Here is a 57,671-nt window from a genome sequence, read left to right as displayed (position 1 = left end):
AATATTCATGCTCGATACGAGAAATAGTTTTTTCTAAGCGAGCATGACTAATTGGTTTAAGTACGTAGTCAAGACCTCCGATTTCATATGCTTGTAAAGCAAATTCTTTATATGAAGTTATAAAAATAACACTAACATGTGGACGATTAGTTTTGATAATATCAGCTAATTCAAGCCCAGTCAGTTCATTAAGCTTTGCCTCTAAAAAAATGACTTCAAATTCTATTATTGGAAGCTCATTTAAAAATACTTCTACACTTGTAAAAGTTTGAATTACCTGTATTTGCTGAAATGCTTGTAGTTTACTTTGAAAATAGTGTAAAGCTAAAGGTTCATTGTCTATTAAAACGGCTCGAATCACGTCAAAATCTCCTTTTTACAATTAAATTGAAAACCATTAAACTCTAGTTTGTTGTCTTTGAAAATGCTTTTCGAATATAGGGTGGGCACTAAAAAGTAAATTTCACATAAAATTAAAAATTTGACACCAAAATTTAGCTCTTTGTATTCCGTTTTCCATAAGTTAGTGTCGGATCTCCTCATACGCTATCTCTTCGTACAGGATTTATCTGTTTAGCTTTTTCCCGATGATGGCTCGTGCTCCGTGCTAAACCTTTTTACATAGAAATTAGGACTTCCACAAATAGTTACTATAAAGTTTTTCTACTTCATAGTTTTCAGTGTCCTTATATAGAGGATAGAAGTTTTATAGGTTGTGATAAGAGAATTGAAATAATTAAGCGTTTATTGTTAAAAACAACGTAGTTATAGTGGAGATTATAAGTACCTAAGTTGTTTTTTCTTATATTGTGAAAATAGTATAATGAATGTAATAATTTGTTAGGCGCTATTATAGTACATTTGACTTAAATAAAACTCAAAAAGTACTTAAAAAATACTTAAAGTAGATAGGGAATTAGTAAGTAAAACGACGTAATTAGCAAAGGGAAAAATAAGGTTTATAGTAAAGGAGTACAAATATGAAATTAGAGCGTCTTTTAACGATGACAATGATTTTAATAAATCGTAAAAAGGTAACAGCCCAAGAGCTTGCCGATTTATTTAATGTGTCAGTTCGTACTATTTATCGAGATATTGAAACATTGAGCTGTGCTGGGGTTCCTGTTATTAGCCAGCAGGGGGTTAATGGTGGAATTAGTTTAATTGAGGGCTATCGTGTGGATAAGCAGGTGTTGACGAAGGAAGAGCTTACCTCACTTTCTATTGCCATTAAAAGTGCACTAACAACGTACGATGATTCACATGCTGAAGCAGTGCTAGAAAAATTAACAGGTGTTGCGGATGAGAAAGTTAAACAATCTATCGATCAACTATTTATTGACCTTAGTCCTTGGGGGCCAAATGTTATTTTTAAAGAACAGATTACGTTATTAAAAAATGCGATTGAACACGAGCATTGTATAAGCTTTACGTATTCTACTACACATGGTCGTATAACAAGACGATTATTAGAGCCACACACTTTAGTGCAAAAGGGAAAAGTTTGGTATGTTTATGGCTATTGCACATTGAGAGAAGATTTTCGCTTATTTAAAATTTCAAGAATGAAGGGTATAAAAGAAGAGAAAACGACATTCCAACGCAAAGAAGTCAACTTATCTGAACTCCCATGGGATAAAGAGTGGCATCGCCCACAAAATATAGTAAACCTTACGTTATCTTTCGATTCTGCAATAACGACATTAGTAGAAGAATCATTTGGCGCTGAGCATGTAGATATTGAGAGTTCAACTATTAAAATTTCTTTGCCTGAGGATGAATGGCTATATGGCTTTCTTCTTAGCTTTGGTCATCGCCTAAAAGTTTTAGAACCACCTCATATAAGTGAGATTATGCTAAAACGAGCACAGGAAATTGTTGAGTTGTATAAAGAACTTTAATTGATGACATACAGATGTCAAGTTTTCTTTGTTATAGTCAAAACAAATAGAACGAAGGGTGGATTTAATAATGCAAAGTTATTGTCAAAGCTGTGGAATGCCATTAGTGGATGAGGCATTACTTGGTACAGAAAAAGAAGGACACAAAAGTCAGGATTATTGCACATATTGTTATGAATTAGGAGAGTTCAAGCAGCCAAATCTAACAGTTCAAGAAATGATTGAAATTGGTGTACCGCACTTAAAGGAAGATGGTATGGCGGAAGAGGAAGCACGCCAAATGATGACGTCTTTTTTACCAAGCTTAAAGAGATGGAGAAAACATGAAATAAAAGAACCAATTTTGATGAATAAAGAATCTTTTCAAACCGTAGGAATCTCAGCACGAACGAGCAATGCGAATGAAATTACTGCTCAAGCAAAAATCCCACAATTATGGTCGGATTTTTATCAGCAAGATGTTGTAGGACAAGTAGCTAATGCAATAAATCAAGTAACGTATGGTCTGTATTCTGATTACGAAACGGATGTTAATGGAGAGTATTCAATTACACTTGGGGTGGAAGTAGTAGCTGCCCACGAAATTCCTGAAGGTATGGTCATAAAAACAGTGCCAGCTGCAAAATATTTAGTTTTTACTTCTAACAAAGGTCCATTTGAAGAAGTTGTCGTAAAAGCTTGGCAAGATGTCTGGGCCTGGTTCGCAAGCTCAGATGTAGAGCGAACATACACAGGTGACTTTGAAATGTACGATGAACGATGTACCAACCCGCAAGAAGCTCAAGTCGATATTTATATTGCAATCAAATAATTAAACAAATTAAGCTTCCTATCTATGATTGATAGGAGGCTTGTTTGGGCTCATCACCACACGTTGTGGATGACATTTGCGTTCATTTATTTTATTTTTAAATCGCTTCAATTGAAAATCATTATATTTCTGGTTTACAGAAAAAACAAGTCTCTTACCAATCAATCGGTAGGAGACTTGTTGTCATTTGCTGGAGGAATTATTGCTATTTCTGGCTCAATATGCACGAGTACCTGACAGAAGGAATTTTCATGAGTAACGGTTTTTTCAATTTCCTCTGTGATTCGGTGACTTTCAAAGACATTTAAGTAAGGGTCGACGGTCACTGTTACGTCTATAAAATGCATATTGCCATGAGCACGGCCTTTAAAGTCTATGAGCTCGATCACTCCGTTAACATTGCGAATTAAGACGGATAATGTTTCGACCTCTTCAACATCAAAGGCATCTGTGAGGCTTTGAACTGCTTCCCAAAAGATTTCTACAGCTGTTTTAATTATAAGAAGTGCGACGAGAAGAGCTGTTATTGCATCGATAATGGGGAAGCCAAAAATAGCTCCAAAAATCCCGATCGCTGTACCGATACTGACAAGAGCATCTGAGCGATTATCATAGGCTGCAGCCTTAATAGCAGCGCTTTTTATTTTTTTTGATAGTGTTAAATTATAGCGATAAACGATATACATCACTACTGCACTGCCGATTGCCACATAGGCTGTTAATAGTGATGGTGCTGCGCCAGTTGGCTCCCATAGACTTTTTATCGAATTGATGAGTACTTGTAAGCCAACAATTAGCATAATAAATGATGCAACAAGTGAAGCAACGGTTTCAGCACGTAAATGTCCGTATTGATGATTAGAGTCAGGAGGTATTTGGGCAATCCGTAATCCAACTAATACTGCAATGGAAGCAATAATATCAGTAGTATTGTTAAGTCCATCTGCTTTTAGTGCTTCCGATGTTCCGATATAGCCAATCGTCAGTTTTATTGAGCTCAGTATTAAATAAGTACCAATGGATAACCATGCACCTTTTTCCCCTTGACGTAAATTTGTATAGAGCTCCATTTTGTTTCCTCCTAGCAAAACTTTCGGGCATTATAAAACGACCCCCTTCTCGTGTAAGGGAGTCGTTTTTGCGTATATATTAATTTTTTTCAGTAGAAGCTCTTGCCATTATAAGTTGTGAGCAAAATACTGTATTTATCGTCTGAATCATACAAGCGTGATCTAAATCGTACCACGGCAAATACGATAAGGCAATTTATCCTTCTTTCATTGCTTGTCCAAATATCTGCTGAAATAGTGCATGTACAAAGCCCAATTCAGACGCAATGCAATTATGCCGAGGCATAATTGATTTTTAGTCATTTACTTCATCGTTATCATTTGATAAATCACGTTCAGGTAATTTCAGAACTTCTAAGTATAAAATATGGTGACCATCTAATTCTTTTGCGATAAATTCATAACCTTGTTCTTCAATACTGTCTCCTTCGACCGCATCAAAGCGCTTCGTCATGAACCAACCACCGATTGTATCAATATCATCATCTTCTATGTCAGTACCTAGCATATCATTAACACTTTCAACTAGCATCTTCGCATCTAAAATAAAGTGATCTTCTGCAATTTCCTGAACCTCTGGAATTTCATCTTCATCGAATTCATCTTGAATTTCGCCGACAATTTCCTCAATAATATCCTCAATCGTAACTAGACCAGATGTTCCGCCATATTCATCCATTAAAATGGCCATATGAATACGTTCACGCTGTATTTTTAGTAACAAGTCGTTAATTTGCGTTGTTTCCATTACGCGAATAATTGGCTGCATATAGTCAATCACTAGTTTATCGCCATTTGCTGGGTCTTTAATGTAAGCAGTTAATAAGTGTTTCATATTGACTAAGCCGATAATATGGTCTTTGTCACCATCGATAATTGGGTAACGGGTATATTGCTCAACGCCCATTAAATCAAAAACTTCTCTAATCGTTAGTTCTTTTTCAATACCGACGATTTCAGTACGTGGGACCATGATTTCTTTTGCAAGACGATCAGAGAACTCAAAAATACTGTTCACATATTCATATTCTGAAGTATTAATTTCTCCACCTTTTAAACTATCCGACAAAATCATACGTAACTCTTCTTCGGTATGGGCTACTTCTGATTCTGACATCATTTTTAAGCCGAAAAGACCAGTTAAGCCACGTGCAGATCCATTCAACAGCTTAATGATTGGATAAGTAACATTGTGGAATAAAATTAATGGGCCAGAAAGATTTAATGTGACAAATTCTGCTTTTTGGATGGCTAATGTTTTTGGCGCCAATTCTCCTATTACAACATGCATAAAAGTAACAATTGAGAATGCAAGTATGAATGAAAGGACAGTAGTAAAATTTTCACTCAAATTTAGAAATTCAAACACTGGATTCAAGATAATCTTAAATGTAGGCTCACCAAGCCAACCTAGACCTAAGGCAGTGATCGTAATACCTAACTGACATGCAGATAAGTATTCATCTAAATCTGAAATAACACGTTTTGCATTTTTTGCTTTTTTATTTCCTTCTGCAAGCAATTGATCAATGCGTGTAGATCTTACTTTAACGATTGCAAATTCGGTTGCAACGAAAAATCCTGTCATTATTATTAGTAGGGCGAATGCCGCCAACCTTATGGTTATTTCCAATATGTCTCCGTCCAAATAATTCCTTTGTCCCCGCCCGAATGAGGGAGGTAAACAAAGTGTACACCTCCTATGATTTAAAAAAATTGTTGAATGATTTAATCATAAAATATTTACATGCAAAACACAAATATTGACAACAATTTTTTTAACTTATTTCAGCGGGTGTCCAAACAACATCCGCTGAAATAGAGGAACTCAGTCTAAGAACGCCACGTCCTGTGGCAATGACTGAGTGATCAACATCCTGCCGCTGACGCTTCGCTTTCGCGCAAAAAAACTTGCAGGCCTAAGCACAAAGCCGATTTCGGACGCAATTATGCCGAGGCATAATTGATTTGATTATTTTCACACAATAAATTGAAGAAATTAAATAATTTCAAACACCAAAAGATTGAAAATAAAAATTTGTTATGCTAACTTTAAATGTAGCAAAGAAGATAGTTTGTTTAGAGAAAGAAGCATTTACATCTCATATAAAACGACACGTCAAAAATCTCAAGAGCTATACTTGCGGATTTTTTTAAATGAATTATTTTTAATAGCAACAAATAAGGAGCCGTCTCAATCATATGAGGCGGCTCCTTTGTTTTGTAGAAAAATAAAATAGATGGTGTCATAGTATCTCTCTTCGGCAAAGCAAGGGGGTTATTTCCGTTCCAACTGGGCGCTTTGGTGCTGCCGCTTCGCTTTCGCACAGACAAAACCCAGTTGCTGTCGCTACGTTAGCACTACGCTTTCGCACAGAAAACAACCGCTGCGCTTCAAGGTCTCGGGCCAACAGATGTTTTTTGCGCGAAAGCGAAGCGGCAGCGGCCCCGATGTTGGTTCACGAAGGCGTTATCACAGGACGTGATGGTTTTAGCCTTCGTTCCTCTATTGCTGATCCCCAAGGAGTCGCCCAGTCGGAACGAAGATCAACCATTCTACATAAGATATATTTTCTGGCATGTCGCTCTCATAAAACGAAACTTTAGCAACAGATATTTTATGCGTGAAAGAGTAGTGCTAACGAAGCGGCAGCTAATTTCAAAATAGTTTTTAACAAAAAGGAGCCAATTTCATTCTTATGAAACGGCTCCTTCTGCATTAATTATTATTGTTGAAAACGTAATTTCAAGCACGCTTTTTCCACATCGTGTAGCGTTTCTTTGAACGGTATTTCACCTGAGTAAAGTGAAATCGTAACGGGTGCTTTTTCTGTAATACCTTGCTGTGTAAAAATATAATTTTTACCCTTATACGTTAAATACGTATTTTTTACAGGTCTTTTTCCGAAAGCACTAGTAGATGAATCGAAAAATCCTTTTAATTGACTGCAGTATTCGTTGTAGAAATCACTTTTAAAGCCAGAAAGAGCCTCGAATTTTTTACTATCAATAGCTTCAGCTTCATTCGCTAACTCAAAAATTTTAGCCGAAAATTCGGAAAAAACTTCTTTTACTTTTGCACGAATTAATGCTTTTGAATTATAACTGTTTAAGTCATCAGAAAGAGTGACTTTACTCATTGAAATAGCCTCCTGCATAAAAAAACTTAATACTTAATAACATAAATGTATAAGAAAAATAAGGGAATTTCAATATACTTAAATACTTTTAAGATAATAGCAATGCTGAAATTAGTAAAAATAGGCGTTATTATGCAGTTGGGAACAGGGAAATACTATTTGTATCTTCGTTTAGCAAATGTTCTGTGCGAAAGCAAAGTATAGTACCAATTATGCCGAGGTGAATTTATCAGTCGTAAACATGGTACAACATAAGCTCATGAATCATTTTTTTAACTTCCTCTTCGTTTGGAGGGATAGCTCCATTCCATTGTATAACGCCATCTTTTAAGTACTCTGCTGAATAACGTTCACGTTGATAAAAGAACGAAATAGACCAACCTGGAAGCTGAGAATTTTCAAATAAAGGCTTAAAGCTAAAATGCTGAATCATAACCAAACCCCATTTCTTATATATGTAGTTAATATTATTCAAGGATAGTGGTAATTTTGCAACTCCAAATGTCAATCCTATCGTAATGAGCTGATTAATGGATTTTTTGTTGATATTTTGCTCATGTGTGTCCATTTTAACTGATTGTAGCAAAGGGATATTCAAAGCGAGTAGCCTGCAGCGGAAATTAGCACCTTCAAATTAATGAAGCTGGATAAAAATAGTTAATCTAATAGGGGGTATTTCTTTCGTAGAAAATCATTGCTCTGCTATAATAAGTGCATCAGGCGACAAATTACGCCAATAGTGAATACAATTGAAACGAGAGGATACTAATGGATAATTTTCTAGTGACATTAATATTTATGGCAGTTATCGGTGCTGCAATCGGTGGTGTAACGAATCACCTAGCTATTAAAATGCTTTTCCGACCACATAAAGCTATATATATTAAAAATTGGCGCGTGCCTTTTACACCAGGTCTTATTCCGAAAAGACGTGACGAATTAGCAAAGCAACTTGGGCTAACGGTTGTGAATTATTTATTAACACCTGAAACTTTTAGAAAGAAATTTTTCTCAAAGGATATTCAGGAAAAGGTAGAACAGTTTGTACAAGCAAAGGTAGAAGAAACGATTTTTACAAATGATAAAACAATTCAAGATTGGCTATCATTAGCTGGGTTTTCCAATATGCCAGCAACAATTGAACAGAAGGTAGAAGCAATTGTTGAGGGACAATTTGAGTCAGTTAAGAATACACTATCAACGAAATCAATTCGTACACTATTATCAGCAGATATTCAAAATACTATTGATGCAAAGATTCCTGTAGCGGTAGATCATATTTTAGAAAAAGGTGAGGATTATTTTTTATCACCTGAAGGAGAACTGACAATTAAGGCGATGATTGATGACTTCTTATCGTCAAAAGGATCACTTGGTGGAATGATTAATATGTTTTTAGGTGATTCTTCATCGCTTATGACAAAGGTTCAGCGTGAGCTTATAAAATTTTTACAGAAACCAGGAACATCAGCATTATTAACGAAAATTTTTACTCAGGAATTGGAGAAATTAAAAGATCGCCCAGCAATGGATTTCTTACAGGATATTCGTTTTGAACAAATATTATCGAGATTGCAAACTTATGTAAAAGAACAATTAGCAGTTGAAGAGCGCTTAAATTATCCTATTTCACATTACTGGCCAGAAGGTAATTCATGGATGAAGGAAACAGTGATTCCACAAGCCATTGAAAAAGCTTTTGTAAAAGCTGAAGAGAAATTAGAAGATGTTTTGAAACGCTTAAATTTACAAGAAGTAGTACGTGAGCAGGTCGATTCTTTCCCTGTAGAGAAATTAGAGGAACTTGTACTAGGTATTTCAAAGCGCGAGTTTAAAATGATTACAGTACTTGGTGCAGTTCTTGGTGGATTGATTGGGATTGTGCAAGGGTTAATTGTTTACTTTATGTGAAAAGGAGAATCATGTTTATGATTAATATTTACAATGAAATTAATGCGTTAGAGGCAACTTTTCGTAAAACACCTGAATTTGAAGCGTTAAATAAAGCTGTGACAGTGGTTAAGGAAGATGAAGAGGCATTAAATCTATTCAAAAATTTCCGTAAGGTTCAAATTGACTTACAGAAAAAGCAATTAAATGGCGAAGATATATTGGAAGATGAGCTCGTATACGCACAAAAAGCGGCACAGCTTGCACAGCAAAATGCAAAAATTTCTGCAATGCTTGAGGCAGAAATGAATGTAAGTAAGATAATTGAAGAAGTAAACCGCATTTTAATAAAACCTATTCAAGCATTGTATGAAGAAATTTAACAGCGAAGAAGAGCATCCAAGCAGCGGAAAAGCATAATCTAGCGGCGAAGTTCAACATCCAAGCGGCGGAAAAGCATGATTTAGCGGCGAAGTTCAACATCCAAGCAGCGGAACAACAAGTTCTAACGTCGCAAACGAGAATCCTGAAAAAGCAGATGCTATCATCGAGCTGAACAAACCGCTTTCTTAGGCATAAAAATACTAATAGTTGCACATATAACAAGTAAGAAGAAAAACGTGTTTCCGCAAGCCGGAGCACGTTTTCAATTTATGGCTCAATATCTATTGGAGGTTATACTATGCATGTAATCATTGAATGGACCTATAAAGCGAAAAAGGGTGCGGAAACTGTTTTACGTTCAGAAGAAATGCCAGCAGCTAAAGCATTACTACTTGCAGAGGACATGGAGCGAACAGGGAGAGTAAAATCACTGCATTGTATCGATCGACAAGATACAAATTGGTCTTTGAAGGAACTCAAGGCATATTTAAAGGAAATTGACACTGAGCCACACAATATTACAGTCTATTTCGATGGTGGCTTTGATCTTGCAACAAAACAATCGGGGCTAGGCTGTGCGATTTATTATGAGCAAAATGGCAAACCATATCGATTAAGACAAAATTCTTTTTCGGCAGAGCTAAAATCTAACAATGAGGCAGAATACGCAGCGCTTTATTTGGGGTTAGTCGAGCTTGAGCTACTGAACGTTCACCATTTGCCAGTTTGTTTCACTGGCGATTCCCAAGTCGTTATCAATCAATTGAGTGGGGAATGGGCAGCACTTGAAAAGAATTTATCTAGCTGGGCAGATAAAATTGATGCAAAGCTAGAGGAGCTCAGTATCCAGCCAGAGTACAAGCTTATATCACGTAAAGAAAATTCAGAAGCTGATCGCCTTGCAACTCAAGCATTAAACGGTATCGATATTACAGGATTAAGGGAAATGGTAAAGGAGTAGGTACGGTATTAGACACTCAGAGAAACCACCAGTATTAATGAACTGCACCCCAATTGTTAGACACTCCATATAACAATTGGAGGTGCAGTTTTTTTGTCTAAATTTACTGCAGAAGAAAAATTACAAGCTGTTCAACGCTATTTGAATGGTAATGAAAGCTATAAAGATATTGGACAATCAATTGATAAAATAATATCCAATTATTCCGTTCGTTATTGTTAAATTATAATAGTTATTTACTGGTAAATGGTTTTTATCACAAATTTTCCAGTTTTTAATGAAACTTTTACCATTTTAAAACTACTACTACTATGAACCTAATAATAAGGAGAGATTTTATGAACATGAAAAAATTTGCGCCTGCAGCAATGACAGCATTATTATTCGGAAGTGTAGTAATACCAGTTGCTTCGGCAAAAGAAAATCCGACAGAGACAGAACAACAAGTACCACAAATTCAAATTGATCCTGTTCACATTTTCAATACTACTTATGGAACAGTTGAAAAAGTCAATTCTAGTGAAAAAATTACATATTTCACAGTAAAAGATGGCGATCAAACAAACATTTTAGAGATAACAAAAAATACACTTGTTTTCGATAATACAGGTAAAAAAGTGGACCTTAAAGAAGGGGATAAAATAGTAGCTTATACATTTGCGAACAAGCCACAAAAATTAATTTATCCACCACAATTCGGTCCCGATGTTGTTATTGTTGAAACTAAGGAAGCTGGATTTGTTGAAGTTGATTACTTCTTTGAAAACCTAACAAATACTTATGATATGTTAAAATTAATCATTGGCGAAAATACGGAGCTTTTAAATACGAAGGGAGAGAAAGTTGCAGCTAAAGATTTAACAGAGAAGAACTTAGTTGTTTTCTATACAGCTTCAACAAAAAGTATCCCAGCTCAAACAACCCCTTCGAAAGTAATTGTTCTTGATGACGAATCAGAAAATACTGTAGATGCGGAAATAGCAAAAATAATCGCGACAGATTATTATGAAGTCGATGGAACAAAGATGGTTCCGTTGCGTTTGATTGCCGAAAAGCTTGGTTATACAGTGGAGTCAACAGGTAAAGGTGCAATTGTATCAAAAGGTAATTTATCTTACACAATTACTCGTGGAGAAAAAATGTTTGGTTATAACAAAGCATTACGCCCGCTTCATGCAGCCCCTGCTTTGTTAGAAGGTAATAAAACATATGTACCAGTTGAATTTGTAGAAGAATACTTAAAATAATAATTCAAAAAATCCCTATAAAGGTAGGTTTACCTTTATAGGGATTTTTGCGTTTTTGGGAAGAATTCTAAATTTATTTTTATTTCCAAATATATTCATTACAGGAAACTTGAAAGAACAAACAGCGTCTTAATCAACGAAGAGAATGACTTGACTTCAGGAATTCAAATAGAAGAGAGGATTTAATGTGGAAAAAAAATCAAGGAGCTCTAAAAAAGCGAAACCTAAGAATAAAGTAATGAAAATAACCTTACTAGTAATTTTAATTTCACTATTAACCGTAACTAGTTATGGAGCTTACGCGTTTGTTAAATTTAAAAATGCCTATGATAGTTCAAAAGTCGATTTAAATAGGGAAGGAAATAAATCAGATCTTAGGGAAGAGGATGTATCATTTAAAAAAGATCCTATCTCAATTCTATTATTAGGTGTTGAAAATTACTCTAGTAAGGCCGAGGATGGTCGAGCTGACACTCAAATGGTCATTACTTTGGATCCGGATACATCTGAAATTAACTTAATTACAGTACCTCGAGATGCAAGGGTTAAAATAGAAAATGCAGGGGAATATACAGGTATACATAAAATCAATGCTGCTTATAATTATGGATCTATTACAGGCTATGGGGCAATTAAACTTCAATTAGAGACAGTTGAAAAACTCCTTAATATACCGATAGATAACTTTATTGCAGTAAACTTTGATGGCTTTAGAGATATTGTCGACGCTTTAGGTGGAGTAACAATAGATGTAAAAGAGGATTTCTGGGAAGATAATTTTTACGATAGAAAAAGGATAGAATTTCATAAAGGAGAAGCACATTTAAACGGGGAAGAGGCACTTGCATTTGTAAGAATGAGAAAAAGAGCTGTTAATGCTTCATACTCACGCGAAGAGAGACAAAGACAATTTTTGACTGCAACGATTAATCAAGCAAAATCGACAAATACAATATTTAAAATTGGTCAAATTGCAGATATTTTAGGAAAAAACGTAGAAACAGATTTAAACTCTAATGAAATCTACGCACTCCAAAAGCAATATTTGAATTCCAAAAACATATCTACTAAAACGTTAGAAATACAAGGAGAAGATCAGTATATCAACGATGTTTCTTACTTTATGCCTGATATGGAAAGCTTGGAGAAAGTAAGCATGGAATTAAGAAAAATTCTTAAACTAAAAGAAGAAAAATTCAAAACAAACGCGGTTATTGAAAGATAAAAAAATAAGAATCCATTTTGATAAATTTTTCAAAATGGATTTTTTGTATCAATCAATTATGCCTCGGCATAATTGCGTCCGGAATCGGCTTTGTGCTTGCACAAAGAACTCCTTTCCGATTTCCGTGACATCCGCCGGAGGCTTTAATTTTTTTCAGCGGATGTTTGGACACCCGCTGAAAAAATAAACAGAATGTTCTGTTATTAATTGCAACTTTGCTTAACGTAATGAAAATTTGTTAAACTATTGGTGCTGTAATTATTGAGAGAAAAGAGCGAAGAAAATGAAATTTATTCACATAGATCAAAAATATCCTGAGGATTGGATTCGCGTATTAAATCATATTGCGAATTTATTTTTTGAGGATTCCAAACTAAAAGTAGAGTCTGAAGGAACAGATATAGCAGTATCATTTGAATATAACGTTGGGGATGATTTCTCGATTTCTACAAAAGCTGCACTTGAGATAGAGGGTAAGCGTTATACGAATGACTATCGTATTCAATACGAATCTGAGGCTGAAGGACGTGAGCTAAATATTCGTATTAAGCGTGCTTTGTCTCACGTATTTTTAGATGTGTTAGAGCAACATACGGGAATGCATCAGCAATGGGGAATTTTAACGGGTGTGCGTCCAACTAAGCTTTACCATAAATTCCGAAAGGCGGGTAAGAGCGAGGAAGAAATTGCAGATATTCTTATTCGTGATTTCCGCTTATCAGAGGAAAAGGTAGCGTTACTAAAAGAAATAGTTGCTCGTCAGTTAGTGACGATTCCTGATATAGATGAAATCGGTAAAGAAATAAGTATTTATATCGGTATTCCTTTTTGCCCGACTAAATGTGCTTATTGCACGTTCCCAGCGTATGCGATTGGCAGCAATCGAAAGCAAGGGCGTGTTGCTACATTTTTAGATGGGCTGCATATTGAATTACGTGAAATAGGGAAATGGCTGAAGGAAAATAATATGAAAATCACGTCCATTTATTGGGGTGGTGGTACACCAACATCTATTGAGGCACATGAAATGGATGCATTGTATCAGACGATGTATGATTCCTTCCCGCATCCTGAGACAATCCGTGAAGTAACTGTCGAAGCGGGCAGACCTGATACGATTACGCCTGAAAAACTAGAAGTGTTAAAAAAATGGGGCATTGACCGAATAAGTGTTAATCCACAATCGTATACAGATGAAACACTTAAAGCAATTGGTCGTCATCATACGGTACAAGAAACAATTGATAAGTTTTGGTTAGCACGTGAATCAGGCATGAATAATATTAATATGGATTTAATTATTGGTTTACCGAATGAAGGGATTGAGGAGTTCCAGCATTCATTAGATGAATCTGCAAAAATGCAACCAGAATCGCTAACGGTACACACATTATCATTTAAGCGTGCATCGGAAATGACACGTAATAAAGATAAGTATAAGGTAGCAGACCGTGATACTGTTGCACAAATGATGCATATGGCACAAGTATGGACGAAGGAAAATAATTATGCACCATACTATTTATATCGTCAAAAAAATATTTTAGGCAATTTAGAAAATGTCGGCTACAGTAAAGCTGGAGAAGAAAGTATCTATAATATTGTCATAATGGAAGAAGTACAGACTATTTTAGGAATTGGCTGTGGAGCCTCCTCTAAATTTGTTCATCCTGAAACAGGGAAGATTACGCAGTTCCATAATCCAAAGGATCCGGCAGCATACATCATGACGTTTGAAGAGGCAATCGGTAAAAAAATTGAGTTTTTAGATGAATTATATAAGGCATAAAAAGGATGGCAATCTGACGTGATATTCAGATTGCCTCTTTTATTCCGATAAATCTCAGGAATATTTTTAGTCTGAATTATAATGAATGTAAGCACCTAACTTAAATGAGTGGAGGTATAACATGAAAGTCGTTATTAGTCCAGACTCCTATAAGGGGACTTTGTCGGCCATCGAGGTGGCTAATGCAATGCAAGCAGGAATCTTGGATGCTGATCCATCGATTGAAACAGTCATTTTACCAGTTGCAGATGGTGGAGAAGGTACACTAGAATCACTGGTTGCCTCAACAGATGGTCAATATATTTCACAACATGTGCTGGACCCATTGGGGAGAGAAATTGAAGCGAGATATGCTGTGCTTGGTGATAATGAAACATGCGTTATTGAAATGGCTCAGGCATCCGGTATTATGCTGCTACAGGATAAGGAAAAAAATCCTGAGCTTGCATCGACGTACGGGACGGGGCAGCTAATCAAGGCTGCTCTTGATGAAGGGTTTAGGAAATTTATTATCGGAATTGGCGGTAGTGCTACAAATGATGCTGGTATTGGCATGTTAAAGGCACTTGGACTGCAATTGAAAAAAGAAGATGGCACATTTATTGCTGATGGGGTTTCGGCACTATTAGATTTAGCTTCAATTGATGTTAGTCAGCTAGATCCCCGATTGGCTGAAGCAACATTTATTATTGCATGTGATGTTGATAATCCCTTGATTGGAGAGCGTGGGGCAACAGCTATTTTTGGACCCCAAAAAGGTGTAAAAGAACATCAAATTGCTTATTTTGATAGCTGCTTAAAGCAGTTTGCAGACATTGTTGAAAAGCAATTTGACATCCGACTGCACGACTATAAAGGGGCAGGCGCTGCAGGTGGAATGGGAGGCGCATTAATAGCATTTTTAAACGGAACTTTTAATGTAGGTATTGAGATTGTGATGAATGCAGTACAGTTAAAAAAGCATTTAGAAGGTGCCGGGTTTGTTATGACAGGTGAAGGGAAATCGGATCGTCAAATATTACATGGGAAGGCACCATTAGGGGTGGCGAAGGCTGCGACATCGGCGAATGTACAGGCTATCTTATTGTCAGGGGCAATAGAAGAAAATGATAAACCTGAATTACTCAAATACTTTACTGTTGTTGAATCATTAGTAGATGAAAATATTAGTGTCCAACAGGCAATGCAAGAACCTTATTATTTTATTCGCATGAAAACAAAGAGGATCTTTGAGTCTTACGTACAAATGGGGAAGGATTAATGCCGGAACAATGACAGGTAACGATAGAGAGCAGCCCATGGTTAGCTCTCTTTTTTGTATAATAGAAAAATAGAAAGGAAGTTAGTAAATGAAAAAATTAATAGTAGTGCTCCTTTGTATTTTTTTATTAGCAGGCTGTACGGAAACATTAAATACGGAGAAAGTATCCGTCACTGCAGGACATGAAATGCGCGTACATTTTATTGATGTAGGACAAGGAGATTCGATTTTTATTGAATCCCCAAATGGCAAGACAATGCTTGTTGATGGAGGCGTTAAAGGAGCTGGTCAAAAGGTTGTTTCGTATTTGCAGGAGCTTGGTGTGAATAAGCTCGATATAGTGGTCGCAACCCATCCTGATGCAGACCATATTGGTGGTTTAATTCCTGTGATAAATTCGATAAATATTGGACAATTTTATGATTCAGGAAAGGTACATACATCTCAAACCTTTGAAGAAATGCTGACACTTATTGATACGAAGAATATTCCTTATAATGTTCCGAAAACAGGCGATAGTATTGCATTTGATGATGATATTAATGTGAAGGTGTTAAACGCCAATGAACATGCAAAAGATAATAATGATGCTTCCATTGTCTTAAAAATTGCATATGGTAATGTATCATTTTTATTAACAGCTGACGCGGGAATAGCGTTAGAAAAAGAGATGATGCAGCACGATGTGAAAGCAACAGTCTTAAAGGCAGGTCATCACGGCTCTAACACGAGTAGCTCGGCGGAGTTCATTCAGGCAGTGCATCCTGAGATGGCCATTTTAAGTTATGGAGAGGGAAATAAGTATGGTCATCCTCATGCTGAACTAGTTGAACGTTTACAAGCAATTGGCAGTAAAATTTACGCAACGGCAGAAGCAGGGACTGTGATCGTATCAACCGATGGGGTAAACTATGACGTGAATTCGAAAGAAATGTCAGGAACAAGTGTGTCAACACCACAAACAACTGGTACAAGTGTCTCAACATCACAAACAACTAGTACAAGTGTCTCAGCTCCAAAAACAACTAGTGCAAGTGTTGAGATTGTTAGTAAGGACTTAATAGAAGAAATTGTAGGCATTAAAAATAATGGTAATGAAGCAGTATCCTTAAAAGATTGGCAGCTTATATCGATTGAAGGGTATCAAGTTTTTAACTTTCCAAATGTGACATTGCAGCCAGGGAAAACGGTTTATGTCACAAGTGGTTCAAATGCACGAGAGGGTCAAAATTATTTAAAGTGGACAAAGAAACAGATTTGGCTGAATGATGGGGATGCTGCACAATTACGTAATGCGAAAGGGGAACTTGTTAGTGAGCTCGACTAAATACACCTTAGACCGTATTGAAGATGGATATGCAGTTTTTTTGAAGTACCCAGAGGAAGAGGAACAGCTAATCATTTTACAATCTGCCATGAATAAACCAGTACAGGTTGGCGATCGCGTTCTAATTGAAGAAATTGATGACATCTATCAAATTGAAATTTTAAAAGAAGAAACTGAGCATAAAAAGGCCGAAATTCAAAGCTTAATGGATAGATTGCGTAGGAAAAATCAATAGTTATAGAATGAAGAATAGGCTAGGATTAGGCTAATCACTAAAAGTGGCGGATGGCATTTGTTAAAATGGATACCATGTAATATGTTGATTGGAGTGGAGGCTGGGCGACTCCTTGGGGCTCAGCGTCACAGATGAGACCCTGGAGCGAGCACATAGGGGAACGAAGGCTAAATGCATCACGTCCTGTGATAACGCCTTCGTGACCAACATCGTGTTGGCCCAAGCGACTCATCGGACGCCCCCAGTAAGCTCTGCTCTGCGCGAAAGCGAAGCGGCAGCAACAAAGCGCCCAGCCGCAACGGAAATCAACCATACGTTATGGGATGAGAAAAGCCTAAAACGCTATGCTAAATATTTTGAATATATGCTAAAATAATTATACTAATAGGAAGCTAGGAGCTGACACAATGTCAATTAACACAATTATTTTTGATTTAGATGATACGCTATTATGGGATAAAAAGTCCGTCAAAACAGCATTTGAGAAAACGTGTGAATATGCAGCGACAATACATAATGTAAATCCGGCTGAGCTAGAGGAAGCTGTACGTAAAGAAGCACGTGCACTTTACGAAGGCTATGAAACATATGATTATACGGTGTTAATCGGCATTAATCCATTCGAAGGACTTTGGGGAACATTCGATGATCCAACAGATTCTTTCCAAAAAATGAAAAGTATCGTACCGGGCTATCGTACAGAAGCATGGACAAAAGGCTTAGCAGCTCTTGGTATTGAGGATGCACAACTAGGGGCGGAGCTAGGGGAGCGCTTTGTGGCAGAGCGTAAAGTATCTCCATTCTTATATGAAGATACTTTTGATGTGCTAGATAAGCTGAAAGGAAAGTATCAACTCGTATTACTAACAAACGGAGCACCAAGTTTACAAAATTTAAAGCTAGAAATAACACCAGAAATAGCACCATATTTTGACCATATTATTATCTCTGGGGACTTTGGTAAAGGAAAACCAGATGCCTCTATTTTCGAGTATGTAATGGAGAAAGCAGGTATTACAGCAGCCGATGCAATCATGGTCGGAGATAACTTAAATACTGATATTCTAGGCTCATCTCGTGTTGATATGCTCAACGTTTGGATAAACCGTGAAAACAATGTACCAAATGGCATTGTCACTCCAACATATGAGGTTGATTCTTTAACTGCATTATTAGAACTTGTAAATAAGCTATAAGCAAAAGGATAAATATAAATTAAGTCGTATCAATAAACAAGGGTTGATTGTCACTCCGAGTTGGCGCTTTCCGCGGGCTTGGCTTCAATCTCCTCGTCACTACGTTCCTGCGGGGCTTTCAGCGCAAGCTCATCCCGCAGGAGTCGCCACTCTCCGTGAAAAATCAACGGTCCCTCATCATTAGTGTGAGAAGACAAGCTGAAACAAAATAGTATAATAGCTATGATTAAAATACTACGTAAGACAAGCTTCACTGCATAGACTTCTGGAGTAAAATAATGCTAAACGGTGTCTTTCAATTAATTTTCTCTACAGTTTTATACCAACAAAATAGTGTTTGTCTACAGTCTGAAATGTACTGATTTATCAAAGGATCAGTACATTTTTTGTTTCTTGAAATTTGTCGAAACATTAGTTGCTCGGATAAAATGAATTATCTGAAAAAATAATTTATACTAATATTGATAATAAAAGTAAACACTTTGAATCTAGTGATTTAAATTTAAGAAAGCGCTTTCTTCAAATCGATTTAGAGAAAATGTACAAGCCTAGTTGTTGTAAGAATAAATATATTGGATTGCACGTTTATGGGGGTGTATATGATGAAAGCAAATCGTTTAGTGTTTGAAAATTCAATTGATATTAATCCGCGTTCAGGCATCATCAAGTTCAATGGGAATCGAATGATCTTAAAATCGGCTGAGGCACTTGGTTTTTTTAGGCGTGATATTATTCAAACGTTGAATATGGAGCGAGCAAAAGGCTTTTTATTACGCTATGGTTGGGCATGTGGTTATAGTGCTGGTGGCTCTATTGAGAAGATGTACAATTGGAAAGAGTTAAAAGAGTTAATAAGAGCTGGAGCGGCGATTCATACATTAGAGGGCGTTGTTAGTGTAGAAATTGATGTGTTGGAAATAAGTGACGATAAATTTGAAATGGAAGGTAAGTGGTTTCATTCTTACGAGGCGGAGGAGCATGTCCGCCATTTTGGTTTTAGTGACGAAAGTGTATGTTGGACATTAATCGGCTATGTAGCAGGTTTTTTAGCGAAAACCTATCCAAAGGAGATTGTCGTATTTGAAGAAAAGTGTCGTGGTAAATGCGATGACTATTGTAAATTTGTCGTTCGAACAACGGAGCATGCTACAGCAGAGCAACTAGATATATTACGATATTTTCAAGAAACTTCCTTAGCTGACGAATTAGATGCTACGTATAATGAGTTGAAAACATTGAATAATTCTATCCTACATTCTGACACCATTCATAAACAAATGACAAATGCTATGCTTGAAGGCTATACGCTGAATCAACTTTTACATCTTTTAAGTGATGCTTTGCAATGTAGTGTAACAATAGAACGTCGATATTTAATGAAGCCAATTGGCTATTATTTTATGCATAAGGAAGATGAGCAACTTTATATAGAAGGAAGTCGTAAGAAAAAAGAGTTTCGACATGAATATGGGATTATGACAATGAAAAAACAATTGGGGACTTTAGTAATACTTAGTCATAATGATCTAACGCGCGAGCAGGAAATGATTATTGAACGCGCTGTGACGGTCTTCTCAATTTATTTATATACACAGATGCAAATTGCTCAATCACAGTGGCAACGAAAGTCTGATTTTTTAGATGAAGTCATGAGTAAACAATCTTCCCCAGAGGAACTCATTAAAAAGGCACGTAGTATTTTCTACTTTGATCCGAGTAAAAACAATCGTGTAATTGTCATAACAACTGAGCATGAGGACCCGGAAATATTGCATAGCTTTTTAATGACAGAGTATTTAAATGTGGAGTGCTTTATTAAAAATCAAGAGGTCCTACTTATTCTAGAGGATTGTGAGAAAAATATCGAATATATGTCAGATTTTGTTAGTGTATTAACGAAACGATTAAAACAGCGCTTCAAACAATCTAAATTTCAAATTGGTGTTGGGAAAAATGCTGAGAAATTAGAGGAAATTGGGAACAGTCACAACGAGGCAAGACTGATTTGTCAATTTTTACGATATGCAGCACCTGGTCAAACTCAATCCGCTATTTACGAAAACTTTCAGCACATTATGCTATTTTTAAAGACGACAAATCCAAAGGAGCTTTTACAGTTTTATGAAGATGTACTTGGTCATCTATTAAAATATGATGAGCAAAATAATGCAACACTTGTCCATACGTTAGAAGTTTTTTTAAACCACAGTGGGAACGTCAATAAAACAGCGAAGGCTTTGAATCTATCCATTCCTGGTTTTCGTTATCGAATGGAAAAAATTGAATCTTTATTGCAAGAAGATTTGCGGACAGGAGATGGACGTTTCCGATGCCAATTAGCCTTGAAAATCTATTATGTAATTAAAACGTTAAAAAATAAGAAGTAAGAAAAGTCAGCGGAAATGCTGGCTTTTTTCTATTTTTTGCATATTTTCCTTTCAAATTTTAAAGAAAAGAAACAGAATACCATACTTTTTATAAATTATCTAAAAATTCAAAAACCATTACATTTAAATAGACATGTCAAACAAGAAAAAATAATTGTAGGAGGGAAGGGAATGGTTGTAAAGCAAGGTACGAAGCCATTGACAGGGCAGGAATATTTAGAAAGTTTAAAGGATAGTCGGGAAATTTGGTTACATGGTGAACGTGTAAAGGATGTCACGACCCACCCAGCTTTTCGAAATTCGGCACGATCGATTTCACGTCTATATGATGCCATGCATGACCCAAAATACAAAGATATTTTAACTTGTGAAACGGATACGGGTAGTGGTGGTTATACCCATAGTTATTTCCGTGCAGCACGTAGCGCGGATGATTTAATTAAAGGACGAGATGCTATTGTTGCTTGGGCCCGACTTACATATGGGCAGATGGGGCGGACACCAGACTATAAGGCTTCATTCCTTGCAACACTTGGCGGAAATCCTGAATATTATTCACCTTACCAAGAAAATGCAAAGCGTTGGTACAAAGAATCACAAGAACGTAATTGGTTTTTCAATCATGCAATTGTGAATCCACCTGTTGATCGACATAAAGATGTCCATGAAGTAGGGGATGTTTTTATCCAAGTGGAGCGCGAAACGGACGAGGGCTTGATTATTAGTGGCTCAAAGATGGTGGCAACAGGTTCAGCTATTACTAATTACAATTTTGTTGGTACGTATGGATTACCGATTAAAGATAAAAAATTTGCAGTTGTTTTTATTGCACCAATGGATGCACCCGGTGTGAAGCTTATTAGTCGTACTTCATATGAAATGACGTCTGCCATTATGGGGAGTCCATTTGATTATCCGCTAAGTAGCCGTTTCGATGAAAATGATGCAGTACTTGTATTCGAGCAAGCACTTATCCCATGGGAGAATATTTTAATTTATGAAGATATGCAGAAGACAACTTCATTCTTTGTAGAAAGCGGTTTCATTAATCGTTTTACTTTCCAAGGAGTCACGCGCTTAGCTGTGAAATTAGATTTTATTATTGGTGTATTGTTGAAAGCATTAAAAACAGCAGGCACCGATCAATTCCGTGGTGTACAGGTGCATATCGGTGAAATTATAGCTTGGCGTCATATGTTCTGGTCATTAAGTGATGCGATGGCACTGAATCCTGAGAAAAAAGAAAATGGCACCGTTGTTCCGAATTTAAATGGTGGATTAGCATATCGCGTATTTTTACAGGAAGGTTGGCCAAAGATTAAAGGCATCATTCAGCAGATTGTAGCGGGGAATTTAATCGTCCAACCATCTAGTGCAAGGGATTTTTTAAACGAGGAATTCCGTCCGACATTAGATAAGCTTTACCGTGGTTCAAATGGTATTGAAGCACTTGAAAAAATTAAAACAATTAAGCTACTTTGGGATGCGATTGGTACTGAGTTTGGCGGCCGTAGTGAATTATATGAACGTAATTATGCTGGAAACCATGAAGATATTCGATTACAAACATTGTTCGGTGCACAAGGTAGCGGTAAAACAGATGAGTTTATCGCGTTTGCTGAGCAATGTATGGCAGATTACGATTTAACGGGGTGGACAGACCCTACGTGGGTTAATCCAGATGATGTGAATTATTTTACAAATAAATAATGAAAACAATTAGGGGGAATGTTTGATGTCAAATTTTGATGTAGCACAATTAGCGCATGTGGAGCTCTTTACACCAAAACCAGAGGAATCTTTAAAGTTCTTCACAGATTATATGGGTTTACAAATTACTGCACGTGAGGGGCAATCTGTTTATTTACGAGGCTATGAAGATTTTTATCATCACACATTAAAGCTTACGGAAGGAAAAGAAGCTGGTCTTGGACATTCTGCGTGGCGAGCAAGTTCACCAGAAGCGCTAGAGCGTCGTGTCGCATCTTTAGAAAAAAGCGGTTACGGAAAAGGTTGGATTGATGGTGATTTAGGTCACGGTCGTGCCTACCAATTCGTTACACCAGATGGACATAATCAAGAAATTTTGTGGGAAGTAGATTATTTCCAGCCAGCTGAAGATCAAAAAACATTGTTAAAAAGCCGTCCACAAAAGCGTCCATTAATGGGTGTGCCAGCACGTCGTTTAGATCATATCAATTTAATGTGTAGAGATGTGGCAAAAAATCGTGAGTTTATGTCCGAGCATTTAGGCTTCAAGTTACGGGAACAAATTGTGTTGAACAATGATGAAGAAATCGGAGCATGGATGAGTGTTAGCCCACTTGTACATGAGGTAGCGTTAATGAACGATCAAACTGGTAATAGTGGCCGCTTCCATCATATTGCATTTTGGTACGGCTATCCACAGCACCTAATGGATACAGCTGATATTTTTGTAGAAAACGGTATTCAAATAGAAGCGGGACCTGGTAAGCATGGTGTGAGTCAAGCGTACTTCATGTACGTGATGGAGCCTGGTGGCAACCGAGTTGAATTATTTGGCGATTCAGGCTACCTCATTTTCGATCCCGATTGGAAGTCAATAACATGGCGCGAAAATGAGTTAGATGAAGCGATTATTTGGTATGGCTCTCCACTACCAAATGAGTATTTCTTATATGGTACACCAGACCGAGCAGTAAAGGTTCCAGTGAAATAAACAGGTCTTATCACCAAAAGTTAGCGATGACATTAGTTAAAAAACGTATGCCATGAATATAAGTTGATTGGAGTCGCCCAGTCGGAACGGAAATCAATCCTACGCATAGTGAAAAGCCAGTAGTAGTTTGATCTGTAAAAAAATCCACATCGCTGTCTTAAATACTACTTCAGAGTATTTGAGACGGCACTATATCATGAGGAGGTTATGTAATGGAGGATCGTCTGTTTAGAAATGCAATGGGGAAATTTGCAACAGGTGTCACAGTAATTACAACAAATGTAAATGGCAGTATCCATGGTATGACTGCAAATGCGTTCATGTCTGTTTCACTTGATCCGAAATTAGTCGTCATCTCTATCGGAGAAAAAGCTTCTATGCTGAAGCATATACAACAAAGCGGAACATTTACTGTTAATTTTTTATCAGCACAGCAGCAAGAGCTATCAATGCTATTTGCCGGACAAATAAAAGATAAGCGTCAAGTAACATTCGGCGATTTACAAGGTGCCCCTACAATTGAAGGCGCTATTGCACAGGTGAGCTGTGAGGTAGCTAGCACTTATATAGAAGGTGATCATACGTTATTTATCGGACGAGTGAAAAACATTCATCTAGAAGATGGGGAGCCATTGCTATTCTTTAATGGGCAGTATGGTGCATTATCAGCAGCGACAACGCTACAGGTCTAGGAGGTTAGGTATGGATAGACAACTTTATGCAGAGAAATTACAGGAAGCTGAGGCAACGAAGCAACCGATCGATCCACTCTCATCTACTGTCCCAGACATAACTGTAGATGACGCTTATGCTATTCAATTACTTCAAATTGCTACAAAGCAACAAGAGGGGAAGCAAATTGTCGGTAAAAAGATTGGTTTAACGAGTAAAGCGATGCAACAGCAATTTAAAGTTTCGGAGCCAGACTACGGCCATATTTTATCGGATATGGTAGAAGTCGACGGTGCAACGATCTCACTCGACCATTTCATTCAACCAAAGTTGGAATTTGAGATTGCGTTTGTTTTGAAGAAGGACTTAAATGGACCAAATATTACAGTGGAGGATGTTATGGAGGCGACAGATTACATTGTCCCTGCACTAGAAGTAATTGATAGTCGCATAGTGGATTGGAAAATTCGTTTTGAAGATACAGTCGCAGACAATGGTTCCTCTGCCATGGTGATTATTGGTGGAACACCTACAAAATTGCAAGATGTAGACTTACCGCATATTGGCATGAATGTTTACCGCAATGGTGAATTGTTTGATAGTGCAGCCGCTGCCGCTGTCATGGGTGATCCATTACGTGCAGTTGCATGGTTAGCTAATAAACTGAGTAAATATCATATCGGTTTGCAGGCAGGTGAATTTATATTAACAGGCGCATTAACAGCAGCAATCACAATTGAGGATGGAGATACGTTTACGGCAGAGTTTGCCCATCTAGGTGCTGTGTCAGCTACGTTTAGGTTGAAGGAGGAGAAATGAAGATGGCAAAGTTGAAAGTTGCGATTTTAGGCTCCGGTAATATCGGTACAGATTTAATGTACAAAATTGAGCGTAGTGATTACTTAACGATGAGTGTCATGGTAGGAATTGACCCTGCTTCAGAGGGGATTCAACGTGCAAAGGCTCGTGGCTATCATACAATCACGAATGGAATTGATGGCTTAGTGGCATGTCCTGAGCTTTTTGACATTGTGTTTGATGCTACAACGGCAAAGGCACATTCTATGCACAGTGAGAGAGTGCTTGCTCTTGGTAAAAAGATCATTGATTTAACGCCGGCAGCTATTGGCCCATTCGTTGTGCCGTGTGCTAATTTGGAAAAATTCGCGACGGCCGATAATGTCAATATGGTGACATGTGGTGGCCAAGCGACTATTCCAATTGTCTATGCGATTAACCAAGTAGCTGATGTTGAATATGCGGAAATTGTTGCAACAGTAGCAAGTAAAAGCGCAGGACCTGGTACACGGGCTAATATTGATGAATTTACACGAACAACAGCAAAGGCAATTGAGGACGTAGGTGGGGCGAATAGGGGAAAGGCCATTATTATTTTAAATCCAGCTGATCCGTCGATTATGATGCGTAATACCGTGCATGTTTTAGTGAATGAAGGTGATAAGGAACAAGAAATTATCAAAGCAATTGAAGATATAGTGCAAGCTGTACAGCAATATGTACCTGGCTATCGCATGACGAGTGCTCCTATTTTTAATGGTCAACAAGTATCGATCTTTTTAGAAGTGGAGGGAGCAGGGGACTTTTTCCCAACCTATTCAGGAAATCTCGATATTATGACGGCTGCAGCAGTACAAGTAGGCAATGAAATCGCTAAACAGCACCACGAAACAGTGAAGGTGAACTAAGCGGAGGTGAGTAAATGACAAAATTAACAGTTTTAGATGTCACATTGCGTGACGGTAGTCATTCAATGCGCCATGCATTTACAGAGCAGCAAGTGAGAGATGTAGCTCGTGGTTTAAGGAAAGCAAAGGTGAAATATTTTGAGGTATCACATGGCGATGGATTAGGGGGCTCTTCTCTGCAGTATGGTTTTTCAAAAGTAGATGAACTGAAGTTAATTGAAGCGGCACGAGAAGAATGTGGTGATTCGGCTATTTCGGTATTAATTTTACCTGGTATAGGTGTAAAGGAAGATTTAAAAAATGCAGTGAAGGCTGGGGCTAAAATGGCTCGTGTGGCAACACATGTTACTGAGGCCGATGTTGCAGGACAACATATTTATTTAAGTAGAGAGCTAGGATTGAAAACAGTCGGATTTTTAATGATGGCGCATATGGCTCCAACGTCCGTAATAGTAGAACAAGCGAAGTTATTTGAGAGCTACGGTGCTGAAATTATTTATGTGACAGATTCAGCAGGTGCCATGCTCCCTCATGAGGTCAAGGAACGTGTAGCTGCATTAAAGTCGCATGTCTCTTGTGAAATTGGCTTCCATGCTCATAATAATTTATCGCTTGCCTTGGCAAATACGATAGCTGCAATCGAAGCAGGTGCTACGTATGTGGATGGTAGTTTACGTTGTTTAGGTGCTGGTAGTGGTAATACACAAACGGAAGTAATGGTTGCAGTTTTTGATCGTCTTGGCTATGAAACTGGGATTGATTTATATAGTGTAATCGATGTTGCTAATGAAGTAGTTGCCCCAATTATGCCACGTCCGCAAGAAATAACAGGCTCTAGTTTAATGATGGGCTACACTGGTGTCTACTCTAGCTTTTTATTATTTACGCAAGAAGCAGCGAAAAAATATAACGTAGATGAACGTGAAATTTTAGTGGAGCTCGGCAAAATGAAAGCGGTAGGTGGGCAAGAGGATTTAATCGCAGAAATTGCTCGTAAGATAGCCAAGACAGTCTAGGAGAAACGGAGGGATGAGCGATGATGAAAACCGATACGCTAGATCAAATTGCGTATGAGTTGTATAAAGCAGAGCGATATGTGTCTGAGGTCACGAAGTTTGTTGATCAATATCCAGAGCTGACGGTGGAAACAGCCTATGACATTCAAGCCAAACTAATTGAACTCAAGCGCATGCATGAGCAAACAACCGTTTCAGGGTTAAAGCTTGGCTTAACGAGTAAGGCAAAACAACAAATGATGGGGGTACATGAGCCATCTTATGGCATGCTATTAGCGAATATGGAGTTAAATCCACAACTGCCGATTTCGTTAAAATCTTTAATTCATCCGAAAATTGAGCCAGAGATTGCCTTTGTATTTAAGGAGGATTTACACGGTCCGATTGTAACCGTTGCGCAAGTTTTGAAAGCAACTGATTATATTACACCTGCAATGGAAATTATCGATAGTCGTTATTTAAATTTCAATTTTACCTTACCAGATGTAATTGCTGATAACTCTTCTTCTTCGCGTTACATAGTGAGTTCACAAAAGTATGCGGTGAACGAAGTGGATCTTGTGAATATGGGCTGCATTTTCACGCACAATGATGAAATTTTTGCGACGAGTACAGCAGGTTCAGTTATGGGGCATCCAGCACGTGCTATTGTATGGATGGCAAATAAATTAATCGCTCGTGGACAACACATTCGAGCTGGAGATGTTGTGCTAAGTGGCGCGTTAACAGGTGCTGCAACAATGCATGCAGGAGATTGCTTTACTGTAAGCTTTGATGGAATGGAGTCATTAACAGTTGAAGTAGACCAATAGAAAAGGAGGAAGGTGGAATGCCATTTATTCAAGTAACATTTATTGAAGGTCGTACATCAGAACAAAAGGAGCGGTTAATTGAAGAAGTAAGCAAAACCGTGTCTTCTGTATTAGACGCACCACTTGAAACGGTTCGTGTGTGCTTAAATGAAATCCCAAGCACTCATTGGGGAATTGCAGGGAAGTCCATCCAACGTCGACAAAATGAATAATAAGGAGTGTCTACTATGGGGAATACACAAACGAAATTGAAAGAAGTTAAGCTATTTATTAATGGGGAATATGTTGAATCTTCTTCTCAAACATTGTTCGAGGTAAAAAATCCTGCGACCCAGGAGATTATTGCAAAAGTCCATGAAGCAAGCTTTGAAGACGTGGATCGGGCGTGTGAAGTAGCAAGGCGAGCTTTTGAAGAAGGACCATGGCGTACAATGCCTTTATCTGAGCGTTTGGCGAAAATTCGTCGGATGGCAGAAATTATTCTAGAACGCAAAGAGGAGTTAGCGCGCTTAGAAGCATTAGATGTAGGTAAACCCTATCAAGTAGCATTAGAACGTGAAATCCCTCGTGCCGCAGAAAATTTGAAGTTTTTTGCTGATTTTATGGAACAGCAAGGCGGCGAAGTATACCCGATGGATGATGCTTATTTAAATTATACGCGCTATGAGCCAGTAGGGGTTGCTGCGTTAATTACCCCTTGGAATTTACCGTTCATGCTAACAACATGGAAGCTTGGTCCATGCTTAGCTTCAGGGAATACGGCGGTCATAAAGCCGGCAGAAATTACACCTTTAACCGTATCGTTACTCGGTGAGATTGCACAACAGGCAGGTATTCCAGACGGTGTAGTTAACGTTGTTCATGGCTTTGGGGTACAATCAGCAGGAGAATTTATGACGACTCATCCTGAAGTCGATTTAGTTTCCTTCACGGGGGAAACAGCGACAGGGAAAGCGATCATGAAAAACGGTGCTGATTCATTGAAAAAAGTTTCCTTTGAATTAGGTGGTAAGGCAGCAAACATTATTTTTGAAGATGCGAATTTAGAAAAAGCCATCCCGGTATCGATTCAAGCAGCATTTATGAATTCTGGTCAAGTATGTCTAGCAGGGTCACGTATATTAGTGCAACGTACAATCTTAGATGAATTCCTTACACGCTTTAAAGAAGCGGCTGCAGCATTAGTCGTTGGCGATCCGCAAGACTCAAAAACGAATATGGGACCAGTCGTAAGTGAAACACACTATAATAAGGTAACAAGCTATTTAAATATAGCTGAATATGAAAATTCTACACTTATTTACGGTGGTGAACGTCCTGAATTACCAGCGCATTTAAGTATGGGTTATTATTTACAACCGACTATCTATTTACAAGAAAATCCGCAAGCCCGCATTTGCCAAGAGGAGATTTTCGGTCCTATCGTTACAATTATCCCGTTTGATACAGAAGAAGAGGCACTTGCGATAGCAAACGGAACAGAGTACGGTTTAAATGCAGTTGTTTGGACCGAAAACTTACAACGTGCACACCGTATTTCACATAATGTACGTGCAGGTACGATTTGGGTAAATTGCTGGTTTGTACGTGACTTACGTGCCCCGTTTGGAGGCTTTAAAAAGAGTGGCGTAGGACGTGAGGGCGGTCACCATAGCTTAGAATTCTTCACGGAAGCCAAAAATATTTGTATAGCGTTGAAGTGAGGCCTAGCATTGCCTGAATCGGAGGTGGTATCTCAGAAGTTTTTCTGGGATACTTTTTTTGTGTGAAAAAGCTGTCCAATAACTTATTGAACAGCTAAAAGTGTATATAATATGCAAAATATAACAATGAAAAAGCTATTGTAATACATAGCTGAACAGAGGCACTTGCTACTAGGTAACCTCGGGGCTCACCTGCTTTTTTACGATAATAAATTTGCATAATAGAGTAGAGTGTAAATAAGCCGTATATAATCGTAGCGTGAATGGAATGCATTAGTAAATAGATAGCAAATAAAATACCTGCAAATAAGACTAGCATAATAGCGTTGGCGATTGCATGTTCAACTGTAGCTGCAACAAAACGCCGTTCAATATAAGGCATTCTTTTTTTTGCAAGCCATAGTATGAAATGTGTAAGCAATACGAAGATATTTGCAATAATAATCTTGATTGAACGTTTATCGTCATAGTAGTACTCCAGTGAAATAAATGCATTATCGGGTTGAATTGCTTGTTCTGTTACGACATTAAAGAAAGTATCATTATTAAGCACCTTCCATTTTTCTTGAGTACCATCAGAATAGACAATCAACACATCATGAGGTGAGTTACTTTTAGCTTCCCACTGCTGAGCTGTTACTGAAACTGAAGGTGCATGTTCTATTTTTTCTTGTAGCTGACTTAAAAGTTGCTTATTTATATAGCATTCCTGAGGTACATAAAGGCATGAAGCTTTTGCGATGAACGTTTCTTTGTTTTCATTGCTGTGAACATAAACTTTAGAAATTGTTTTGTTTGTATCTGTTGTCAGTGGAGAGTTAGCAGGCCCTTGGATAAAGGATAAAATTAAAATAGAAAGAACTGTGATAAATAACAAAGACACTGCCGGCATTTTCCAAGATTTTTTAATAAGTCGTTTTTCTATTGTAGTAGGTGTAGTAATATTGTGCAGTATTATTTCCTGCTGCTGCTTAGTTAATTTGAGGTCGCGTAAATGTTGCCAGGATTCCTCATTGTTCTTCATCAAATTCACCTCCAAGCTGCTTTTTTAATGCAATAAGTGCACGTTTTAATGTGTTTTTTACTTTCCCTTCATTCCAGCCTAGTACATCACAAGTTTCCTGAATGGATAAACCCTCGATTTTACGTAAAATAATGACATCTCGATAGGTGAGCTTAAGTTTACTAATTGCAAGATAAAGCATCTTTGCATCTTCTTGCTGGATGAGCCATTGGTGTGGTGAGGTTGGCTCAAGTTCTTCATGATCGTTTAAAAATGGTACAAATTGAATAAGTCTTTTCCGGCGGTAATGATCGTAGGCTAGATTACGTGCAGTACTCCTAAGCCAAGCGAGCTCTGCATCTTCTTTGATTGTCTGCTGATATTTTAAATAGCGGGCAAATGTCTCCTGTGTGAAATCCTCCGCTAATTTCTTATCATTGAGTAAGTAATACAGGTATTTAAAAATGGTTTGATTATGTAAGTAAAATAACTCTTCAATCGTCAAAATGTGCACCTCCTTTCTCTTAAAGACGAGTGACTTTCTGAAAAGTATCATTTTACTAAAAAAAGCTCCTCACCATAACATTGCGTTGATTTCCGTTCCGACTGGGCGCTTTGTTGCTGTCGCTCCGCTTTCGCACAGATAAAACATTTGTTGCTGTCGCTTCGCTTTCGCACAGAGCAAAGCTTCCTGGGGGCGTCCGATGAGCCGCTTGGGCCAACACGATGTTGGTCACGAAGGCGTTATCACAGGACGTGATGCTTTTAGCCTTCGTTCCCCTATTGCTGATCCCCAAGGAGTCGCCCAGCCTCCACTCCAATCAACTAATATACCTGGCATACGTTTTAACAAATGTCATCTCCAACTTTGGTGATAAGCCCAAATTGTTTTTAGTGCGAATCGTAAAAATAAAACCGCATGAAATCAAAGTTTTTAAATTTGATTTCATGCGGTTTATTAATTTTTATAGAGTTTTGTCTCAGCCTATATAAATCAATATATTATAGGTTAATCGCTCTTACTTCATCAATATTTTCAAGTTGTGCAACGAATGTTAAATCTTCTTCTGTTACAGCATTGTCGATTGTTAGCATCATGACAGCTGTACCGCCAACTTGTGCACGACCAACTTGCATTGTTGCGATGTTAATATCTTTTTCTGCTAGCTTTGTTGCAACACGGCCGATTGCACCTGGTTTGTCAGTATTTTTAATGTAAAGAAGGTGACCTTGTGGAATAACGTCAACAACATAGTCTTCTACTTTAACAATACGTGCACCTAAACCATTTAATAATGTACCAGCAACTGTGTGTGTTTCGTTTACTGTTTTAATTTCAATCGTAATTAAGCTAGTGAAGCCTTTAGCAGTTGTTGTTTTATGCTCATTAATTTTCATGCCGATACGTTCAGATAGGTAGCGAGCATTTACGTCATTAACATGATTACCGTGGTTTTTAGATAATAAGCCTTTTAACGCGTTTGACGTTAATGGACGAACATCATAATTTGCTACTTCACCAGCATAAGATAAGTTGATTTCTTTTACAGGCTCAGTTGTAAGTTGAGATAAGAATGAACCAAGTTTTTCAGCTAATTCAAAGAAAGGCTCGACTTGTGCAAGCAACTCTTTTGGAATAGATGGCATGTTCACTGGGTTAGTTACAGTACCTGTTTTATAGAATTTAATGATGTCGTTTGAAACGTCTACAGCTACAGACTCTTGTGCTTCAATTGTAGATGCACCTAAGTGAGGTGTTGCGATTACTTGTGGTAAAGTAAGTAGCTTGTGATCTGTTGCTGGCTCAGATACGAATACGTCTAGAGCAGCACCCGCTACTTTACCTTCTACGATTGCATCGTATAAATCATCCTCATTGATAATACCGCCACGTGCACAGTTAATGATACGCACGCCATCTTTCATCATAGCGAATTTTTCTTTGTTAATAAGGTTGCGTGTTTCAGGAAGAAGTGGTGTGTGGACTGTAATGAAATCTGCAGTTTCACAAATTTCTTCAACTGTTGATTTTGTTACCCCTAACTCTTTAGCACGTTCATCTGTTAGGAATGGATCGTATGCCATAACGTTCATGCGTTGACCTTTTGCACGATAAGCAACTTCAACACCGATACGGCCGAAGCCTACAACACCTAGAGTTTTATTTTTAAGCTCAACGCCAACATAAGATTTACGATCCCATTTGCCATTTTTAAGTGTATTGAATGCTTGTGGGATGTGACGAGCAAGTGAAGTCATCATTGCAATAGTGTGCTCAGCTGCAGAGTTCGTGTTGCCGTCTGGTGCATTTACAACGATAATACCATGTTCAGTTGCAGCAGTTAGGTCAATGTTGTCTACACCTACTCCAGCACGTCCGATAAGTTTTAAGTTTTTAGCCGCTTCAATTACTTCGCGTGTTACCGTTGTTTGAGAACGTACTAGTAAAACATCTACATCCGCAATTTTTGCGATTAATTCTTCTGGTGCAAGACCAGTATCAACGATGATATTTAAGCCTAAATCTTGTTCTTGTCGTAATGGAAAAATACCATCTTCACTTAGTGGGTCAGCGATAAATACGTTAATTGTTTTAGTTGCAGTAGTCATTTGTAATTAGCTCCTTTTAATTAAAAATTGTTAGTGGTCTTTATATACGAAACAGTCTGAATTTTGTAAAACTAAACATCTTACAGCATGCAAACAATCTCCTTTCTAGATTCGAGAACAATATCAATTTCGCCTTAGCGTAATTGCGTCCGGATTTTGAATTGTGCCCGCACAATTCATTCCTTTGAAAATCCGTGACATCCGCCAGAGGCTTTATCTTCATTTTGTAAGTATTACAAAATGAAGATAAAAAAAGCCCTTCGCGCCTTACAAACACAAAGATTGTGTTGTAAGGGGCGAAAGGCTGAATAAACATTGGTTCGCGGTACCACCCTTAATCACTGCTTGAAAGATTTCTAGCAGTCTTAGCTATATGCGTAACGTGCATGTGACGAATAAGCTTACTTTGGAGATGTTCGGCTTATCTATTCAGGAGTGGAACTATTATCGTAGAAATCGCTGATTTACACCAACCATCAGCTCTCTTTGGATTTTCTTGCGACTAGCATGTCTCCGTCGTTATATTTTCGTGTGATTAAATTTGTTAACATCATAATCCTTATTGTTCACCTTTGTCAACAATATTTCTGAAAAAGATTAAAAAACGTGACTTCAAAAGTCTGAAAAATACCTAAACGCGAACATTGTTATGTTTTGTGTTTTACATTGTACGTCTTTTTAAGCAGGACAATGAAAGCGTTACCGATATATGTTAAATCAGATTACATGCGCTTTTAACAAATATTTGAGGTCGAAAATTATAGGGGAATGAATTGGTATTAAATGGATTGTGTAAATAGAAACTTTCGTTGTTTAGAGGAGGAAAGCGAACATTTTTATTGTCACATTTTCGTCAAAATTACAATGTGTAGAAGGTGAACGATCAATTAGAGAAGAATGTAAGTAATTAAGATTGATTTTTAGGGGGCGTAGAATGATGTATGATGTAGCAATTGTCGGTGCAGGACTGGCAGGATTAGTAGCTGCTTGTGAGTTAGCGGATGCAAAGAAAAAAATTGTTTTAGTAGATCAAGAACCTGAAAATTCAATGGGGGGACAGGCATTTTGGTCCTTTGGCGGTATATTTTTAGTGAATTCACCTGAGCAAAAAAGGCTTGGTATTAAGGATAGTAAAGAGCTTGCCTGGCAGGATTGGCAAGGGACGGCTGGCTTCGATCGCTTGGAGAATGAAGATTCGTGGGCGTATAAATGGGCCAGGGCTTATGTAGACTTTGCAGCTGGTGAAAAATATAGTTGGTTAAAGTCTATGGGTATTAAGTTTTTTCCTGTCGTCGGTTGGGCAGAACGTGGAGGATCATTAGCAGGCGGCCACGGAAATTCGGTACCTAGATTTCATGTTGTTTGGGGAACTGGGCCAGGCATAGTAAAGCCGTTTGCTGAAAAAGTGAAAAAGGCCATAAAGGATGGTTATATAGATTTTAAACCAAGACATCGTGTAGATGAGTTTATTCTACAAGATGGAAGAATAACAGGGATTAGTGGAACAGTTTTGGCTCAAAGCTATGCAATTCGCGGTGAAAAAAGCTCAAGGCTGGGCATTGGCGAATTTTCTTATGAAGCTGAAGCGGTTATTGTGGCTAGCGGTGGAATAGGTGCAAATTTTGATTTAATCAGAAAAAATTGGCCTGCTCGACTTGGTACACCACCGAAGAATATGGTCAGTGGTGTACCGGCTTATGTAGATGGCAGAATGCTAGAAATTACTGAGCATGTGGGAGGACGTATCGTTAATCGAGACCGCATGTGGCATTATACAGAAGGCTTGAAAAATTGGGATCCTATTTGGCCAAATCACGGCATTCGAATTTTGCCGGGTCCTTCATCATTATGGTTTGATGCAGAAGGCAATCGATTTGGAGCACCAAACTTTCCTGGTTTTGATACGTTAAGCACATTAGAAGCAATTCAAAAAACAGGCTATGATTACTCGTGGTTTATTTTAACTGAAAAAATTATTGAAAAAGAATTTGCATTATCAGGCTCTGAACAAAATCCTGATTTAACAAATAAAAGTATTAGTGATGTTTTGAAACGTGTTTTGCCAGGAGCACCAGGTCCTATTCAAGCATTTAAAAATCATGGCGAGGATTTTGTGATTGCTAATGATTTAAAGGAGTTAGTCGAAGGAATGAACAAGTTGGCTGGCAATGACCTTCTTGATTTTATCAAAATAAAAGAGCAAATTTTAGCAAGGGATCGTGAAATGGACAATAAATTTACAAAAGACTTACAGGTTAATGCTATTCATGGTGCAAGAAACTATGTTGGTGATAAATTTGTGCGCGTTGCGAAGCCCCATAAAATATTAGATCCAAAAAATTGGCCACTTATTGCGGTACGCTTAAATATTTTAACGCGTAAAACATTAGGAGGCTTACAGACAAATTTGGATGGTGCTGTGTTAGGAATGGATGGTCAGCCTGTACCGGGTTTATTTGCAGCTGGGGAAGTTAGTGGTTTTGGTGGTGGCGGTGTACATGGCTACCGTGCTTTAGAAGGGACATTTGTTGGTGGGTGTTTATTTAGTGGTCGACAGGTAGGGCGTTACTTGGCAAAAAGAGAATGAAGAAAAATTTAAGTGAGATTTAGAAAGCCATAGAGAGAGGAAATGCTCGGGTAAACGTACGATTACTCAGGCGAAAAAGAGTATCCCTCACTGAAATGTTGGTGAAATACTAAAAAAGTTGTATAAATTTTAGAATAGCTATAATATACTGGATCATCATCGAAAGTTGGAGATAGCATTTTCGTGACCAACATCGTGTTGGCCCAAGCGGCTCATCGGACGCCCCCAGGAAGCTTTGCTCTGCGCGAAAGCGAAGCGACAGCAACAAATGTTTTATCTGTGCGACAGCGACAAATGTTTTATCTGTGCGAAAGCGAAGCGACAGCAACAAATGTTTTATCTGTGCGAAAGCGAAGCGACAGCAACAAATGTTTTATCTGGGCGAATGCGAAGCGACAGCGACAAATGTTTTATCTGTGCGAAAGCGAAGCGACAGCGACAAAGCCGCCTAGCCGGAACGGAAATCAACCCCACGCTCAATGAGAAATATTAAACGAATATTTTGGAATATAAAAGAGCATCACCACAAATGGATGATGCTCTTTTTTCTTATAAAGAGGAATTTTGAACTTCAGCGATTTTAGCGATTTGTTCCTCAATCTGCTCTTTTGTCCAACTATTCTCTTCAACAAAGAAGTTGCGTTCTGCGCGGCGGCATTCGTCTGAACAGCTACGCATATAAAAGGTCTCATGCTTTTCCTCGCAAAGCATTAATTTATGGCATTCAGGATTAGCACAGTTTGTATAACGTTCTGTCGGTTCACCAGTGAAGAAATCCTTACCGACAATCACATGCTCAACCTGATTAATTGGTACACCACGACGTCGATCAAAGACAAACATTTGTCCATCCCATAGTTGACCTTTTACCTCAGGGTCTTTAGCATACGTGGCAATTCCACCATGTAACTGACCAACACTTTCCCCATAGCCTTCACGTTTTAACCAGCCAGAGAATTTTTCACAGCGAATACCACCTGTGCAGTAAGTTAATATTTTCTTCCCAGCAAAATCTTCCTTATGATCCTCCATCCAAGCAGGTAGGTCACGGAAGTTTTCAATATCTGGACGCACGGCACCACGGAAATGTCCAAGGTCAAATTCATAATCATTACGTGCATCAATAACTATCGTATTATTCTCCTGCATACGTTCCATAAATTCCTTTGGTGATAAATAATCTCCTGTTATTTCTAAAGGATTAATATCATCGTTTAAACCAAGGTGTACAATCTCTCGACGTGGGCGCACATGCATTTTTTTAAAGGTATGCCCTTCAACTTCATCAATTTTCCACATCATATCGCTAAAACGAGGGTCTGTCTTCATATGATTCATGTAAGCATCAGTTTGCTCGACAGTACCTGAAACCGTTCCATTAATGCCCTCATATCCAACTAAAATACGACCAAGAAGCCCGATTTCTTTACACAATGCTAAATGTTCCTCTGCAAATGCTACAGGGTCTTCAATAGCTATATATTTATAATAAAGTAATACACGATAGTCTTTCTGTGTCACAATTATTAACCACCTTTAAATCAATATTCGTCCTTAAATATAGCATATCAAGTGCTATTTTGCGTAGGATAGAAGGAGTTTTCTAAAAAAACGTCGAATAGTAAATAGTGAATGACTATTCATATTTGGGGGTGTGTTGGGATGGAATTTTCAACGATTACATTAGAAAAATTAGAACGCCGTGCAACATTAACTTTAAATCGACCACATGCCATGAACGCCATGGACGATGTGATGATGCGTGAACTAGCAGAATGCTTTGAAGCACTACAGCAAGAACAAGACATACAAATTCTCGTTATTCGTGGGGAAGGAAAAGTCTTTTCTGCAGGTGGCGATATTAAAGCGATGCTAGATCCAAATAAGCCACTTAATATTAATGAGGCAATGGTTTATTTAACACGTATTGTCAAAGCATATTATCAGCTACCGATGATCGTCATTGCAGCAGTTCATGGAGCATCAGCTGGATTAGGCTTTAGTCTAGCGCTAGGGGCAGACATAGTTGTGGCATGTGAAAATAGTAAGCTCGCTATGAATTTCATAGGCATAGGGCTTATCCCTGATGGTGGCGGTCACTTCTTTATGAAGGAACGTGTGGGTACTGTCAAAGCTAAACAAATGATTTGGGAAGGTAAAGTATTAACTGCATCGGAAGCACATGATGAAGGGTTAATTGACTACGTTGCACCAGATGGAACTGTTTTTGCAATTACTGACCAACTAGTTGGAAAAATGCTTGCTTCTCCAATTGCATCGATGATTACGACTAAAAAAATTCTACATGCTCAAAATTTACCGCAATTAGAGAGAATTTTATCGATGGAAGCAGAGGGGCAAGCAGCGATGCGTAAAACGGCCGATCATTTAGAGGGAATCCATGCGTTTGTAGAGAAAAGAGCACCTGCCTTTGTAGGAAAATAAATTTAACTTCTTTTCAATAATTGATAAAAGTAAAAGGCGCGTAGTAAAGTTTACTACGTGCCTTTTACTAGCCATTTTTAGACATGGAATAAAATTAATTTACCTGAAGAGTTAACTAGGCGATGAGTTTTGTTGGCAACACCTTTTTCTTCGATTTGTTGTAGACCGTTGATTTTTGCAGCCTCATCGTTTTCGAATTTCCATGTTTCATCAAACAATGTTTCCCCAGTTTTTTCAAAAGCTGTAAAACGATAATTCTCCATACAAACCCCACCCTTTACTTAAATATATATCTATTATACATAGAAGGTTTATAAACTTCACGGTAAAACTAGCGAATATTTTGATAAATCATAAAATTTGTGGAAAATTTAAGGCAATACGATTCATGAATATTCTTTGAATACATTTCTCATCTAGCGTGAAATATGATAAAATAGAACAAATATTCGGTTTCGGCGTGATTCACGAATGTCTCATTATAAAAATGAGACAAATAACGGTTGGTAAATTATTGAAGTGGCGATTTCGATGTACTGAATTATTTACTGTATCGCGAGTGAAAAAAGAATGACGTCAAGGTAAAATTATTTATTACTTGAGGTGATTGGATGTCAGCAATTCGTTTTTTCCATATGGCGGATTTACATTTAGATAGTCCATTTAAGGGCTTATTTGGTTTACCTGAACAAAATTTCAAAAAGATTCGAACAAGTACTTTTGAAGCTTTTGACAAAATTATTGAGAAGGCTATTCAGGAGAAACCTGATTTTTTACTGATTGTCGGTGATATATATGATGGTGAAAATCGTAGCTTACAGGCACAAAGACGATTTCAAGAGGCTATGGAAAAACTCTTTCAGCATAATATCCCTGTCATTTTAAGCTATGGTAATCATGATCACTTAAATGGTGCTTGGACACGCTTCTCCTTACCGAGCAATGTTTATGAGTTACCAGCTGAAACTAGTGTTGTGCAATTAAAAATACGTGGTCAGCAAATCAATATTTATGGCTTCAGCTATAGCGACCGTCATATAACGAAATCAATGATTGATAGTTATCCTGTTGCACAGGATCAGCATGTTATTCATATTGGTATGCTTCATGGTAGTGAGGCTAGCGATACCTCGCATACTGTTTATGCCCCTTTCACAAAAGATCAACTTCTTGAAAAAAACTATCATTACTGGGCTTTAGGGCATATTCATAAACGTCAACTTTTACATCAAAATCCACCGATTGTTTATCCAGGCAATATTCAAAGCCGACATCGGAAAGAGCAGGGAATAAAGGGCTTCTATGACGTAACCTTGTCACAAACCTCTACTGACCTAGAATTTGTGCCGACATCTACTGTTGTTTATAACACGGTAGAGGTGGATTGTACGAATGTGTTTCATGCAAATGAACTACTAAAAAAATGTGAAGAAGTACTAACGCTTAATCGTCAAAAGTATGGGGCATCTGTTATTGAACTCCATTTAAAAAATATAGATGAACAATCACAATCTTTATTTGAACATGCTACAGTTGATGCATGGCTAGAAACTATTCGAGAAGCCGAGGATGGGATTGAACCGATGTGCTGGGTACAAAAGCTCGTGTTGCATCAATCGGCAACATTGTATGAGCATACTGCTGCGACTGAATCGGTGATGAATTTAATGGAGCAATGGGATATTTCTGAATGGAAGGATATTTTAAAGGAACTGTACCAACATGCTGGTGGTGCAAGACTGATCGAACCTTTAACAGAACAGGACATTAAAAATTTAATGCATAACGCGCAAGAATTATTAGCAGAAGAAATTCAAAGGGCGTGAATAACATGCTAACGATACAAAAAATCCAAATTTATGGCTTTGGCAAGCATGAAAATATCACCATTACTTTACATGAAGGTGTTACCATTTTTTATGGTATGAATGAAGCGGGTAAAACGACCATTCAACAGTTTATTTTACAAATGCTTTTCGGATTTCCCACGAGGCAGCAGACACAACGTAAATATGAGCCGAAAGTATCGACTAAATTTGGTGGTCAGCTTACGATTGGGCATCCAACGTATGGGCAATGCACGATAGAACGTATTAAAGGCAAGGCAGCTGGAGATGTCACAGTTTATCTAGAAGACGGAACAATGGGGCATGAGGAGCTTTTAGCAAAACTATTATATGGTTACTCAAAAGCCTCCTTTGAGTCAATTTTCTCCTTTTCATTACATGAGCTACAGGGCATTGAAAAAATGTCAGAGGAAGAGCTAACACATTTGTTGCTTGCCTCTGGGACAACAGGGATTCAACAGCTATCGTCTCTAGAAAAGAAATTGGACAAAGATGCTAGTGAGCTTTTTAAAAAAGCAGGCAAAGTGCCACCTATTAATCAAAAATTGGAGCATTTAAAAAGGCTAGAACGTACAATTAAACAAGAGCAAGGTAATATTCAGACCTTTGAGGATAAATTATTGCAATTACAGCAGCTCGATCAAAGGCTAGAGGGGTTATATAGTCAGCAAAAAACACAGCAGCAAAATTGGCAGCAGCTCACAATTCTTCAGCAAGCTATGCCGCTTATAAAACAGCAGAAAGCCTTCGAACAGACGCGAAAAAGCTATGAACATGTGCAGTTTCCACCAGAAGGAATTCGACGTTATGAGCAATTAAAGGATCGGCTTATGCATGAAACACTACAAATGGAGCAGCTGAAGGAGCAGTATCAGGCACTACAACATAAGCTACAATTAACAATGGACGAGCAAGCTATTACTGAAATGTCTCGTCTTGTGAATAAGGAAGCAACATGGAATCAATTAGTTGTAAAGGAACAGAACTTAATGGATGAGCTGTATTTAATCGAGCAAGAAATAGAAGCGCAGTTTCGTTTATTAGGTGTTCAGGAAAAAAACGCGCAGGATATTTTGCTTGAAGAAACAGTATCATTACAGCAAGAGGAACAATTCCAACAACAGTTAAGCCATTTAGAAGAAGCAGAAGAAGAGCTGAAATTTCATTTGCGTTCGTTGGAGCAACTACATGCAGAATTAGATACAATCGCTCAACTGAAACAACAGCTTCAACAGGAGTCATTATCTACAGAGGAAGAACATATTTTAGCAGAGTGGCCTCAGCGTAAGCGAAAGCTTGAACAATTGCGTTTTGGAAGGTCACAACGCTCGAAACAACAACAACCAAGTGTTTTTATATTTATTGTGTTAGCCATAAGTGTACTTTCGTTTATCTATGGTGTTATGGAAAAAAATATAGCTGTAATCGTTGTAGGAGCGGTTATGTCACTGATCATAATTTTATATTTAAAATTTACTAGACAAGCACATGAAGCGCCGAGTAAACAGCAAAGTCAGCAAATACGTGAGTTAGAGCAGGAGGAAAATATGGCTCAAGCCATCCTGCTAAAAAAACAAAAACTTGAAGATCGCTGGTTACATGTAAATGAGCAACAGCAAGAAAAAGAACGTCAATATGTGAAACTTGAATATAAAATTCAGCGGGCTGAGCAGGTGAATGATGAGACCACGAAATCGCTTCAGCATTTTTTAGGACGCTATCGGCTAGAGGGGAATATACCGAAAACATTATTACCAGAGCTGTTTATGCGCATTCGTGGTGCTCAAGAATTGGCAGCCAAAAAGAAGAGTACGTTTACTCTTCTACAAACGGTACAAGCGGAGAAAATTGACCTCCTAGAACAAGCACAGCAAGTCTTAAAGGCAGAGTATAGTGAGCAAGAAATCTTTATGCATTTACGTAATACATTTCTTACTTTACAGCAGGAGCAACAGATATCCCAACAAGCAAAAGAGCAGCTGACTAGCCTTCAGACCAAAATTCAAGGGGTGCAATCATATTTAGACAGCTATGAGTCTGAAATTACTCAGTTATTTAATGCCGCGAATGCTCAATCAGAGAAGGTTTATTATGAAACTCATGAACAATTTGAGCAACAACAAAAAATAAAAGCAGAACTTCAAGCCATTCAGAGTCAGCTAGCCTCGTTAAATGTAGACAACGAACAGTCATTGATAGATGAGGAACAGCTTAATGAAAAATTACTTACTTTAGAAGAAGAGCGGGGCGTAATGCAGGTTGCGATAGATCATTGCTTAGAACAACGCGCGACACTACAAATCCAAAAGGAGAATCTTCTAAATGACGAGAAATATGGTCAGTTGCTTCAACAGTTTGAAGAAGAGAAATCATTGTTGCAACAGCTCATAGGGCAATGGGCTACAAAAAAGGCATTGGCTACTGCGATTCATGAAACATTGTTCCGCCTAAGAGAAGAAAAACTACCATTTGTTTTGACAGAGGTTAATGCAATATTTAATTTGTTAACAGGTGGACGTTACGATAAGCTTTTAATTAATGATGAAGGGTATTTTGTTACACAGGATGTTTCTGGAATACGTTATCAAATGGCGGAATTATCACAGGCAACGAAGGAGCAAGCTTATATTTCGTTGCGCATGGCATTAGCAAAAACGCTTACTACTTCTGCTCCATTTCCATTTATTATGGACGATCCTTTTGTCCATTTTGATCGAAACCGTACAGACAAAATGGTACAATTAATGAAAGAAGTAGGATATGAACGTCAAATTTTATATTTTACTTGCCATGACGTGATGCTCGAACATTGGCAGAAAGACCAAATTGTCGATGTTGGAGCACTAGCAAATGAAAGGGGAGTAGCGTCAACATGAAGGGTATTACGACGCTCCAGGCTGGAGAATCAGTTGATCAATTTTTATTAATTAAACAGGCGGCAAAAGGGGTTACTACAGTTGGAAAGCCATTTATGTCACTGTTATTACAAGATAAAAGTGGAGATATTGAGGCAAAGCTATGGGATACAAATGAAGAACATGAAAAAATGTATCACGCTGAGGCAATTGTCCGCGTAGGTGGAGAAATTCATGACTACCGTGGCAAAAATCAATTGCGTATAAAATCAATCCGTGTAGCAAAACCAGAGGAGGGGATTGCTATTAATGATTTAGTTCCTTCCTCAGCAACTCCAAAAGAAGAATTATATGAAGAATTGACGCAATTTTTCTTTGATATTAAAAATCCGAATATATCACGAATTACGCGTGCAGCTATTAAAAAACATCAGGATGCTATTTTAGTATATCCAGCTGCAACGAAAAATCATCACGATTATGCGTCTGGTCTATTGGATCATATGGTGTCAATGTTGAAACTCGGAAAAGCAATTGCTGATTTATATCCTACATTAAATCGAGATCTGTTATATGCAGGGATTATTCTGCATGATATCGGCAAGGTAGTTGAGCTATCCGGGCCTGTTGCAACAATGTATACTGTTGAAGGGAATTTACTTGGCCATATTACAATTATGGTCAATGAAATTGCCAAGATTGCTAGTGAACTAGAAATCGAGGGCGAGGAAGTCATGCTATTGCAACATATGGTGCTATCTCACCACGGTAAAGAAGAATGGGGCAGTCCGAAAAAACCGATGATTCAAGAAGCAGAAATCTTGCATTATATTGATAATATTGATGCAAAGATGAATATGCTAACACGAGCATTAGGCAAAACTGCTCCAGGTGAATTTACTGAGCGACTATTCCCACTTGATAATCGATCGTTTTATAAGCCGACTATTTAGTAAATGTGAAAAAGATGTAAGCTTTATCCCTTAAATCAAAAAATAAAATAGCATTTAAAAGGAAAGAGGATTCATTTTGATTAAACTTTATTCAAAATGAATCCTCTTCATTTGCCTTCATACGTGTTTTCAAGATACTTTTAATCAATGTTATTTCAAATCGACTGTATATAAAAAGGGTTACGCCTGTATCAGCGTAACCCTTTTTCATATAGTAAAATAACAACTATTTAGATTATTTCTTTTCAGTATCTTTAGCTTCGTTGTCTTTACTTTCTTTATTAGCTTTTTCTTCAGCTTTTTTAGCTGCTTCTTCAGCAGCTTTAGCTTGCTCCTCACTTGTTGTTGTAAGGGCCTTGATAGCAGGTTCTAATTCTTTATCAGAAGTTTTTATATCAGCATCTTTTGCCAATTTTGCAATGATATCTTTAAGAACTTGTTGATTTTGACCTGTGTTCGTTAATTTAGCTAGCATTTGTGAACGGATGTTTGCTTCTTCGTCTTTGAATGAGCCAACACCTTTTACATCACGCTTTTCCGTAACTTCAATAACGTGGTAACCGTAGCTTGTTTTCACTGGTTCACTTAAAGTATTTACAGGAAGGGCATAAGCAGCATCATTAAATTCATCTACCATTGCACCAACAGAGAACCAACCAAGCTCTCCACCTTTTTCAGCAGAGCCAGTATCAGTTGAGTATTCTTTAGCTACATCTGCAAATTTAGCGCCGCCTTTAATTTTGGCAATAACTTCTTTAGCTGTTTTCTCATCTGCTACTAAAATATGACGAGCATTTAACTCAGTTTTCATTTGCTCATAATGTTTTTTTACATCTGCTTCTTTAAAAGCTTTATCTTTTAAAGCCTTTTCAGAAAGAAGCTGAATACGTAAAGTATCTTTAAAGCCTTCCTCAGTTAAGCCGTACTCAGCAAGTGCTTGGGCAAAGCTATCACCTAATTGTGAAGCAGTTGCGTCATATGCTTCTTTGATTTCTTTATCTGATACTTTATATTTGTCCGCTAATACTTTTTCAGTCAACATTTGTTCAAGTATCTTAGAACCTGCTAAAGATTTTGATGTTTTGTTAAAATCAGCAACTGTAATGTCGCCTACTTTTGAAGTTGCAATCGTTTTGTTGTCTCCTCCGCTACAAGCACCAAGCGCTAATACCGAAGCAGCTAATGTTAAAGATAAAACTGTCTTTTTCATAGTGGATATTCTCTCCTTACAATGGTTTCGTCCATTTTTTACTATAACATAAACGTTTTAAAAACAAAATGGTTCCCCCCTTGAGTATAGCCTATATTTCAAATTTTCAAGCGCATAGGATATAGAAAAGAAAGGGGGTGAAGTTATGAGCAGCGGAGGATATGGTGGCGGCGGTGGCTACGGCTCAGGCTTTGCTTTATTAGTTGTGTTATTTATCTTATTAATTATTGTTGGTGCAGCGTTCCTATACTAATTAATAAAAATGACAAAAAGCTAAGGGTTTAACATCCTTAGCTTTTTTTGACAATGTTAGGCATCCGCACCGCACCGCACCGCACAAAAATATGATTGGTCTGGCCGAGTTATCACATAAGGTGTCCGATTTACCTCTATGCGTGCAGACGTTATGCACTTTTCTTTTTAACTATACTGCATATAAAACTTCAATATAAAATGAGACAAGTAAAATTGTAATAAGTATATTTATAGTTCGGAATACTTTTGGTTGCTTTTCTTCGGGAATTTCACGTCGCATGCACAGCGCATAAGTCATGCGGTTTATTTGAAATAAATAGAATACCGAGAATAGAACTACAATCATTAATAGCAAGTCTATTCCTCCCCTCTTTCAGTATTAATAGCATAACAAAAAACGTCAATAAAACACAAGTACAAGTAATTTAGTGAACAGTAGGCGGCACTAAAATTTCATAACCTTTAGGAGTCTCCTCAATCTGGGAGTCTTTAGGCGAGTTCAATAAATATTTCACATATAGAATATCAATTACACATAGACTACAATGGTAAGCTAAAAGTAATGTAGCATAATGGGTATACGCAGGGAATAGCAGTGTACCTAATAAAATGCTTGTATTTAAAACAATAAATGGTGTGAGTAAAGCTAAAATATAACGATTTTTCGATAAAGGTTCACGGATACGCATGTGTAGAACCGGAATAACATAAAATTGAGTACGCACACGCAATTTTAAATGTTGACGTAAATCATATAATGCTAGAAAGTGTAAGCATTTATGGATTGGATAGATTGCAAATATAACAATAACAAAAAGCCAAAACAACTGATCTGTATAGTGCTCGTCATTAAATAAATTAAATGTCACATAGGAAAGAGAAAAGACAGTAAAAAAAACAAATATAGACATGATCATAATACGCGTTGTTCCGTAATGATGTTCAAGATTTAATATTTTCCAACAATGCATGATTATCAACTCCGTAATATGAATGGTCCTATTTAATTTAAATTGATTTATGTTAGAATGCAAGAAAAAGGAGGTATCTCAGAAAAATTTCTGAAGTACCTCTTTTAGCATGATTTTATAAGCTACTACGGCCATTAAGTAACTGACCCTAAAAGCCTAATAGTTTCACTTTCATCCTTTTACAGTTGAACGTTCTTCTATCGTGTCAAAGGAATCACGGAAGTGCTGGAAGGAACGCTCAAAGATGTCGATGAAGTCCTCTCCATAGATATTGCGAATAACAGCCATAACATCTAAAAATTCTGGGAAGCGACCGTATAGGTCTTTTAAAGCTAGTGAACCTTCTAGCACAGAATGATACGTATTATGATAATTACTGTTCATTTCAACAATAAGTTCTGTACCTGCTTCTGTTAACTCAACGTACGTATTACGCTTGTCGTCATCTCGCTTTGAAAACTTAAGGAATCCACGCTCTTCTAATTTCTTTGAAAAATTAAATGCTGTGGAAACGTGCATAACCCCGAATTTTGCCACATCAGAAATTGAAGCCCCTTTTAAATGATACGAAATCCATAAAATATGATGTTCATTAATATTTAAATCGTAAGGCTTAATCCATTGCTGCCAATCTTTTTCAACTGCTTTCCATAAGGCTTTTGATAATTGCGCAATTCTTTGACTATAAAGCATCGCTTCTTTTTGAGTGTATAAGTCCTCTGACAAAGCCATCACCTACTGCTTTCTTTAACATTTTAAAAATATTATAGCAATAAAGGAAAAAAGTTTAAAGTTAGAAAAATTAAAAAATTGAAAAGTGGCTAAAAAGTAATATTATAGAGATTGAATTTAATAAAAATATATATATTTAATTAGTGCCTAAGGACTTTAGTCGCCAATTTTTTCTTGTGGTTTTTTCTTTTTTTCTGTAAATTGTGCAACATTTTTCTCGATTTCGCTTATTGAATTCTGTAATGCTTCTATTTCTTGTTGTAAGTTATTTTTTGACGGCTCGATTTCTTCAGTGAATGTAGTAATGGTTTGTTTTAAATCATTTATTATTAGTGGTATATTATTTTTCATTTCATTTGTAAGTGAATTAACGGATTGTTTAACTGTGCCTACTTGCTGCTTTACATCTAATAGTTTGCCCTTTGTGCTCTCAGCATTTGATCGCAAATTGGCACGTAATTGTTGTCCTGATTGAGGAGTTGAAAAAAGTACAGCGATTGTACCGCCTACGATCCCAGCTGTCAGTCCAAATAAAAATGGTTTTGCTTTCATATCGAATACCTCATTTCTGTAATTATCATGTATTACCTACTATTAAACCATGAAATGCACAAATACATAAAGAAAAAGGAAACTAAACGAGTGATTTTGAATCACGGTTTAGTTTCCTTTGTAGATAAAGGTACATGATCTAGACTCATGCACCGTTTATTAAAGTGAGATAGCTGTTTGGAATTTAGAACGCTTCACTAATTTTGCAACTATAGGATAAATAATTGCAAAAGCAATAACATTAAATGCTACAGCAGGTAATACAACGCCTACAAACAGAACAGCGAATGTTGCACCAACATTTGCATTGAATACAAAAAGTGCCACTGCTAAAAAGATAGTTCCAGATAAAATTGTTCCTAAACCAACTAAGCCAGCAGAAACTATAAAATTGCTTGCCAATTTTTTTAGCACAATTAATATAGCTAAAAAGACAAAGCCTGTAACTGCTTTATCGATAATATTTGGAACAAGTCCGGCTGGAAACGTTGTAAACAATCCTGATAGTACACCGGTTGCTAAAGAAAGTAAGAACGTTTCTTTAACAGTTGGGAACAATAAAATGCCAATAAACATCATTGTTAGCATGAAATCAGGCTTCATGCCGTTTACCATACCTGGTGTGACCACATAAAGGGTAGCACCAATACCGACTAAAAGTGCCATTAATACTAAATTCTTTGTATTCATTTCTAATCTCTCCTCGACTATGCTAATCTTTTTGTCTCCTAACGTGTCCTATGACCGTTAGCGAAACTTATTTGTGATTGTACGCTATAAATATTAAAATTGCAATAGACAATTCTGACAATTTGAGTGGTCAGAACATCGATTATTTAAGGTTAGCTTTAATACTTTCCGCAACTTCAGTTAATTGCTCTGGTGTATATTTTTGTGTTTGCCAAATTAAGCCTAAGCCTTCTTTTTCATCGTAACGAGGAATAAAATGTAAGTGGTAGTGGAAAACAGTTTGTCCTGCTGCAGCACCATTATTATTAATGGTATTCAGTCCAATTGGATTAAAAACAGCTTTTATAGCATTCGCAATTTTCGGTGCTACTGCATATAAATTACGAGCCACATCCTCAGGCATTTCGAATAGATCCTTACAGTGATGTTTTGGAATTAATAGGGTATGCCCCTTTGCTACAGGTGAAATGTCAGTAAATGCAAAGACATGTTCGTCTTCATAAATTTTTGTACTTGGAATGGATCCATCAATGATTTTGCAAAATAGGCAATCGCTCATTCGAAAATTCCTCCTTATTTTATATGTAAGTACATTCTATCATACTCATAACTGTATCATTTGCTAATTTTTGATAAAATATAAACGAGAAGAGGAGTGAGGGCATGACGGTATTAGAGGTACAACATGTGACAGGTGGTTATACGAGAAAGCCTGTTATTAAAGATTTGTCATTTACGATTGAAAAAGGGGAGCTTGTTGGCTTAATCGGCTTAAATGGAGCTGGTAAAAGTACAACGATTAAGCATATCATCGGAACAATGCTTCCAAAAGAAGGAGACATTCGTTTAAATGGTGTGACGTTAAAGGAAAATACGGACAAGTATCGTACAGCATTTTCCTATATTCCTGAAACACCTGTATTATACGATGAGCTAACATTACGTGAACATTTAGAATTAACAGCGATGGCATACGGCCTAGATGAAGCAACACTTGCAGCTCGTTCACAATTATTATTAAAAGAATTTCGAATGGAAAAGCGACTTAATTGGTTCCCTTCGCATTTCTCAAAGGGGATGCGTCAAAAGGTTATGATTATGTGTGCCTTTTTAGTCAATCCAAGTCTTTACATTATTGATGAGCCTTTTGTGGGGCTCGATCCACTTGGAATTCAATCATTGCTTGATCAGATGGATGAAAAGAAAAAAGAGGGCGCTTCTATATTAATGTCTACGCACATTTTATCGACCGCTGAAAAGCATTGTGACCGCATCATTTTATTGCATGAAGGACGTGTGCGAGCACAAGGAACAATGGAGGATTTACGCAAGGCATTTGCGATGCCACATGCGACATTGGATGATTTATATATTGCAATGACAAAGGAGAGCGACCATGAAGAACTTGCGTGATGTATGGTCCTCTCGCTTCATGCACTATATAGGTGAAGTACAAAAATATATGCGATTTATTTTTACAGGACATCTAGCGATTGTACTAGTATTTCTTATCGGAGCAGGGGGCTATCAATATAGTGAATGGCTGAAAATTGTACAGCCTGATTTTCCAGCAGAAGTATTAATCGCGGTGTTTGTGGGGATTTTACTTGCATTTAGTCGTCCAACTTCACTTTTAAGAGAGCCGGACCAAGTGTATTTATTACCTTTAGAATCAAAAATGTCACAGTATTTTAAAAAGGCGTTAGCGTGGACGTTTTGGTCACAGGTTTGGATTGTGGCAATTGTTTATATCGTTAGTATCCCTTTACTAAAGGCTGTTACTGAATTAACAACATTTGAAATTTGGTCAGTGTTATTACTTATTATTATATTGAAGTATTTGAGCGTTCAGGGTGAATTTAGCTATCGTTATAGTGAACGTGGTCAAATGATTTGGGTGGACAAGCTAATTCGAGCTGTTATCTTTAGTGTTGCTGTGTACATGGGGCTTCATATGCAGCTTATTTTAGCGATTGTTGCTGCTGCAATTGGGTGTGTGTATATTGTAATATTTAGAAAAAAATGTGCAGGTGAGCCTGTCCCTTACGAGCATTTTGTGAAGTTGGAACAAAATCGCATGATGAGCTTCTATCGTTTCGCTAATTATTTTACAGACGTTCCGCATTTACGTGGTAGCATCCGTCGTCGTGGTTGGCTTGACTGGCTCTACAAATTTGTGCCATACAAAAAGGACAAAGCTCAAAAGTACTTGGTGTTCCGTACATTCGTCCGAACAGATGATCATTTTTATTTATGGCTCCGATTAACAGTGATTTCAGCTGTTATTGCAGCCTTTGTAGATATTCCAGTCGTTACATGGATTGTTGCAGGTGCATTAAGCTTTGCGACAACCATTCAATTAAAGCAGGCTTTATTATCCAGCGGTGAATTCCGTATGGATATGCTGTATCCTTTACCTGATGAAGCACGCAAGGTAGCAGTCAATCAAATTGTGCGTCTTGCGATGATCACTCAAGCTATTATAGTTGGTTTATGTGGTATCACACAGCCAATGTTCTATGTAACTTTTATCATCATACTGGTTGTAAGTGAATTGACTGCGAAGGTCTCAAAATCTTGAATATAGTTAATTTCGACTTTTGTTAAAACGTATGTCATGCGACTAAGTTGATTGAAGTGGAGACTGGGTGACTCCTCGGGGATTAGCGGCTCATCGGACGCCCCCAGGAAAGCACCCAGTAGCAACGGAAATCAACCACACGCTTTGGTGATGAACCTTTATTTTTTTCTAATTATAAAAGCTCATTTCTCCAATAAAAGAATTGGAAATATGAGCTTTATTTTTTATTCAACAAATTGATAGTCTAGTGCTGCTGTTAATAATACCTTTGCAGCAATGAGCATGCCTTTTTCATCTATATCGAATTTTGGATGATGATGTGGTGCATATTCAGCTGGTTCGGCTCCAGTAAAGAAGAATGTACCTGGCTTTTCTTCTAAGTAGTAAGAGAAATCTTCAGCCCCCATAGTAGCTTCAACCTCAACAACATCACAAATATCCTGTGCGATATTACGCACAAATAGTGTTTCCTTCTCATGATTGACAACTGCAGGGTAGCCACGACGATAATCAAGCTCAATTGTACAATCATGCGCAATTTCTGTACCTTGTATAACCCGTTTAAACTCACGCTCCATCGCTTCACGAACATCCTTATCAAATGTTCGAATTGTGCCATTTAAATAGGCTGTATCGGCAATAATATTGTCAGCATTAGATGCCACGAATGAACCAACTGATAAAACAGCCGATTCGATTGGGTCAACACGACGTGCGACAAGTTGTTGTAAATTCATAACGAGCTGAGAGCCAATAACGATCGCATCCTTTGTTTGATGCGGATGAGCACCGTGACCGCCCTGACCTTGAATTTTCATTTCGAAACTATCAACAGCGGCCATCATCGGTCCTACGCGGTAGCCAATCATGCCTGTTGGATGGTTAGAAGATAGATGGGTACCAAAAATAGCATCAACGCCATTCAAAGCTCCAGCCTGTACCATCCCAATTGCTCCACCTGGATCAGCTTCTTCAGCATGCTGATGAATTAGTACATATTCTCCTGCTAATTCATCGCGCATTTCCCACAATAGCTTACCGATAATTAACAAAGTAGCTGTATGACCATCATGCCCGCAAGCATGCATAACGCCAGATACAGTTGATTTGTAAGGTACATCTTTTTCATCTTGTATAGGAAGTGCATCAAAGTCTGCTCGTAAGGCAATCGTTTTGCCAGGCTTGCTTCCTTTAATGCGGGCAATTAAACCGTAGCCACTGACATTCGCTTCAAGCGGTACGCCTAGATTTCTATAAAATTGAATAATATAGTTAGCCGTTTCTTGCTCCTGGAAGCTCAGCTCCGGATGCATATGTAGATGACGGCGAATCGCCACCATTTCATCAAAATGAGCATCAATCTTTTCAAGTAGACGTTGGTTCAAAGTAAAACCTCCTTAAACAGATTATCCTAGAATTGTATAATAGTTCCACTAACTGGAAAAACAGCAGGTCAACACTTCTTATAATAAAATATTCTTAGCAAGAGTAATAAATTCCGCGCGTCCCGGGAAAGGAAACGGATACCCGAGGAAGAGCAGCGAATACCCGCACACCCGGAAAATACCCGAGGAAGAGCAACGAATACCCGCGAGCCCAGAGGAATACTCCAGTAAGCAGTGAATCCCTGCGCGCCTCAGCTAATCTTCGTTTTCTTCTTTTGGAGCAGCGCTATAGGTTGTGACATAGGAAGCTGCTGAGAAAATATTTTGCTGATTCACACCAGTTGGTTCTTTACGTTCAGGATGTGCGGAGGCAAATGCCTTTGAGCTTTTCCATGCTTCGAATGAATGAGGACCGTTCCATTGTGTCATGACGATGTATGTTTCACTATTTAATGGACGAAGTAGTCGGAATGCTACGAAGCCTGGTTCATCTTCAATAGCGCGTGCTCGATTTAAAAAGCGATGTTCAAAAACTGGTCGCCCTTCATCTGTAACGGGGATATTGTTGAATACAAAGAAACCACGTTCTTCTAAATCATTTACTGAATCTAGCACTTCAAACTTACGTGGTGTGGCAAAGACAGATTTTCCTTCGATTTCATGTATAAGCACAGAGTTTCCTTCTCCGTGTATTAAAATCATTACCTCGTTTGGATATTTATTCTTTAGCTGTTCTAAAAAATCACCTGTACCAGAAGTTAAATAAATATACATAAAATTGACCTCCTTATGAATTTTCGTAATATAGCGTGATTATCTCCATTAAAATGAAAGTCTAAAGCTTTGTCAAAAAAGAAATCCCTTAGAAAGAACAATTTTATGACATTTCCCTATGAAAACTATACAATAACAGAGGAAGCGTTTACTATTGAAAACGGATATCAATAATAACAGAATAAACAAGAGAATTTTACGATATGAACTTTATTGAGGGGAAGGAACTATTCATGACAACTTTTAATGATACTCTTCTACGTGCTGCACGAGGAGAAAGAACTGAACATACACCAGTATGGTATATGCGACAAGCAGGACGCTCTCAGCCAGAATATCGTGCGATTAAAGAAAAGTATTCTTTAGAGGAAATTACACTTCAACCTGAGCTTTGTGCATATGTAACGAGATTGCCAGTAGAAAATTACAATGTTGATGCGGCAATTTTATACAAAGATATAGTAACTCCACTCCCAGGTATTGGGGTAGATGTGAAAATCAAAGCAGGCGTAGGTCCTGTAATTTCAAATCCTATTCGCTCAGTCGCTGATATAGAAAAACTAGGTGAATTCAATGCGAAGGAACATACACCGTACGTTTTAGAAACGATAAAAATGTTAACAGAAGAACAACTAAATGTACCTCTAATCTGTTTTGCAGGTGCGCCATTCACTCTCGCAAGCTATATGATTGAAGGTGGTCCTTCAAGAAATTATAATAAAACAAAGTCATTTATGGTATCAGAGCCTCAAGCTTGGTTTGCCTTAATGGACAAATTAGCTGACATGATTATTTCTGATGTTTCTGCCCAAGTCGAAGCGGGAGCAAAAGCTATCCAAATATTTGACTCTTGGGTTGGTGCTTTAAATGTTGAAGACTATCGTGTTTTCATTAAACCAATTATGACACGTATTTTTGCTGAGCTGAAAAAAGAAAATGTGCCACTTATTCAATTTGGCGTCGGTGCAAGTCATTTAGCGAAAGAATGGAATGATTTACCGATTGATGTAGTTGGCTTAGATTGGCGTTTACCAATTAAAGAAGCGCGTGCAAACGGTATAACTAAACCAGTGCAAGGCAATTTAGATCCATCACTATTACTTGCTGACTGGTCAATTATTGAAAAACGCACGAAAGATATTATCGATCAAGGCTTAGAAATGCCAGGACATATCTTTAACCTAGGTCATGGTGTATTCCCAGAGGTAGACCCAGAAGTGTTAAAACGTTTAACAGCTCTTATTCATGAGTATAGTGCTCAACAAATCCAAGCTCGTTCTTAATGTAGAAGTGAACAATTTATTAAATCCCATATTCTTTTCTATGAATGATATCTCGATTTCATCGTAGAAAGGGTGCTGTCCAACCTAATGAATTGGACAGCTTCTTTTTGTCACATACTATACGATTAAAGATATATTTAACTATTATTTAGAGGTGAAAAGGTAATGAAAGAAGTTAAAGGCTTATTAGTTATGGCATACGGAACACCCTATAAAGAAGAAGACATCGAACCTTACTATACGCATATTCGTCATGGTCGCAAACCATCAGAAGAGCATTTAGAAGATTTACGCGGTCGTTATGAGGCCATCGGTGGATTATCGCCACTTGCTGCTGCTACAAAAGCGCAGGCCGAGGCTTTATGTGCACGCTTAAATGAAGTGCAAGATAATGTGGAATACAAATTATTTATCGGTTTAAAGCATATTCACCCATTCATTGAAGATGCTGTAGAAGGAATGGTAGCAGAAAGTATTAAAGAAGCGGTTTCTATCGTATTAGCTCCTCACTTCTCAACGTTCTCCATTAAATCATATAATGGTCGTGCAACAGAAGCAGCAGGAGATCGATTAACAATTACATCTGTAGAATCTTGGTATGATGAACCGAAGTTCATTGAGTATTGGAAAATGAAAGTGAATGAAACGTTTAATGCAATGTCTGATGAAGAACGAGAAAATGCATGTTTAATCGTGTCTGCACATTCACTTCCAGAAAAAATTAAAGAGCTAGGCGATCCATATGAAGATCAATTAATTGATACGGCTCGACTAATTAAAGAAGCAACAGGTGTAAACAATGTAGAAGTTGGCTGGCAATCAGCAGGGCAAACACCTGAGCCATGGATTGGTCCAGATGTTCAGGACTTAACGCGTGAACTTTACGAGCAAAAGGGCTTCCGTTCATTCGTTTATACGCCAGTTGGCTTTGTAACAGAACATTTAGAAGTTTTATATGACAACGATTATGAATGTAAAGTTGTTTGTGATGAACTTGGCGCGAAATATTATCGTCCAGCAATGCCAAATACACACCCGTTATTTATTGATGCAATGGTTGATGCCATTCATAAAAAATTAAGCTAAGCGAAAAGAAAGTGATGATGTTGGTGACTCAGAAAAGACGAAAGGTAGTTGTTGTAGGCGGTGGCATTACTGGCCTCACAGCTGCGTTCTATTTGCAAAAAGAAGCAAGCGCAAAAGAATTGCCGTTAGATATCGTACTTGTCGAGTCGTCATTACGTCTTGGCGGAAAAATACAAACCCTGAGAAAAGATGGCTGTATTATCGAGCGCGGGCCAGAATCTTTTTTTGATCGTGAGAACTATGTATATGCCTTGGCAAAGGATTTAGGTATTGAACAGGAAATGATTACAAGCAATGCAGGACCGACTTACGTTGCCGTTGGTAGTCAATTGTATCCAATCCCAAGTAGTCTTTTGTCCGGGGCAACACCACATGTTTCGTCATTTATTACATCAGGATTGTTTTCACTTAGCGGGAAAGTTCGTGCTGCGGGGGATTTTTTCATCCCTCGTTCTGCACAGGATGATGACCAACCTTTAGGGCAATTTTTTAGAAGAAGATTCGGTGCTGAAATTGTGGAAAATCTAGTAGAGCCATTACTTGCAGGAACATTTGCTGGTGATATTGAGCAGTTAAGCATGCGTTCAACATTTCCGCAGCTCTATGGATTAGAGCAAAAATATCGTAGCCTACTTATTGGGATGAAAAAGTCCGGTACGAATTTTTTAAGTAACGATCTCACTGCGAAAGATAAGGGCATTTTTCAAACATTTAATAATGGTCTGGAGACACTTATCGAAAAACTTGAAGAATCACTACTTCCTGGGACAGTTATGAAGGGTGTTAAGGTCGAGGAAATTGAGCATGGTAAGGATGATACTGTCCAAGTTGTGTTAAACAATTTTACACAATTAAAAGCAGATGTTGTTATTATTGCTACACCTTTTAATGTGGCAAGAAAAATGTTCAGCAAACACCAGTTATTAACTGAATTGAGTACGATGAAGGCAGCAACTATTGCTACTGTGACAATGGCATTTAAAAAAGACCAGTTAGGTGATTTAGATGCGTTATCATTTTTTGTCTCTCGAAATAGTGATTTTTCAATAACTTCTTGTACTTGGATGAATCGAAAGTGGCCTGGCACAACACCAGATGATTACGTGCTGTTGCGCAGTTATATTGGCCGAGTGGGCGACGAGGCAATTGTAGCGCTATCCGATACTGAAATTGAAAAGACCGTAATGCAGGATTTAATGAAAACAATTGGTGTAGATGGAGAACCGTTAATGACTGTCGTTTCCCGCTGGAAAAATGCCATGCCACAGTATACGGTAGGACATGAGGCAAAGGTAGAGCGTGTAAAACAAGAATTACATGAACATTTTCCGACTGTCAGGCTTTCGGGGAGTTCCTTCGAAGGAATATCAATACCTGAGTGTGTTGAACAAGGTAAAAATGTTGCTGACGAAATGTTGAAGGAAATGTTTGGGGATTAAATGGTTATTAGTAAGTAGTACAAACTTGAAAAATCAATGTTTGTACTACTTTTTTATTGCTTGTTAGTAATCCGGATTTTTAAGAGATTCGATAAGGGGTAATTTGTAAAGAGTATGAAATTTGATAGGGCAAAGTACAAATTTCACAAGTTAGGGGTCTCAATTTAAAAACTGGGAAAGTAAGCTTCTACTTTCCCAGTAAAGATCTTAATGCTATGAAATTCGGTGACATGACCATACAATACCGCCGGAGTTAGCTCCTCCAAGAGTGAGTCCTAATGTTAAACCGTTAGCATTGTAGAATAAATCAATGACATCACCTGCATTTAAATCGGCTTCTCCAGCTAATGTTACTGTCCCATTACCAAGGACAGCACGTAAGGTTAACAGGGTTACAGCTATATTTAATACAGGGAATAAACCGCTTATTAAATTTGTTGTAGTGTTTTGGCGAATAGCAAATGATGGATTGATGCCAGCCCCTAAGGTTACGGTAATTGCTGCAGCAGTTGAGTAGTTGATTGTAGCTTCAAAAGCATATCTTCCAGTCGTTGGAACAGTGAAAATTCCGGTCGTTGGATTGAATGATGGTGTTGTGAAATATGGAGCTGCAACACTCCAGTTAGTGATTGTAGTAGAAGCGCTTACTGATAAAGTATTAACAAATGCTGAGAAACCTTCTGTAAATGCTGGTCCAGTGGTGCCAGTCGTACCGATAGCCCCGGTAGCCCCGGTTACACCAGTCGCGCCCGTAGAACCAGTAACGCCAGTAGCACCAGTAGGTCCAGTGTCCCCAGTCGCCCCGGTAACACCAGTAACACCAGTAGCGCCAGTAGCGCCAGTGTTCCCAGTACCGCCAGTACCGCCAGTAACACCAGTAGCGCCAGTAGAACCAGTAGAACCAGTAGAACCAGTAGAACCAGTAGAACCAGTAGAACCAGTAACGCCAGTAGCTCCAGGTTCACCAGTCGCCCCAGTT

Annotated in this window: 53 protein-coding genes, 1 pseudogene and 1 other annotated feature (1 of these 55 running past the window's edge); of the genes and pseudogenes, 34 read left to right on the top strand and 20 right to left on the bottom strand. The window is 37.8% G+C overall.

What is annotated here, in order from left to right:
* Window positions 1-361 carry the 5' end (the start) of a response regulator gene (locus ACQKOF_RS16220; protein WP_427559089.1) on the bottom strand. The gene continues 758 nt to the left of window position 1, outside the view, so only the first 361 of its 1,119 coding nucleotides appear in the window; the start codon lies at window positions 359-361; the stop codon falls past the left edge of the window.
* A gap of 619 nt (window positions 362-980) precedes the next feature.
* On the opposite strand from ACQKOF_RS16220, the gene ACQKOF_RS16215 reads away from it, so the two are divergent.
* Both ACQKOF_RS16215 and ACQKOF_RS16210 read left to right on the top strand, forming a co-directional pair.
* Window positions 981-1,901: a helix-turn-helix transcriptional regulator gene (locus ACQKOF_RS16215; RefSeq protein ID WP_427559086.1), complete on the top strand. Its 921-nt coding sequence runs from the start codon at window positions 981-983 to the stop codon at window positions 1,899-1,901.
* Window positions 1,902-1,971: 70 nt separating this feature from the next.
* Window positions 1,972-2,712, top strand: coding sequence for an effector binding domain-containing protein (locus ACQKOF_RS16210; protein WP_427559083.1), 741 nt, complete (start codon window positions 1,972-1,974; stop codon window positions 2,710-2,712).
* 161 nt (window positions 2,713-2,873) lie between these two features.
* Here ACQKOF_RS16210 and ACQKOF_RS16205 read toward each other — a convergent pair whose 3' ends face one another.
* From ACQKOF_RS16205 to ACQKOF_RS16190, 4 genes are all read right to left on the bottom strand, one after another.
* Window positions 2,874-3,782 carry a cation diffusion facilitator family transporter gene (locus ACQKOF_RS16205; protein WP_427559081.1) on the bottom strand — a complete coding sequence of 303 codons (909 nt, stop codon included), beginning with the start codon at window positions 3,780-3,782 and terminating at the stop codon, window positions 2,874-2,876.
* Between the two features lie 295 nt (window positions 3,783-4,077).
* Window positions 4,078-5,415: a hemolysin family protein gene (locus tag ACQKOF_RS16200; protein ID WP_427559078.1), complete on the bottom strand. Its 1,338-nt coding sequence runs from the start codon at window positions 5,413-5,415 to the stop codon at window positions 4,078-4,080.
* Between the two features lie 1,093 nt (window positions 5,416-6,508).
* Window positions 6,509-6,922 carry a hypothetical protein gene (locus ACQKOF_RS16195; RefSeq protein ID WP_427559075.1) on the bottom strand — a complete coding sequence of 138 codons (414 nt, stop codon included), beginning with the start codon at window positions 6,920-6,922 and terminating at the stop codon, window positions 6,509-6,511.
* 229 nt (window positions 6,923-7,151) lie between these two features.
* Window positions 7,152-7,355 (bottom strand): YheE family protein, encoded by a 204-nt coding sequence (locus tag ACQKOF_RS16190; protein ID WP_427559108.1) that lies wholly within the window; start codon window positions 7,353-7,355, stop codon window positions 7,152-7,154.
* Between the two features lie 335 nt (window positions 7,356-7,690).
* On the opposite strand from ACQKOF_RS16190, the gene ACQKOF_RS16185 reads away from it, so the two are divergent.
* The 21 genes from ACQKOF_RS16185 (at window position 7,691) to ACQKOF_RS16085 (ending at window position 29,434) form a co-directional block, all read left to right on the top strand.
* Window positions 7,691-8,833: a DUF445 domain-containing protein gene (locus ACQKOF_RS16185; RefSeq protein ID WP_427559073.1), complete on the top strand. Its 1,143-nt coding sequence runs from the start codon at window positions 7,691-7,693 to the stop codon at window positions 8,831-8,833.
* Window positions 8,834-8,850: 17 nt separating this feature from the next.
* The gene (locus ACQKOF_RS16180) at window positions 8,851-9,195 is read left to right on the top strand and encodes a YlbF family regulator (protein ID WP_427559070.1); all 345 of its coding nucleotides are present in this window, start codon (window positions 8,851-8,853) and stop codon (window positions 9,193-9,195) included.
* Between the two features lie 299 nt (window positions 9,196-9,494).
* Complete coding sequence (locus ACQKOF_RS16175) at window positions 9,495-10,157, top strand: ribonuclease H family protein (protein ID WP_427559068.1); 663 nt, start codon at window positions 9,495-9,497, stop codon at window positions 10,155-10,157.
* Window positions 10,158-10,250: 93 nt separating this feature from the next.
* Window positions 10,251-10,379: a hypothetical protein gene (locus ACQKOF_RS16170; protein WP_427559110.1), complete on the top strand. Its 129-nt coding sequence runs from the start codon at window positions 10,251-10,253 to the stop codon at window positions 10,377-10,379.
* A 116-nt stretch (window positions 10,380-10,495) separates the two neighbouring features.
* The gene (locus ACQKOF_RS16165) at window positions 10,496-11,404 is read left to right on the top strand and encodes a stalk domain-containing protein (RefSeq protein ID WP_427559065.1); all 909 of its coding nucleotides are present in this window, start codon (window positions 10,496-10,498) and stop codon (window positions 11,402-11,404) included.
* A gap of 187 nt (window positions 11,405-11,591) precedes the next feature.
* A complete protein-coding gene (locus tag ACQKOF_RS16160; protein ID WP_427559062.1) occupies window positions 11,592-12,629 on the top strand; it encodes an LCP family protein in 1,038 nt (345 codons plus the stop codon).
* Between the two features lie 283 nt (window positions 12,630-12,912).
* A complete protein-coding gene (locus tag ACQKOF_RS16155; RefSeq protein ID WP_427559059.1) occupies window positions 12,913-14,418 on the top strand; it encodes a coproporphyrinogen III oxidase in 1,506 nt (501 codons plus the stop codon).
* Window positions 14,419-14,539: 121 nt separating this feature from the next.
* Entirely contained in the window at window positions 14,540-15,679 is a 1,140-nt protein-coding gene (locus tag ACQKOF_RS16150; protein ID WP_427559057.1) for a glycerate kinase, read from the top strand.
* Between the two features lie 88 nt (window positions 15,680-15,767).
* Complete coding sequence (locus ACQKOF_RS16145) at window positions 15,768-17,006, top strand: MBL fold metallo-hydrolase (RefSeq protein ID WP_427559054.1); 1,239 nt, start codon at window positions 15,768-15,770, stop codon at window positions 17,004-17,006.
* Complete coding sequence (locus ACQKOF_RS16140) at window positions 16,993-17,241, top strand: DUF3006 domain-containing protein (protein WP_427559052.1); 249 nt, start codon at window positions 16,993-16,995, stop codon at window positions 17,239-17,241. Before ACQKOF_RS16145 ends, ACQKOF_RS16140 begins: the two co-directional genes overlap by 14 nt.
* 407 nt (window positions 17,242-17,648) lie before the next feature.
* A complete protein-coding gene (locus ACQKOF_RS16135; RefSeq protein ID WP_427559049.1) occupies window positions 17,649-18,437 on the top strand; it encodes an HAD family hydrolase in 789 nt (262 codons plus the stop codon).
* 602 nt (window positions 18,438-19,039) lie between these two features.
* Window positions 19,040-20,824 (top strand): XylR N-terminal domain-containing protein, encoded by a 1,785-nt coding sequence (locus tag ACQKOF_RS16130; RefSeq protein WP_427559046.1) that lies wholly within the window; start codon window positions 19,040-19,042, stop codon window positions 20,822-20,824.
* A gap of 171 nt (window positions 20,825-20,995) precedes the next feature.
* Window positions 20,996-22,534: a 4-hydroxyphenylacetate 3-hydroxylase N-terminal domain-containing protein gene (locus ACQKOF_RS16125; RefSeq protein WP_427559043.1), complete on the top strand. Its 1,539-nt coding sequence runs from the start codon at window positions 20,996-20,998 to the stop codon at window positions 22,532-22,534.
* A gap of 25 nt (window positions 22,535-22,559) precedes the next feature.
* A complete protein-coding gene (locus ACQKOF_RS16120; RefSeq protein WP_427559041.1) occupies window positions 22,560-23,525 on the top strand; it encodes a catechol 2,3-dioxygenase in 966 nt (321 codons plus the stop codon).
* Between the two features lie 212 nt (window positions 23,526-23,737).
* Window positions 23,738-24,217, top strand: coding sequence for a flavin reductase family protein (locus ACQKOF_RS16115; protein WP_427559038.1), 480 nt, complete (start codon window positions 23,738-23,740; stop codon window positions 24,215-24,217).
* Between the two features lie 10 nt (window positions 24,218-24,227).
* Window positions 24,228-25,016 carry a 2-keto-4-pentenoate hydratase gene (locus tag ACQKOF_RS16110; protein ID WP_427559035.1) on the top strand — a complete coding sequence of 263 codons (789 nt, stop codon included), beginning with the start codon at window positions 24,228-24,230 and terminating at the stop codon, window positions 25,014-25,016.
* Window positions 25,017-25,018: 2 nt separating this feature from the next.
* Window positions 25,019-25,903: an acetaldehyde dehydrogenase (acetylating) gene (locus ACQKOF_RS16105; RefSeq protein ID WP_427559032.1), complete on the top strand. Its 885-nt coding sequence runs from the start codon at window positions 25,019-25,021 to the stop codon at window positions 25,901-25,903.
* Between the two features lie 14 nt (window positions 25,904-25,917).
* Window positions 25,918-26,919 carry a 4-hydroxy-2-oxovalerate aldolase gene (gene dmpG / locus ACQKOF_RS16100; protein WP_427559029.1) on the top strand — a complete coding sequence of 334 codons (1,002 nt, stop codon included), beginning with the start codon at window positions 25,918-25,920 and terminating at the stop codon, window positions 26,917-26,919.
* A gap of 20 nt (window positions 26,920-26,939) precedes the next feature.
* Window positions 26,940-27,731, top strand: a complete 792-nt coding sequence (locus ACQKOF_RS16095) for a 2-keto-4-pentenoate hydratase (RefSeq protein ID WP_427559026.1) — start codon at window positions 26,940-26,942, stop codon at window positions 27,729-27,731.
* 17 nt (window positions 27,732-27,748) lie between these two features.
* Window positions 27,749-27,943, top strand: a complete 195-nt coding sequence (locus ACQKOF_RS16090) for a 4-oxalocrotonate tautomerase (protein WP_427559023.1) — start codon at window positions 27,749-27,751, stop codon at window positions 27,941-27,943.
* A gap of 15 nt (window positions 27,944-27,958) precedes the next feature.
* Window positions 27,959-29,434, top strand: a complete 1,476-nt coding sequence (locus ACQKOF_RS16085) for an aldehyde dehydrogenase (RefSeq protein ID WP_427559020.1) — start codon at window positions 27,959-27,961, stop codon at window positions 29,432-29,434.
* 94 nt (window positions 29,435-29,528) lie between these two features.
* Here the strand turns inward: ACQKOF_RS16085 and ACQKOF_RS16080 are convergent, their stop codons facing one another.
* The 3 genes from ACQKOF_RS16080 to serA all read right to left on the bottom strand — a co-directional run bounded on the left by ACQKOF_RS16080 (window position 29,529) and on the right by serA (window position 33,047).
* Window positions 29,529-30,458, bottom strand: coding sequence for a hypothetical protein (locus tag ACQKOF_RS16080; protein ID WP_427559017.1), 930 nt, complete (start codon window positions 30,456-30,458; stop codon window positions 29,529-29,531).
* Entirely contained in the window at window positions 30,445-30,942 is a 498-nt protein-coding gene (locus ACQKOF_RS16075) for an RNA polymerase sigma factor (protein WP_427559014.1), read from the bottom strand. Before ACQKOF_RS16075 ends, ACQKOF_RS16080 begins: the two co-directional genes overlap by 14 nt.
* 497 nt (window positions 30,943-31,439) lie before the next feature.
* Window positions 31,440-33,047: a phosphoglycerate dehydrogenase gene (serA, locus tag ACQKOF_RS16070; RefSeq protein ID WP_427559011.1), complete on the bottom strand. Its 1,608-nt coding sequence runs from the start codon at window positions 33,045-33,047 to the stop codon at window positions 31,440-31,442.
* A gap of 289 nt (window positions 33,048-33,336) precedes the next feature.
* Window positions 33,337-33,576 (bottom strand) — a binding site (T-box leader).
* Window positions 33,577-33,981: 405 nt separating this feature from the next.
* Here serA and ACQKOF_RS16065 point away from each other — a divergent pair.
* A complete protein-coding gene (locus ACQKOF_RS16065; protein ID WP_427559008.1) occupies window positions 33,982-35,634 on the top strand; it encodes an FAD-binding dehydrogenase in 1,653 nt (550 codons plus the stop codon).
* Between the two features lie 549 nt (window positions 35,635-36,183).
* Here the strand turns inward: ACQKOF_RS16065 and ACQKOF_RS16060 are convergent.
* Window positions 36,184-37,155 (bottom strand): rhodanese-related sulfurtransferase, encoded by a 972-nt coding sequence (locus ACQKOF_RS16060; protein ID WP_427559005.1) that lies wholly within the window; start codon window positions 37,153-37,155, stop codon window positions 36,184-36,186.
* 141 nt (window positions 37,156-37,296) lie between these two features.
* Between ACQKOF_RS16060 and ACQKOF_RS16055 the strand changes: the two genes are divergently transcribed.
* Complete coding sequence (locus ACQKOF_RS16055; RefSeq protein ID WP_427559002.1) at window positions 37,297-38,079, top strand: enoyl-CoA hydratase; 783 nt, start codon at window positions 37,297-37,299, stop codon at window positions 38,077-38,079.
* Window positions 38,080-38,156: 77 nt separating this feature from the next.
* Here ACQKOF_RS16055 and ACQKOF_RS16050 read toward each other — a convergent pair whose 3' ends face one another.
* Window positions 38,157-38,342: a YhzD family protein gene (locus ACQKOF_RS16050; RefSeq protein ID WP_053485764.1), complete on the bottom strand. Its 186-nt coding sequence runs from the start codon at window positions 38,340-38,342 to the stop codon at window positions 38,157-38,159.
* A gap of 348 nt (window positions 38,343-38,690) precedes the next feature.
* Here ACQKOF_RS16050 and ACQKOF_RS16045 point away from each other — a divergent pair, with 348 nt between their 5' ends.
* From ACQKOF_RS16045 to yhaM, 3 genes are read left to right on the top strand one after another with little or no spacing between them, the layout of a single operon-like run.
* Window positions 38,691-39,905 (top strand): metallophosphoesterase family protein, encoded by a 1,215-nt coding sequence (locus tag ACQKOF_RS16045; protein WP_427558999.1) that lies wholly within the window; start codon window positions 38,691-38,693, stop codon window positions 39,903-39,905.
* 5 nt (window positions 39,906-39,910) lie between these two features.
* Complete coding sequence (locus tag ACQKOF_RS16040; RefSeq protein WP_427558996.1) at window positions 39,911-42,802, top strand: AAA family ATPase; 2,892 nt, start codon at window positions 39,911-39,913, stop codon at window positions 42,800-42,802.
* Window positions 42,799-43,734 (top strand): 3'-5' exoribonuclease YhaM, encoded by a 936-nt coding sequence (gene yhaM / locus ACQKOF_RS16035; RefSeq protein WP_427558994.1) that lies wholly within the window; start codon window positions 42,799-42,801, stop codon window positions 43,732-43,734. Before ACQKOF_RS16040 ends, yhaM begins: the two co-directional genes overlap by 4 nt.
* Window positions 43,735-43,969: 235 nt before the next feature.
* Here the strand turns inward: yhaM and ACQKOF_RS16030 are convergent, their stop codons facing one another.
* Entirely contained in the window at window positions 43,970-44,944 is a 975-nt protein-coding gene (locus tag ACQKOF_RS16030) for a peptidylprolyl isomerase (RefSeq protein WP_427558991.1), read from the bottom strand.
* A gap of 145 nt (window positions 44,945-45,089) precedes the next feature.
* Between ACQKOF_RS16030 and ACQKOF_RS16025 the strand changes: the two genes are divergently transcribed.
* A complete protein-coding gene (locus ACQKOF_RS16025; protein ID WP_082172877.1) occupies window positions 45,090-45,197 on the top strand; it encodes a YjcZ family sporulation protein in 108 nt (35 codons plus the stop codon).
* A 171-nt stretch (window positions 45,198-45,368) separates the two neighbouring features.
* Here ACQKOF_RS16025 and ACQKOF_RS16020 read toward each other — a convergent pair whose 3' ends face one another.
* The 6 genes from ACQKOF_RS16020 to ACQKOF_RS15995 form a co-directional block, all read right to left on the bottom strand.
* Complete coding sequence (locus ACQKOF_RS16020) at window positions 45,369-45,554, bottom strand: hypothetical protein (RefSeq protein ID WP_049668928.1); 186 nt, start codon at window positions 45,552-45,554, stop codon at window positions 45,369-45,371.
* Window positions 45,555-45,624: 70 nt separating this feature from the next.
* Window positions 45,625-46,170: a DUF3267 domain-containing protein gene (locus ACQKOF_RS16015; protein ID WP_427558988.1), complete on the bottom strand. Its 546-nt coding sequence runs from the start codon at window positions 46,168-46,170 to the stop codon at window positions 45,625-45,627.
* Between the two features lie 171 nt (window positions 46,171-46,341).
* The gene (locus ACQKOF_RS16010) at window positions 46,342-46,902 is read right to left on the bottom strand and encodes an HTH-type transcriptional regulator Hpr (RefSeq protein WP_370046390.1); all 561 of its coding nucleotides are present in this window, start codon (window positions 46,900-46,902) and stop codon (window positions 46,342-46,344) included.
* Between the two features lie 156 nt (window positions 46,903-47,058).
* Complete coding sequence (locus ACQKOF_RS16005; protein WP_427558985.1) at window positions 47,059-47,454, bottom strand: YtxH domain-containing protein; 396 nt, start codon at window positions 47,452-47,454, stop codon at window positions 47,059-47,061.
* A 159-nt stretch (window positions 47,455-47,613) separates the two neighbouring features.
* The gene (locus ACQKOF_RS16000) at window positions 47,614-48,144 is read right to left on the bottom strand and encodes a tryptophan transporter (RefSeq protein ID WP_427558982.1); all 531 of its coding nucleotides are present in this window, start codon (window positions 48,142-48,144) and stop codon (window positions 47,614-47,616) included.
* Between the two features lie 142 nt (window positions 48,145-48,286).
* Entirely contained in the window at window positions 48,287-48,703 is a 417-nt protein-coding gene (locus ACQKOF_RS15995; protein WP_427558979.1) for an HIT family protein, read from the bottom strand.
* Between the two features lie 104 nt (window positions 48,704-48,807).
* Between ACQKOF_RS15995 and ACQKOF_RS15990 the strand changes: the two genes are divergently transcribed.
* Window positions 48,808-49,557 (top strand): ABC transporter ATP-binding protein, encoded by a 750-nt coding sequence (locus ACQKOF_RS15990; protein ID WP_427558976.1) that lies wholly within the window; start codon window positions 48,808-48,810, stop codon window positions 49,555-49,557.
* The gene (locus ACQKOF_RS15985; protein WP_427558973.1) at window positions 49,541-50,725 is read left to right on the top strand and encodes an ABC transporter permease; all 1,185 of its coding nucleotides are present in this window, start codon (window positions 49,541-49,543) and stop codon (window positions 50,723-50,725) included. Before ACQKOF_RS15990 ends, ACQKOF_RS15985 begins: the two co-directional genes overlap by 17 nt.
* Window positions 50,726-50,949: 224 nt before the next feature.
* Here ACQKOF_RS15985 and ACQKOF_RS15980 read toward each other — a convergent pair whose 3' ends face one another.
* Both ACQKOF_RS15980 and ACQKOF_RS15975 read right to left on the bottom strand, forming a co-directional pair.
* The gene (locus ACQKOF_RS15980; protein ID WP_427558970.1) at window positions 50,950-52,110 is read right to left on the bottom strand and encodes an amidohydrolase; all 1,161 of its coding nucleotides are present in this window, start codon (window positions 52,108-52,110) and stop codon (window positions 50,950-50,952) included.
* A gap of 255 nt (window positions 52,111-52,365) precedes the next feature.
* The gene (locus ACQKOF_RS15975) at window positions 52,366-52,884 is read right to left on the bottom strand and encodes an antibiotic biosynthesis monooxygenase family protein (protein ID WP_427558967.1); all 519 of its coding nucleotides are present in this window, start codon (window positions 52,882-52,884) and stop codon (window positions 52,366-52,368) included.
* Between the two features lie 233 nt (window positions 52,885-53,117).
* Between ACQKOF_RS15975 and hemE the strand changes: the two genes are divergently transcribed.
* From hemE to hemY, 3 genes are all read left to right on the top strand, one after another.
* Window positions 53,118-54,167, top strand: coding sequence for a uroporphyrinogen decarboxylase (gene hemE / locus ACQKOF_RS15970; protein ID WP_402870961.1), 1,050 nt, complete (start codon window positions 53,118-53,120; stop codon window positions 54,165-54,167).
* Between the two features lie 165 nt (window positions 54,168-54,332).
* On the top strand, window positions 54,333-55,253 hold the full coding sequence (gene hemH / locus ACQKOF_RS15965; RefSeq protein ID WP_427558964.1) for a ferrochelatase: 921 nt from the start codon (window positions 54,333-54,335) through the stop codon (window positions 55,251-55,253).
* Between the two features lie 14 nt (window positions 55,254-55,267).
* Window positions 55,268-56,692, top strand: coding sequence for a protoporphyrinogen oxidase (hemY, locus tag ACQKOF_RS15960; protein ID WP_427559105.1), 1,425 nt, complete (start codon window positions 55,268-55,270; stop codon window positions 56,690-56,692).
* Window positions 56,693-56,905: 213 nt separating this feature from the next.
* On the opposite strand, the pseudogene ACQKOF_RS15955 reads toward hemY, so the two are convergent.
* Window positions 56,906-57,671: pseudogene (locus ACQKOF_RS15955) on the bottom strand (collagen-like protein); the annotation flags it as partial.

This window comes from Lysinibacillus sp. NPDC093190 (assembly GCF_050280425.1).
Classification (GTDB): Bacteria; Bacillota; Bacilli; order Bacillales_A; family Planococcaceae; genus Lysinibacillus.
Note: the sequence above shows the minus strand (reverse complement) of the source record. Positions and strands in the feature narration are given on the sequence as shown.

Excerpts from the sequence above, each read along its gene's own strand:
- ACQKOF_RS16105 (WP_427559032.1), top strand. The coding sequence starts at position 25,019 with ATGGCAAAGTTGAAAGTTGCGATTTTAGGCTCCGGTAATATCGGTACA.
- ACQKOF_RS16055 (WP_427559002.1), top strand. The coding sequence starts at position 37,297 with ATGGAATTTTCAACGATTACATTAGAAAAATTAGAACGCCGTGCAACA.
- ACQKOF_RS16185 (WP_427559073.1), top strand. The coding sequence starts at position 7,691 with ATGGATAATTTTCTAGTGACATTAATATTTATGGCAGTTATCGGTGCT.
- ACQKOF_RS16005 (WP_427558985.1), bottom strand. The coding sequence starts at position 47,454 with ATGAAAGCAAAACCATTTTTATTTGGACTGACAGCTGGGATCGTAGGC.
- yhaM (WP_427558994.1), top strand. The coding sequence starts at position 42,799 with ATGAAGGGTATTACGACGCTCCAGGCTGGAGAATCAGTTGATCAATTT.
- dmpG (WP_427559029.1), top strand. The coding sequence starts at position 25,918 with ATGACAAAATTAACAGTTTTAGATGTCACATTGCGTGACGGTAGTCAT.
- ACQKOF_RS16215 (WP_427559086.1), top strand. The coding sequence starts at position 981 with ATGAAATTAGAGCGTCTTTTAACGATGACAATGATTTTAATAAATCGT.
- ACQKOF_RS16115 (WP_427559038.1), top strand. The coding sequence starts at position 23,738 with ATGGAGGATCGTCTGTTTAGAAATGCAATGGGGAAATTTGCAACAGGT.
- ACQKOF_RS15985 (WP_427558973.1), top strand. The coding sequence starts at position 49,541 with ATGAAGAACTTGCGTGATGTATGGTCCTCTCGCTTCATGCACTATATA.
- ACQKOF_RS16085 (WP_427559020.1), top strand. The coding sequence starts at position 27,959 with ATGGGGAATACACAAACGAAATTGAAAGAAGTTAAGCTATTTATTAAT.
- ACQKOF_RS16000 (WP_427558982.1), bottom strand. The coding sequence starts at position 48,144 with ATGAATACAAAGAATTTAGTATTAATGGCACTTTTAGTCGGTATTGGT.
- ACQKOF_RS16155 (WP_427559059.1), top strand. The coding sequence starts at position 12,913 with ATGAAATTTATTCACATAGATCAAAAATATCCTGAGGATTGGATTCGC.
- ACQKOF_RS16180 (WP_427559070.1), top strand. The coding sequence starts at position 8,851 with ATGATTAATATTTACAATGAAATTAATGCGTTAGAGGCAACTTTTCGT.
- ACQKOF_RS16025 (WP_082172877.1), top strand. The coding sequence starts at position 45,090 with ATGAGCAGCGGAGGATATGGTGGCGGCGGTGGCTACGGCTCAGGCTTT.
- hemH (WP_427558964.1), top strand. The coding sequence starts at position 54,333 with ATGAAAGAAGTTAAAGGCTTATTAGTTATGGCATACGGAACACCCTAT.
- ACQKOF_RS16045 (WP_427558999.1), top strand. The coding sequence starts at position 38,691 with ATGTCAGCAATTCGTTTTTTCCATATGGCGGATTTACATTTAGATAGT.
- ACQKOF_RS16010 (WP_370046390.1), bottom strand. The coding sequence starts at position 46,902 with ATGGCTTTGTCAGAGGACTTATACACTCAAAAAGAAGCGATGCTTTAT.
- serA (WP_427559011.1), bottom strand. The coding sequence starts at position 33,047 with ATGACTACTGCAACTAAAACAATTAACGTATTTATCGCTGACCCACTA.
- ACQKOF_RS16050 (WP_053485764.1), bottom strand. The coding sequence starts at position 38,342 with ATGGAGAATTATCGTTTTACAGCTTTTGAAAAAACTGGGGAAACATTG.
- ACQKOF_RS16150 (WP_427559057.1), top strand. The coding sequence starts at position 14,540 with ATGAAAGTCGTTATTAGTCCAGACTCCTATAAGGGGACTTTGTCGGCC.
- ACQKOF_RS16110 (WP_427559035.1), top strand. The coding sequence starts at position 24,228 with ATGGATAGACAACTTTATGCAGAGAAATTACAGGAAGCTGAGGCAACG.
- ACQKOF_RS16145 (WP_427559054.1), top strand. The coding sequence starts at position 15,768 with ATGAAAAAATTAATAGTAGTGCTCCTTTGTATTTTTTTATTAGCAGGC.
- ACQKOF_RS16165 (WP_427559065.1), top strand. The coding sequence starts at position 10,496 with ATGAACATGAAAAAATTTGCGCCTGCAGCAATGACAGCATTATTATTC.
- ACQKOF_RS15995 (WP_427558979.1), bottom strand. The coding sequence starts at position 48,703 with ATGAGCGATTGCCTATTTTGCAAAATCATTGATGGATCCATTCCAAGT.
- ACQKOF_RS16195 (WP_427559075.1), bottom strand. The coding sequence starts at position 6,922 with ATGAGTAAAGTCACTCTTTCTGATGACTTAAACAGTTATAATTCAAAA.
- ACQKOF_RS16095 (WP_427559026.1), top strand. The coding sequence starts at position 26,940 with ATGATGAAAACCGATACGCTAGATCAAATTGCGTATGAGTTGTATAAA.
- ACQKOF_RS16080 (WP_427559017.1), bottom strand. The coding sequence starts at position 30,458 with ATGAAGAACAATGAGGAATCCTGGCAACATTTACGCGACCTCAAATTA.
- ACQKOF_RS16130 (WP_427559046.1), top strand. The coding sequence starts at position 19,040 with ATGAAAGCAAATCGTTTAGTGTTTGAAAATTCAATTGATATTAATCCG.
- ACQKOF_RS16135 (WP_427559049.1), top strand. The coding sequence starts at position 17,649 with ATGTCAATTAACACAATTATTTTTGATTTAGATGATACGCTATTATGG.
- ACQKOF_RS16030 (WP_427558991.1), bottom strand. The coding sequence starts at position 44,944 with ATGAAAAAGACAGTTTTATCTTTAACATTAGCTGCTTCGGTATTAGCG.
- hemY (WP_427559105.1), top strand. The coding sequence starts at position 55,268 with ATGATGTTGGTGACTCAGAAAAGACGAAAGGTAGTTGTTGTAGGCGGT.
- hemE (WP_402870961.1), top strand. The coding sequence starts at position 53,118 with ATGACAACTTTTAATGATACTCTTCTACGTGCTGCACGAGGAGAAAGA.
- ACQKOF_RS15990 (WP_427558976.1), top strand. The coding sequence starts at position 48,808 with ATGACGGTATTAGAGGTACAACATGTGACAGGTGGTTATACGAGAAAG.
- ACQKOF_RS16190 (WP_427559108.1), bottom strand. The coding sequence starts at position 7,355 with ATGATTCAGCATTTTAGCTTTAAGCCTTTATTTGAAAATTCTCAGCTT.
- ACQKOF_RS16210 (WP_427559083.1), top strand. The coding sequence starts at position 1,972 with ATGCAAAGTTATTGTCAAAGCTGTGGAATGCCATTAGTGGATGAGGCA.
- ACQKOF_RS16065 (WP_427559008.1), top strand. The coding sequence starts at position 33,982 with ATGATGTATGATGTAGCAATTGTCGGTGCAGGACTGGCAGGATTAGTA.
- ACQKOF_RS16015 (WP_427558988.1), bottom strand. The coding sequence starts at position 46,170 with ATGCATTGTTGGAAAATATTAAATCTTGAACATCATTACGGAACAACG.
- ACQKOF_RS16125 (WP_427559043.1), top strand. The coding sequence starts at position 20,996 with ATGGTTGTAAAGCAAGGTACGAAGCCATTGACAGGGCAGGAATATTTA.
- ACQKOF_RS16205 (WP_427559081.1), bottom strand. The coding sequence starts at position 3,782 with ATGGAGCTCTATACAAATTTACGTCAAGGGGAAAAAGGTGCATGGTTA.
- ACQKOF_RS16090 (WP_427559023.1), top strand. The coding sequence starts at position 27,749 with ATGCCATTTATTCAAGTAACATTTATTGAAGGTCGTACATCAGAACAA.
- ACQKOF_RS15975 (WP_427558967.1), bottom strand. The coding sequence starts at position 52,884 with ATGTATATTTATTTAACTTCTGGTACAGGTGATTTTTTAGAACAGCTA.
- ACQKOF_RS16175 (WP_427559068.1), top strand. The coding sequence starts at position 9,495 with ATGCATGTAATCATTGAATGGACCTATAAAGCGAAAAAGGGTGCGGAA.
- ACQKOF_RS16040 (WP_427558996.1), top strand. The coding sequence starts at position 39,911 with ATGCTAACGATACAAAAAATCCAAATTTATGGCTTTGGCAAGCATGAA.
- ACQKOF_RS16120 (WP_427559041.1), top strand. The coding sequence starts at position 22,560 with ATGTCAAATTTTGATGTAGCACAATTAGCGCATGTGGAGCTCTTTACA.